The 57,671-nt window shown below is 45.1% G+C and carries 38 protein-coding genes, 1 rRNA gene and 1 pseudogene (1 of these 40 running past the window's edge); 13 read left to right on the top strand and 27 right to left on the bottom strand.

Going from position 1 to position 57,671, the window contains the following annotated elements; all coding sequences use genetic code 11:
- Positions 1 to 1,912, top strand: partial view of a PKD domain-containing protein gene (locus EO93_RS03505; protein ID WP_048161139.1) — the end only. 3,104 nt of this gene lie to the left of the window's left edge; 1,912 of the gene's 5,016 nt are visible here — the last part of the coding sequence; its start codon lies beyond the left edge, outside the window; the stop codon is at positions 1,910 to 1,912.
- Positions 1,913 to 2,008: 96 nt separating this feature from the next.
- Here the strand turns inward: EO93_RS03505 and EO93_RS03500 are convergent, their stop codons facing one another.
- The 7 genes from EO93_RS03500 to EO93_RS03460 all read right to left on the bottom strand — a co-directional run bounded on the left by EO93_RS03500 (position 2,009) and on the right by EO93_RS03460 (position 12,848).
- Positions 2,009 to 2,365, bottom strand: a complete 357-nt coding sequence (locus EO93_RS03500; protein WP_048131782.1) for a DUF6951 family protein — start codon at positions 2,363 to 2,365, stop codon at positions 2,009 to 2,011.
- Positions 2,366 to 2,408: 43 nt separating this feature from the next.
- Positions 2,409 to 4,073, bottom strand: coding sequence for a methylamine methyltransferase corrinoid protein reductive activase (locus EO93_RS03495; RefSeq protein WP_048131784.1), 1,665 nt, complete (start codon positions 4,071 to 4,073; stop codon positions 2,409 to 2,411).
- A 416-nt stretch (positions 4,074 to 4,489) separates the two neighbouring features.
- Positions 4,490 to 5,509: a methylcobamide:CoM methyltransferase MtaA gene (gene mtaA / locus EO93_RS03490; RefSeq protein ID WP_048161138.1), complete on the bottom strand. Its 1,020-nt coding sequence runs from the start codon at positions 5,507 to 5,509 to the stop codon at positions 4,490 to 4,492.
- A gap of 1,131 nt (positions 5,510 to 6,640) precedes the next feature.
- On the bottom strand, positions 6,641 to 8,536 hold the full coding sequence (locus tag EO93_RS03480; RefSeq protein WP_048161137.1) for a uroporphyrinogen decarboxylase family protein: 1,896 nt from the start codon (positions 8,534 to 8,536) through the stop codon (positions 6,641 to 6,643).
- A 922-nt stretch (positions 8,537 to 9,458) separates the two neighbouring features.
- Entirely contained in the window at positions 9,459 to 10,172 is a 714-nt protein-coding gene (locus EO93_RS03470; protein WP_235284092.1) for a winged helix-turn-helix domain-containing protein, read from the bottom strand.
- 64 nt (positions 10,173 to 10,236) lie between these two features.
- Entirely contained in the window at positions 10,237 to 10,455 is a 219-nt protein-coding gene (locus EO93_RS03465) for a hypothetical protein (RefSeq protein WP_156161222.1), read from the bottom strand.
- 458 nt (positions 10,456 to 10,913) lie between these two features.
- Positions 10,914 to 12,848: a hydantoinase/oxoprolinase family protein gene (locus EO93_RS03460; protein WP_048161134.1), complete on the bottom strand. Its 1,935-nt coding sequence runs from the start codon at positions 12,846 to 12,848 to the stop codon at positions 10,914 to 10,916.
- A 179-nt stretch (positions 12,849 to 13,027) separates the two neighbouring features.
- On the opposite strand from EO93_RS03460, the gene EO93_RS17215 reads away from it, so the two are divergent.
- The gene (locus EO93_RS17215) at positions 13,028 to 13,183 is read left to right on the top strand and encodes a hypothetical protein (protein ID WP_156161221.1); all 156 of its coding nucleotides are present in this window, start codon (positions 13,028 to 13,030) and stop codon (positions 13,181 to 13,183) included.
- A 59-nt stretch (positions 13,184 to 13,242) separates the two neighbouring features.
- Here the strand turns inward: EO93_RS17215 and EO93_RS03450 are convergent, their stop codons facing one another.
- From EO93_RS03450 to EO93_RS16730, 4 genes are all read right to left on the bottom strand, one after another.
- Positions 13,243 to 15,147 (bottom strand): uroporphyrinogen decarboxylase family protein, encoded by a 1,905-nt coding sequence (locus EO93_RS03450; protein WP_048161132.1) that lies wholly within the window; start codon positions 15,145 to 15,147, stop codon positions 13,243 to 13,245.
- Positions 15,148 to 15,833: 686 nt separating this feature from the next.
- On the bottom strand, positions 15,834 to 16,634 hold the full coding sequence (locus EO93_RS03435) for a winged helix-turn-helix domain-containing protein (protein ID WP_048131810.1): 801 nt from the start codon (positions 16,632 to 16,634) through the stop codon (positions 15,834 to 15,836).
- 49 nt (positions 16,635 to 16,683) lie between these two features.
- A complete protein-coding gene (locus EO93_RS03430; protein ID WP_235284091.1) occupies positions 16,684 to 18,810 on the bottom strand; it encodes a GAF domain-containing protein in 2,127 nt (708 codons plus the stop codon).
- A 141-nt stretch (positions 18,811 to 18,951) separates the two neighbouring features.
- Positions 18,952 to 19,599, bottom strand: coding sequence for a PAS domain-containing protein (locus tag EO93_RS16730; RefSeq protein WP_082098678.1), 648 nt, complete (start codon positions 19,597 to 19,599; stop codon positions 18,952 to 18,954).
- Positions 19,600 to 20,378: 779 nt separating this feature from the next.
- Between EO93_RS16730 and EO93_RS03425 the strand changes: the two genes are divergently transcribed.
- Positions 20,379 to 21,383, top strand: a complete 1,005-nt coding sequence (locus tag EO93_RS03425; protein ID WP_082098425.1) for a phosphate uptake regulator PhoU — start codon at positions 20,379 to 20,381, stop codon at positions 21,381 to 21,383.
- Between the two features lie 618 nt (positions 21,384 to 22,001).
- Here EO93_RS03425 and EO93_RS03420 read toward each other — a convergent pair.
- The 12 genes and pseudogenes from EO93_RS03420 to EO93_RS03370 all read right to left on the bottom strand — a co-directional run bounded on the left by EO93_RS03420 (position 22,002) and on the right by EO93_RS03370 (position 40,134).
- Positions 22,002 to 23,882 carry an ATP-binding protein gene (locus EO93_RS03420; RefSeq protein ID WP_048161129.1) on the bottom strand — a complete coding sequence of 627 codons (1,881 nt, stop codon included), beginning with the start codon at positions 23,880 to 23,882 and terminating at the stop codon, positions 22,002 to 22,004.
- Between the two features lie 492 nt (positions 23,883 to 24,374).
- Complete coding sequence (locus EO93_RS18605) at positions 24,375 to 25,478, bottom strand: hypothetical protein (protein WP_394297239.1); 1,104 nt, start codon at positions 25,476 to 25,478, stop codon at positions 24,375 to 24,377.
- Positions 25,479 to 26,021: 543 nt separating this feature from the next.
- A pseudogene (locus EO93_RS17210) lies at positions 26,022 to 26,156 on the bottom strand (IS110 family transposase); the annotation flags it as partial.
- 245 nt (positions 26,157 to 26,401) lie between these two features.
- Entirely contained in the window at positions 26,402 to 27,127 is a 726-nt protein-coding gene (locus EO93_RS03410; protein WP_048161127.1) for an ABC transporter permease, read from the bottom strand.
- Complete coding sequence (locus tag EO93_RS03405) at positions 27,127 to 27,894, bottom strand: ABC transporter ATP-binding protein (protein ID WP_048161126.1); 768 nt, start codon at positions 27,892 to 27,894, stop codon at positions 27,127 to 27,129. Before EO93_RS03405 ends, EO93_RS03410 begins: the two co-directional genes overlap by 1 nt.
- Positions 27,891 to 28,784, bottom strand: a complete 894-nt coding sequence (locus EO93_RS03400) for an energy-coupling factor transporter transmembrane protein EcfT (RefSeq protein ID WP_048134843.1) — start codon at positions 28,782 to 28,784, stop codon at positions 27,891 to 27,893. Before EO93_RS03400 ends, EO93_RS03405 begins: the two co-directional genes overlap by 4 nt.
- Positions 28,785 to 28,809: 25 nt before the next feature.
- Positions 28,810 to 30,636, bottom strand: coding sequence for an ABC transporter ATP-binding protein (locus EO93_RS03395; protein WP_048161125.1), 1,827 nt, complete (start codon positions 30,634 to 30,636; stop codon positions 28,810 to 28,812).
- A 112-nt stretch (positions 30,637 to 30,748) separates the two neighbouring features.
- A complete protein-coding gene (locus EO93_RS03390; RefSeq protein ID WP_048161146.1) occupies positions 30,749 to 32,314 on the bottom strand; it encodes a hypothetical protein in 1,566 nt (521 codons plus the stop codon).
- A 13-nt stretch (positions 32,315 to 32,327) separates the two neighbouring features.
- On the bottom strand, positions 32,328 to 36,245 hold the full coding sequence (cobN, locus tag EO93_RS03385) for a cobaltochelatase subunit CobN (protein WP_048161124.1): 3,918 nt from the start codon (positions 36,243 to 36,245) through the stop codon (positions 32,328 to 32,330).
- 10 nt (positions 36,246 to 36,255) lie between these two features.
- The gene (locus EO93_RS03380; RefSeq protein WP_048161123.1) at positions 36,256 to 37,974 is read right to left on the bottom strand and encodes a WD40 repeat domain-containing protein; all 1,719 of its coding nucleotides are present in this window, start codon (positions 37,972 to 37,974) and stop codon (positions 36,256 to 36,258) included.
- Positions 37,975 to 37,978: 4 nt separating this feature from the next.
- Positions 37,979 to 39,484 (bottom strand): WD40 repeat domain-containing protein, encoded by a 1,506-nt coding sequence (locus EO93_RS03375; protein ID WP_048161122.1) that lies wholly within the window; start codon positions 39,482 to 39,484, stop codon positions 37,979 to 37,981.
- Between the two features lie 56 nt (positions 39,485 to 39,540).
- Positions 39,541 to 40,134, bottom strand: a complete 594-nt coding sequence (locus EO93_RS03370) for a hypothetical protein (protein WP_048161121.1) — start codon at positions 40,132 to 40,134, stop codon at positions 39,541 to 39,543.
- Between the two features lie 415 nt (positions 40,135 to 40,549).
- Here EO93_RS03370 and EO93_RS03365 point away from each other — a divergent pair, with 415 nt between their 5' ends.
- From EO93_RS03365 to phoU, 8 genes are all read left to right on the top strand, one after another.
- On the top strand, positions 40,550 to 42,244 hold the full coding sequence (locus EO93_RS03365) for an S-layer protein domain-containing protein (protein ID WP_235282986.1): 1,695 nt from the start codon (positions 40,550 to 40,552) through the stop codon (positions 42,242 to 42,244).
- 22 nt (positions 42,245 to 42,266) lie between these two features.
- Positions 42,267 to 44,363 carry a putative cobaltochelatase gene (locus tag EO93_RS03360; protein ID WP_048161120.1) on the top strand — a complete coding sequence of 699 codons (2,097 nt, stop codon included), beginning with the start codon at positions 42,267 to 42,269 and terminating at the stop codon, positions 44,361 to 44,363.
- Positions 44,364 to 44,487: 124 nt separating this feature from the next.
- The gene (locus EO93_RS03355) at positions 44,488 to 47,295 is read left to right on the top strand and encodes a DNA-directed DNA polymerase (protein ID WP_048161119.1); all 2,808 of its coding nucleotides are present in this window, start codon (positions 44,488 to 44,490) and stop codon (positions 47,293 to 47,295) included.
- Between the two features lie 577 nt (positions 47,296 to 47,872).
- Positions 47,873 to 48,742, top strand: a complete 870-nt coding sequence (locus EO93_RS03350) for a PstS family phosphate ABC transporter substrate-binding protein (protein WP_048161118.1) — start codon at positions 47,873 to 47,875, stop codon at positions 48,740 to 48,742.
- Between the two features lie 29 nt (positions 48,743 to 48,771).
- Positions 48,772 to 49,662 (top strand): phosphate ABC transporter permease subunit PstC, encoded by an 891-nt coding sequence (pstC, locus tag EO93_RS03345; protein ID WP_048134833.1) that lies wholly within the window; start codon positions 48,772 to 48,774, stop codon positions 49,660 to 49,662.
- Between the two features lie 2 nt (positions 49,663 to 49,664).
- Positions 49,665 to 50,522, top strand: a complete 858-nt coding sequence (pstA, locus tag EO93_RS03340; protein WP_082106023.1) for a phosphate ABC transporter permease PstA — start codon at positions 49,665 to 49,667, stop codon at positions 50,520 to 50,522.
- A 53-nt stretch (positions 50,523 to 50,575) separates the two neighbouring features.
- Positions 50,576 to 51,352 carry a phosphate ABC transporter ATP-binding protein PstB gene (gene pstB / locus EO93_RS03335; protein WP_048134832.1) on the top strand — a complete coding sequence of 259 codons (777 nt, stop codon included), beginning with the start codon at positions 50,576 to 50,578 and terminating at the stop codon, positions 51,350 to 51,352.
- A gap of 5 nt (positions 51,353 to 51,357) precedes the next feature.
- A complete protein-coding gene (gene phoU, locus EO93_RS03330) occupies positions 51,358 to 52,008 on the top strand; it encodes a phosphate signaling complex protein PhoU (RefSeq protein ID WP_048134846.1) in 651 nt (216 codons plus the stop codon).
- Here phoU and EO93_RS18390 read toward each other — a convergent pair.
- Entirely contained in the window at positions 52,000 to 52,125 is a 126-nt protein-coding gene (locus EO93_RS18390) for a hypothetical protein (protein ID WP_255350193.1), read from the bottom strand. The two genes, phoU and EO93_RS18390, sit on opposite strands and share 9 nt — an antisense overlap.
- Before the next feature lie 109 nt (positions 52,126 to 52,234).
- On the opposite strand from EO93_RS18390, the gene EO93_RS03325 reads away from it, so the two are divergent.
- On the top strand, positions 52,235 to 53,632 hold the full coding sequence (locus EO93_RS03325) for a dihydroorotase (RefSeq protein WP_048134831.1): 1,398 nt from the start codon (positions 52,235 to 52,237) through the stop codon (positions 53,630 to 53,632).
- A gap of 38 nt (positions 53,633 to 53,670) precedes the next feature.
- Here the strand turns inward: EO93_RS03325 and EO93_RS03320 are convergent, their stop codons facing one another.
- The 3 genes from EO93_RS03320 to eif1A are packed head-to-tail and all read right to left on the bottom strand — an operon-like array spanning position 53,671 to position 55,341.
- Positions 53,671 to 54,219 (bottom strand): KH domain-containing protein, encoded by a 549-nt coding sequence (locus EO93_RS03320; protein WP_048134830.1) that lies wholly within the window; start codon positions 54,217 to 54,219, stop codon positions 53,671 to 53,673.
- Positions 54,216 to 54,998 carry a serine protein kinase RIO gene (locus tag EO93_RS03315; RefSeq protein ID WP_048134829.1) on the bottom strand — a complete coding sequence of 261 codons (783 nt, stop codon included), beginning with the start codon at positions 54,996 to 54,998 and terminating at the stop codon, positions 54,216 to 54,218. The genes EO93_RS03320 and EO93_RS03315 overlap by 4 nt, the downstream gene beginning before the upstream one ends.
- A gap of 7 nt (positions 54,999 to 55,005) precedes the next feature.
- Positions 55,006 to 55,341, bottom strand: a complete 336-nt coding sequence (gene eif1A, locus EO93_RS03310) for a translation initiation factor eIF-1A (protein WP_200898079.1) — start codon at positions 55,339 to 55,341, stop codon at positions 55,006 to 55,008.
- 838 nt (positions 55,342 to 56,179) lie between these two features.
- Here eif1A and EO93_RS03305 point away from each other — a divergent pair.
- Positions 56,180 to 57,657, top strand: a 16S ribosomal RNA gene (locus tag EO93_RS03305).
- The last annotated feature ends 14 nt before the right edge of the window (positions 57,658 to 57,671 follow it).

Raw genomic sequence — 57,671 nt, 5'->3', positions numbered from 1 at the left:
AGTTGAATGGGACTTCGGGGACGGGAGCGGCTCAAATGAACGAAATCCTGTGCACACCTACGAGGAACGCGGCCTCTATAATGTCACTCTGGATGCAAGCGGAAACGGGACAACGGTAAATAAGACCGTTGAAGACTTCATCAATGTTACAATACAGCCCTTCCCTCCCGCAGCAAACTTTTCGGCAAGCCTTATCAGAGGCCCTGCGCCTTTGACTGTAAGCTTCACCGATGAGTCTTACAATGCCGTTTCCTGGGAATGGGACTTTGAAGGGGACGGGCAGGTCGATTACACCGGGAAAAACCCGGTCCATACCTATGAAACTCCGGGAAGCTATGATGTGACCCTGTACGTTTCCAACGCTTATGGAAATGATACGAAGGTTGTGGAGGACTGCATCAACGTCCTGGCACATCCGGTAATTTCAGAGAGGAATCTGTCTAAAACAAGCGTTTATCCCGGGGAGGAATTTACTGTAAACCTTTCCGTTGAAACTGCCTGGGACCTCAAGAACCTCGCCGTAGTCGAAGATATTCCTGCGGGCTGGACTCTGATTCCCATAGACAACGCAGGCGCTGAATTCGACTCGTCCTCCAATAAATGGGTCTGGGAAAACTATTCGGCAGGCGAGTCCAGGCAGCTGATTTACACTCTGAAAGCTCCGTTTGATTCGGACTTTGGGATCTTCGAAATCAAAGGGAACGTTTCGGCAGAAGATTTGGTATCCATACCCGTTGAAGGTGAAAACGAGGTCACAGTCACCCCGATTGCTGACTATAACCCGAAAGCTCTGAAACTGCTGCACGTGGGAGACCCTGACCAGGAGTTCAACATCTCAACTCATATGCTCTGTAATTTCACCTGGTACGTGAACGGGAAAGAGTCCTCTGAAGGGAATGCGGAAAATAATGCTTATGCGTCTCTTGTCCTCTCCCCGGAAGCTCTCTGGAAAAATGGGGATTTCAAGAACAATTACACAAGTGTTGAAAACAGCAGTCTCTTTGCGGGCAAGTATGCCGTAACCACCAGAGTTTCAAACGGCAGTGCTGCTATAAACCATACCTGGAATTTCATTATCACAGATTCCGCGGAAAGCAAAGAAAATATCAATAACACGGTAGTGCTGCCGGTCAGGGAAGTACAGAGGAACGAATCTGTGACCTTTGATTTCACGGAGGACCCGGACAATACCGGTGACAACAGCATCCTCGGAGTCTCTTTCAATGCTTCTTCAGCCGGAAATGTTTCCATTTTTGTCGAAGTCCTGAAAGATAGGGCGTCTGAGGTTTCAGAAAACCCTGAAGGTGATGTTTACCAGCATATGAACATTCACCTCAGCAACCATACGGTTATGAATGAGATCGGTTCCGACTCAAAGTTTATTGATTTCAGAGTCAGCAGGTCCTGGATGGAAAAAGTTGTTCCGGGTACTGTCCGGTTGAACAGATACCACGATGGGGAATGGCAGCTTCTTAATACCTGGGAGACCGGTTCAGATGCAAAATATTACTATTTCCGTGCAGAGACTCCGGGCTTTTCCCCGTTCTCCATAACAGGCGAGAATATCTCCACACCACCTGTCTCCACTCCACACAGGGGAGGTCATGGGACCGGTTCGGCTACTATTGTTCCTGCTTCTTCGGCAGCTGAGGATGGAAATGTCAATGATGCCGGGAATGAAGATACGGACTCTGCTCTTTCGGGAGAATCTGATGATTCAGGAGAAAATAGTGCTTCGGGTTCAAGAGAGCTTGATGTTGACAAAGAGGGGCAGAACACCACGGAGCTTGATCAGGAAGGGGTCAGCGGGCAGGAAACCGGGCACAAGATCAGTTTCTCGATATCGATTCTGTTCTTGCTCCTTATTATAGGGGCATACCTGGTGTACCGGCAGACAAAAGAGAAAAAATAATTCGAATTTTAGTAGGAAGGAATTAATTCCTTCCTGACTTTTTTAGCCCTGAAAAATAATCCAGTTTTCAATGCATCATTCTTGGGAAGTCACTTATCAATAGTCACTGCACTCTGAAACTGTGTATTCCGTACTTTCAAGAATAGGCGTTTCCGGAAGCTTCCTTTCTATTCTGCAGATATTGAACACTGCATGGGGAATAAGGCATCCCCGGGTGCAGTCCATGGCGCATTCCTTAGTGCATTCGAGGGAGCAGTCCGTTTGTCTTTCCATCTCCAGGGTGAGATTACTTTGATTCTCGGGCAGTCCCTGAAGAGGGAATTCCAGGTAGGTGAGTTCTTTGAATTTTTCGCAGGGGGTATCGATCTTTATGATAATCCTGTCTCCTTTCACCCTTCCCATTATCGTATGGCTAAAACCGCACATGCAGGAAGATACATTTATTTTTATCATTTTCAAAGCCCCTGCTATTTGATATGTTTTTAGAGTTTTCCTTTCAATATACTCCGCCGGTCATACTGTCTCTCTGAAGTCCGTTTACACTCAGAGCTGCGATGTTCTTGAAGTCTATTGCTTTTATCGGGCAGGCCCGTACGCAGCGCCTGCAGCTTGTCCCAAGGCAGTCCTGAGTCCTGCAGCTTGCAAAGAAACTTCCGTTTTTCTCGATGGTTACAAGGGCATTTTCCGGGCACTCCTCGTTGCAGCGCTTGCAGTAGAGGCAGCCTTCCACAGGGACTTCGAGGGTGATCCCCACGTCTTCTACGATCTCTACCGGGACATTTCCTGTTTCCTCGATATCTTTAGCTGCCCTTTTTTCCAGTACTGCATTCTCTACGGGTTCCGGGAGAGGGGGATATTTGTACATTCTCATGAACTTTTTGTACAGTTTCATGTTCATGCCCTCGGTCCAGTAGGAAAGTTCGCAGGTGTAGATGTTCTTGAAGGTCTCGCTGGTCGCCATCATCAGGTGGTCGGCTTTTATAGTTCCGGCAAGGGCGATGACCTCTTTGAGCCTGGACTCGTCCAGGAGGATTTCCCTGGCAAGGGCCATGGAAGTGTTTCCAAACTGTACGGCTTTTCTTGAGAAATCCGGGCAGGAGCCGATTTTCCTGGCTTTCTTGCAGTCCACGTATGTTCCGGTGGCTCCGGACATGTAGACGTTTTCGAGCTCTTCGAAGGTTACTCCGGCTTCCAGAATAAGTGCAAGCTGGGCTGCGTGGATTGCCCCTATAGCTTTTCCGGCTTCGGAAATATCTTCGCTGGTGATTTCTATGTCTTTTCCAAGGATCAGCTTCCCGTTGGGCAGTTTAGGGGGCTGCTCCATAAGGCCCGTTTCCATGGCAACTGCGATAACTGCAATTACGCCTGTACCGGTAATACCTACAGCTTCGATTTCGCCCTTCTCAAGGATTTCCCCAGTAACCGGGTTTACAAGGTCTCCGGTTTTGCTTTCCATCTTTTCATTCAGGACCGTAAGGCGCCAGTATTCCCCTTCGGAGTTCACGTCTGAAATCGCACCCGGGCTTGCAATCATCCCGCAGCTGATTCCCTGCCCTTCTATGGCAGGCCCTGCAGCCGCACTGCCGGTGATGATCCTGTCCCCTACTTTTATTGCCATTTCTGCATTCGTGCCGTAGTCAGTGACAATGGAGACCTCTTTCTGGTTCAGGAAATCGGTTTCGATCATCATCGCCAGGGCATCGGCTCCTATCTCATGGGCGATAGCCGGAGGTACGGTTATTTCGCAATTCGGTAGGTCCAGAACACCTTTGAAAATTTCGGATGCCGGAAAGATCCTGGCACTCCTGTCCACATTCTCGACTCCAAGCCTTTTCTGCATGTTCTTTCCGGCAAAGGCGAGGTCTCTTATTTCAGAGTTCTGGAAAAGGGAAAGCTGGATTGGGTTTCCGCATACCACCAGTTTCTTAATGCTAGCTGGATCTGCATTCAGGGTCTCAATGATCTTCTTTACTGCGTCCAGTACGATATTGTTTGCAATATCTTCCCCTACTTCAAGGGCAAAGTCCAGGTGGTCGATCACATTGCCCCCCGGAAGAGGGTGTCTCATCGTCATTGCGGTTCTTACTACTTTTTTTGTTTCCAGGTCTATAAGCTGCGCTCTAAAGCCGCTGGTTCCCAGGTCAAGTGCGATCCCATACATTTTTCTTACTCCACTTGCAGCGATTGAAAATTCTTACTTCACTTGCAGCGATTGAAAATTGAAAAAAAATAAATTGGAGCCTATCCGCTGTATCAGGCTGTTATGGACTGGATATAATCCAGGGAGTGAAATGGGCTGCGCAGCGTTTTCACTATTATTTAATTTGTCTTTAACTAAGTTTTAGTCTTAAATGTATATAACATAATTCGGGGCTTGTCGTGAAGGGTCTTGATTTTAGCAGGGGTGCTGATTTTTGAGGGTGCATTGATTTTTCCGGGGGGTTGATTTCCGGAGGCCCTTCTTTTAAGGCATATACAACATATTTGTCAGTAAACTTCGTAAAAAAAGGATCGTAATAATAAAAACTTCTGATTTTTGCAATGTATTTCTTTTGCAATGTTATTTATTTTATAATGTTATCTATAATACTCGTTTCTCGCTTCAATAAGTGCTCTTATATTTTTTATAGGGGTCTTCGGGGCAATCCCGCATCCAGGGGCAAGAATATCAATTCCTCCTTCCAGGCATCTTCTTGCTTCTTCTTTTATTTCTTCGCAGGTTCCGTTTAGCATTACTCCTGAAGAGGAAAGGTTTCCTATCAGGCTTGTTTTTCCCCCAACAAGTTTTTTTGCAGCTCGCAGGTCGGTTACTTTTTCTTCTATACTGATCCCCTGAAAACCGCATCTTGAAAGAGTTTTAAGGATAGAGGTTGAGTTCCCGCAGACATGTATGAGTTTTATTCCTTTTCCTGACCTGCAGAACCTTTCATACTCCGGTTTTATAAGGGCATCCATATGTCTGGGGTCAAGCGTGTCAGGCCCTGCTATCCCATCAACTATGCAGACAGCATCTACTCCGGCTTCGTAAAGCATTTCTGTGTATATGGAACAGACTGCTCTTGTGACTTCAAGGCATTCTTTTAATATTTCGGGCTTTTTAAGTGTCCAGGTAAGGAAATTGTACGTACCAATCAATCTTGAAGCAAGGGATGCCGGACCTTCCATACCTGCTATAAGTGGAACTTCTTCTCCTACTTTTTTCCTCAGGATGGAAGTCACATCAAAAATCAGTGGTATTCTTCCTCTTTCCGTAAAGTCTGAGGGAAGCTCCAGTTTTTCCGGCTCCTTTGCAAAAGGGTGAGACCCCGGAGAAGGCTGGATATCGTATCTTCCCTGATTAATCCTGCATCCCATGGCTTCCGAGAGCACAGTGAGGCAGAAAGGGTAGCGCACAGCTTCAAGGCCTGCAAAAGTGTGGGCTGAAAGTGCCAGAGCTGCCATCTTCTCCGCATCAAAGTGAGCCTCAGGCCATGCAGCTCCACTCTCTTTCATGAGTTCTACGGTCCCGGTCTGGGTAACCGATAGAGCTGGCACTTTATCCACAGCTTTTCCTGTCAGGGTATTCAGAAAACGGTCTCTCAGGTCTGGATCTGCCATTTAAACCTGCCATCAAAAATCCTTTTGTTACTTAAGCCTCATAATTGGCTTCTTCTGGATATTTATTACAGGCTGGATCACTTTTATATTTTTCAGTTAAAATATCTGTGTACAAATTATATAAATCCATGCAGAAATGCTTTTTCTGAAGACAAATATGCGCCTTCAGCCCATTCTTTTGCTATGGCAACAAAGCTTGTAAAAATAAGATTCAGAGAGTCTCACAAAACAAAGCTTGTAGAAAAGAGATTTGTGGATTAAAAGAGATTCATGGATTAAAAGAGATTCATGGATTTATACAGGTGTTGAAGTGATAGAATGAAACCCTGCCAGGAAACAGAGCATGAGAAAAAAGATCCCTGGACTGTCGGGTAACGTTGACGTTCTATTATCAATAATCGGATTTCTGCCCCTTTTCCTGCTCGGAGGATTCCTGCAGTTTCCGGGGCATGCCGATCTTTTGGAGGTTTTTCAGGATTGGCAGCACTTTTTCAGCTCTTAAAATGGCAACAGAGCTTGAACAGTGCTTCTTTCCTTATTTTTTTTCGGCTCATTGCCCTCTCCTGCCTGGAGGTTTGAGGCTGAGAGCATTGAACCGTTTTTCCGTGGATTTAGACTTTACTTCTCCTAAGGCACGTTAAAATGGCAAATATGTGTTCTAGGGAAGTTTTTCTGGTCTACTCACTTTTTTGGAGATTGGATAACAATGCCTTTTGAGAGGGATGGGCATTGTCATCAGCGTGATATTTTACCTTGTAATTCAGGACTTCGTGTGGAGAGAGTGTGGAAATCCCATTGAATTCTATTTTCTTTGAATTCTATAGGTTTAACTGAATGTGTGACTATTTGATTTAAAATATGGGGTTTTGACTTAATGTGTGGATATTTTATTTGAATTATTTATCTGTGATCTAATGTATGGAGATTTGACTTAATGTATAAAGATTTCGCTGGATTTATTTTTCGGAATCTGCAGAATTAATTTCACTTATACAAGTGTCATTCTTAATAAGGCCCGGAAAGCTTCCGGAAATACATAAAGTTTCATAAAAAAGAGGACGGACAAAAATGCCCGTCCCCTCAAACAGCAATTTTTACATTGCCTTTTTTAACTGGGTGATATCAGTGGGTTTATCCCATGATCTTCTTGTAGAGTTCCGGACCGGTTTCTGCTACAGTGTAGGACTGGGCAGTTACTGTGTCACATGGACCTCTTGGTGGGACTTCACAACCGGTTGCAATCACGTACTTGGACTGCATTCCATTCTCCTTGAGAGTGTTCAGGACGCTCTTCTGGAGGTCAATTGTGTCGTTCCTGATCTTTGATATGTTCTCGGGGCTGTTGTCCATGAATGCGATAGGACTGACTTCCCCAGCGAACATGACATCTTTGCCGTAGTTCTCAATGAGGTACTTGTGGTCCTTGGAGCCCTTGCTTACCTGCTCGGGGTAGAAGGTGTAGCTGTAGTACTGGGTGTTCCACTTGCTCATAAGGTCCCAGTGAGGGACATCTGCACAGTTGTGGACAACCATGGGCTTGTTGTACTCCTTGTAGAGTGGGGCGAAGACGTTCTGCATGACCTTTCCTTCGGTCTTCATGTATTCGTCTGCTCCGAGGATGATGTTGTTAGTCCAGAGAGTTGCCAGACAGAGGTTGTCGGGCTGGGCTTCCTCGAACATCATCTTGGCCATTTCCTTACAGTACTCGGTGGTCTGGTCAAGGGCTTTGAGGACAACGTCGGGGTTGGTCCTGAGGTCAGAAAGGACACGGGTTGCTCCCATGATCTGGGTCAGGGCTACCATTGGGCCTTCGAAAAGAGCTGTGATAGGTGCATCAATTGCCTTTGCCTTCTCGGTTGCGAGTTTGTTACCCTGAATAAGGTTGTATGCACGGGTTCCTTCCTTGATTTCGGGGATTTCCATGGTTTCGTAGTCTTCAAGGTGACCGATTGCTGCAGGGGTGTCTTCTTCAGGGACTCTGATGGTTGCACCGAAGTCACTTGCGACAACACAGAGGTCGGTAAGGCCTACGAAGTTGTCAATGTTGAAGTACTTGGTACCTGCGACTGCACTGGCTGCATACATTTCTGCCTTGGTGGAGTAGTCTGCGTAGGTGCAGGGTACAAACTTCCTGGAGAGACCGCAGATGAGAGGTGCTACCGGGAGCCTGTCGACCTTCTTGTCCTGGAATGCGGAGACGAACCTTTCCTTCTTGGTCATGGTCTCATTGAACTTGGGTACAACGGAGTCGTACTCTGCGAGGATCTTCTCTGCGGTGATGAGCCCAACGTCGATTTCTTCCTTGGTGCCCTTCTGTGCGAGGATTTCCTTGTACTTCATCTTGCTTGCTGAAACTGAGGCTTCGCTCCATGTATCGGCAGGAAGTGCGCTGAGGAGGGAGGCAAGTTTTTCGACTGCTCCGCTTGCGTCACCGGCTGTGCCATCTGCTCCGATGGATTCTGCGTATTCCCTGGAAATGGGTGCGCCGCCGACCATGACTACGAGGGAGTCCCTGAGGCCTGCTTCCTGAAGCTGTTCGATAACAGTTTCCATGCCGCCCATGGTGGTGGTCATCAGGGTGCTCATGGAGATTGCAACTGCCTTATTTTCCTTTGCAGTTTCTGCGAATTTATCGAGTGGGACGTCGACACCGAGGTCAATTGCATTGTAGCCTGCAGCGGTGATCATTGTCTTGACGAGGTTCTTACCGATGTCGTGCACGTCACCTTCAACAGTACCAACGACGACGTTCCTTGGAACAGTGGTTGCGTCAGTCTTTATGTGAGGGGTCAGGATCTCCATACCTGCATACATTGCATCTGCTGCGAGCAGAAGGCTGGGGACGAAGGCTTCTCCCTTCTCGTACATGTCACTGACTACGTTCATGCCCTTTGCGAGACCATCAATGATCGCTTCATATGCGTCGACTCCTTCGTCAAGAGCTTTCTGTGCGAATTCTTCTGCAAGGTCGTCGTCTCCTTCGACGACAGCATCCATTAAAGCGCTTAAAATTTCTTCTTTTGCCATATTAAACCTCCATTTTTCAGGATTAGATATGCCAGATCCTGGCATCCTGTTTTTACTGCTTCGGGCAGGATATCCAAAGGATTCCTGTCCTTAATTTTTCCATAGAGCTACTGATACCTATCCAGTACCTGATGCCTATCCAGTAGCTATTTCTCCAACCTAACGATCTTTCGTCAGTATGCCTGAAAATAGCTGCTCTTCCATCTCCGGATGGTCATCTTTCTGCTATGGTTGTTTACATTCTGATAGTATTATTCAATATTATATAGCATAGCCGATGCTGTTTTTGTCTAATCTGCAAATATTTTGTCGTGCTCTTATTTTTTTGCCTTTCCTGTTTTGCGGGTATGTTTAAGTTTTCAGCTGCTCCCTTTTCAGGATGCCTTATTCTCTGGCAAAGGAGCCCTTTCAGGAAGGGCCGGAAAATTTGTAAAGGAGGGCTTTCAGGGAGAGCAGGGAAATTGTTCAATCAGGACATTTTGGAGAAAAAGAAAATTAGTAAATGAGAGCTTTTGGTGGAGGGGTGAAAAACGTTTTTCTCGCTGAATTGCCAGGTTCAAAAAAACAGATGCCTTCAAAAATAACTCTACCTCGAAATATTTGAGGGTATTGTTTTTGTGCATGACTCAATCTTTACTGAGCAGTGATATTAATTCTGTGATATTAATTCTGTGAAATTAATTCCATGATATTAATTCTGTGAAATTAATTCCATGATATTAATTCTGTGAAATTAATTCCATGATATTAATTACAGTGGAGGATGGAAAACTTCCGATTGCATTGAAGTTTCTGATGATTTTCAGGAAAAAAGAGGAAAAAGTCACATAAAAGCAAGTGAAAACTATCTATTTGGGATGGTTGGCGGAGGCACAAATAATCAGCTCCGGGGGGTTGCAGCTGAATGCACCGCCTTTTTTGTTTAATTTACTTTTTCCGAAAGTCCTATGTAGTAATCAGCAAGTTCGTTTCCCCATTCAATGGCACTGCTGTTGAAACTCATTATATTTCTGTGATCAAACTCTCCTTCCTTTCCGAAGAGTTTCAGCATCATAAATTCATTTGAAATTATGAAGGAAGAAGGCTTTATTTTTCCCCTGTAAATATAGAGTGAAACATTGTTTTCAAGCAGCAAGTTGTATGTGTCCTTAAAATCATTTTTCAGTCTTACGTATACCTTTTCATCCAGAATCAGGTCCACTTTTGCTCCGTTTTTTGCACAGGTTGCCTGAATTGAAGGGCATTCGGGGCAAAAGAATGAGTAAAAGCTCCTTAACTTCTCGGACCTGCCTAACATTTTTTTCAGGTCTTTTGGGAATTCAAAGAGGTGATCCAGGTCAGGCTCATCCAGTTTGCATTTTCCAAGCATATGTATTTTCTTCATCAGATGCTCAGGGATTGGCCTTCTGTCGTGCTTTGACCAGTAATTGTTGTTTCCTTCAAAAACCTGAAGGAGACCAGTTAAGGGCAGCATTTTTTCAACAATTATTTTTCCTATGTCTGAGAGTTCGTAGGTGTCCCTTTTCTGGATAATGACATCCATGTCTTTCAACTTTTTTAGCTGTGGCATTATAGAAAATACGTCTCCATGAAGTCCGTCTTTGATTTCATCGGCGCTTTTTGGTCCATTTGCCAATAGGATCAGAATTTCCTTCCTTTTTTCAGAAAAAAAAATTAAATCTATAAGTCCTGTCATAATATCAACTTCTAGCCTCGTACCCCGGGACACTATAAAAAGTAATTCCTCTCAGCATTATAGTCCTTTTTATACCGCAGCGATTAAGAATCGCCATTGACCGGGCAGTTCCTGAACCAGTCGAATTATATTTTAATCTCCGGATGTGGCAGATTTCAACTGCAACAACAATAGCAATCATCAGGGCAACGGTATTTTTCCTCAACTTTGGGACTAACTCCATATAACATAATTTGAGGTTTCACACGAAGGTCTTCGGTTTTACAGGGGGATTTTGATTTTATAGGGGCCTGTTTTTTCCAGGGGTATGTTTTTCAGATCACTTCTATTTCTCAGGGATCTATTCTTCTTATCCTATCTCAGGAGTTTTGCCTTCGATAATAAAGGAAGATTTAAAAGAAGATTACAAAGGAAGATCACTGAGCCGTCTTCCCTGAGGGGTTTTCTGGATATATACTTTTCTTTCCCGGAGGCACCTTAAAATGGCAAACCTGTACCCTCCAGGAAAAGTATTACATGTTCTTTTTTCCTGCCTAGCTTTCTATTTAGGGCTTGTTGGGGTTTTTAGCTCACTTGCCATGTCCTTTCCCAGTTTGCTGCAATCCCTGCCGTTTATTTCCCGGGACACTACTCCTATCTTCTGCATTCCAGCGCCAAAACTCGCTCTTCCAAAATACGTTCTTATGCCAGTTTTGCGGTTGTTCCTACACCGAGTCCAACCAGGCGGGTTTCCAGTGGGGATTTTCCAATGCTTCCCACATCATTCTTTTTCAGGTCGAATTCCACGTTGCCCATATCGAGGCCGTAACTGTCCATATATTCCGAGACCAGCCTGTGGCTGAGCTTAAGCCCGTAATCCAGGGCTTCTCCGTAGTCCTCAAAAACTTCTTTTCCAAGCTCAGAGAAAACCGAATATGCTGCATTTCCTGCGGCAGTCGGGCGGATAAGGACCTCTGTCCTGTGGATTACTTTTCCTACAAGAGCGCCAACGGCATTTCCTACCTCATGGAATGCAGGAATCCGGATCTCCGCATCCACTGCTTCATTCAGCTCTTTAAGGTAGGCTCTCACCGGAGCTCCTACAAGTACCACCGGGACCTTTATATGGAATTTCAGGAAAGCCTCCTTTCCTATCATCTTTTCAACGTCTTCTTTCTTCAGATCGTCTGCAAAGAAGGAGACCAGTTCAAGGGTGAGTTTTCTTACGACTTCAGCTTTAACCTGGGCTGAAAACTCTTCCGCTCCTTTTTTGAGATTCTTTCCCAGGACTTTAGCGCCTATGAAGGAAGCTCTCCCGTCCCATCTTAAATATTCCCCGAGCACATGCAGGGCATCGGTTGGGGTAAACCCTATCTGGCTTACGTGCCTTTTTCGGATCAGGTTCTTCAAAGTTCCTGCGAACATAAGCGGATGTTTTCCAATCTTTTCTGAGATCTCGAATACCGAAAGAGGCTCTGTTCCCAGGTGTTCGATTATTGCAATCTCATCTTCTTCAAGCTCCCCGCTAAGAAGCTCAGGGGAATTCACCCCGTTCCTTATGAAAAATGAGGTTGGCTGTATAATCTCATCCATAATGCTTTCTTTTGGAGTGTCGGTTTTTTCGAGTTTCTCCAGAATCTCCGGAAACTCTGAAGCGGCCAGGCAGAGAGGGATCACCCTTGTGGGCCCCAGGTAGGTTTTTCTCTTAATCCAGACCAGGCTGTCTCCTCCAAGGGCTGAGGTATCCATCCTGATCGCTTTTACCATTGTTTTCCAGCCCCCGACTTTTGCTCCCGTATCGCTGATCTCGGGGATGCCTCCGGAAATCATGGCAATATCGGTACTGGTGCCTCCCACATCCACTGTCACGCAGGTGTCCAGGCCTGTCAGGTGGGCGGCCCCTACAAGGCTTGCAGCGGGTCCGGAAAAGATTGATTCGACAGGCTTTTGCAGGGCTTCTTCGATGCGGACCAGGGACCCGTCGCATTTCATCATCATCAGGGTTGCCTTTATCTCCTTTTCTTCCATTACAGCCTGGACGGATTTGATAAACTGCTTGCTTACCGGGATCAGTTCGGCGTTCAGGAGAGCTGTCACAGCCCTTTCGTAAGCCCCAAGGCTCATGGAAAGCTCGTGCCCGCAAACAACAGGCATTTCAGTTATTTCCTGAATTAATTCCTTGACCCTGAGTTCATGTTCCGGGTTCCTGACTCCAAAATAACCGGAAACTGCAAAAGCAGCTACTTTGTTCTTTATCTGCCTTACAAATTCTTTTACGGTTTCCAGGTCTTCAAGAGGAGCAATTTCGTTTCCATCGGAATCGTGGCCTCCTCCTATTGATATTACATAATTGCTGGCAAGTTTTTTCGGGATAGTGTGCCCTATAAGGATCAGCCCTGCAGGGTAGCCTTTACCCTCAAGAGTGGTATTGGTAGCAAGAGTTGTAGAAACAGAAACGAATTTTATCCTTTTCAGGTCATCCGGGTTCAGCCCTTCAATTGAATTCTTTATTCCCCTTATAAGGTCAGGATAAGTTGTAAGCGCTTTATTCGACTCGATAACGGTTCCGTTTGACATATCCATAATAGCGGCATCGGTATATGTTCCACCAGTATCAATGCCCAGTCCCAGATACATTACATTCCTCCTCTGCAACTTCTATGGCTGGTCTTCTCTCATCTACTTCAGTCCCTGTCTCTAACATTTCTAGCCAACCTTACCTCTGCTTTCTCACAACCCTGAGAGCCAGAAATAATTTCAAAGGCAAAAACCTTTTTCAAAAAAGATCTTACAGTTTTTACTTTGCGGCTTTTATAATGGAAAAGGATGGAGAAGACCCAATCGTCTTAACTCCGCCCTTCTGGAGGCTAGAATATGGTTTTTACTTGCTTGTGGATGTTTTTCTGTTTTTTCTGGATTTTACAGGTTTTATGGAGATTTCTCTTATTTTAGGCTCTGAATTCTATTATTAAACATTCTGTCCAGATTTTTATCGAAATGGGGGAGGTGATATCACCCCATTACGGAGAGTTTACCCCATTATCTGTTTCTGAAGTTCCGGACCAAGTTCCTTTACGGTGTTCACCATTGCCTGGACAGTGGACAGTGGTCCTCCTGGTGGGATTTCACAGCCAGTGGATAGAATATACTTGGACTGGTACCCGTTCTCCTTGAGTACAGGCATTACGTTTTGGAGCAGGTTCCTGGTGTCGTCCTTGACTTTCTGCACGCCGGCTGCAGAGCCGTCCATGAACTCAACAGGGTTTACTTCTCCCATCATACAGCAGATGTCTCCATACTTGGGGATGAGGTCTGCATAGTTCTGGGATCCCTTTTCCTTTGATTTCTCGTAGTAGGCGTAGCTGTACAGGGAGGTTCCGAACTTCTTTATCTGGGTCTCGAAGTGCACGGCATCAGCACAGTTGTGGATTACGTATGGCTGGTTGTACTGCTTGAAAATCGGGATGTGCTGGTCGAAGACGAACTTGCCGTCGAACTTCCAGTAGTCCTGTTCGCTCATGATGACGTTGTTTGACCAGAGGTTGTCGATACAGAGAGAGTCACAGGCTCCTTCACTGAAGAAGAGCTCTGAGAGCTGGCAGATGTAGTCGGTACATTTCTGGACTGCTTCAAGGACAACATCAGGCTGGGTCTTCATGTCCATAAGGACGCGGTCTGCACCCATCAGCTGGGTAAGGGTAAGGAGTGGGCCCTCATGGAAACCGACGAAGGGGGTGTTGAGTTCCTTGTTGAGTTTTTCTTTTGCCATCTTTGAGGCCATGACCAGTTCGTAGCCGCGGGTGCCTTCCTTAAGTTCGGGGACCTCAATCTTCTCATAGTCTTTAATGTGCCCTTCGGAGGACGGAGTGTCGTCTTCGGGGTATTTGATCTTACATCCGAAGTCAGCGGATGTAGCTGAAAGGTCGGCAAGGCCCACGAACATGTCCAGGTCCAGGTACTTTGAACCAAGGAATGCGCTCTGGGTGAAAGCTTCTGCGTTTGTGGCATAGTCCCTGTAGTTGACTCCGGCAAACTTCCTGAGCACACCACAGGCAAGCGGGTAGACAGGCAGGCGGTCGACCTTCTTGTCGGACATGGCGGATACGGTCCTGTCGATGTGGGTCATTTCCTCCTTGCTCTTTACACCGATGCTTTCGAATTCTTCCTTGATCTTGTTTGCAGTTTCAAGCCCGATGTCGACCTTTTCGGAGACTACCTTCTTTGCGAGGATTTCCCTGTATTTGATCTTTCCAAGGTTGACCTTCACTTCGCTCCACCTTGCGTCTTTGGGCTCAAGTTCTTTTACGGCTTCGGATGCCCAGGCGCTTGCGTGCATTGCATCAGGGTGGGTTGAGTCAGCCCCGATTCCCGTGGCATACTCTTCGGAAACAGGGGCACCTCCTACCATTACAACCATGGAGTCGCGTATGCCTTCTTCCTGGAGGATTTCAATGACCTTTTCCATATTGGTCATGGTTGTGGTCATCAGGGCACTCATTGAGATCAGGTCGACTTTGTTCTCTTTTGCGGTTTCGATAAACTTCTCGATCGGGACATCTGCTCCCAGGTCGATCATTTTGAACCCACCGGCACTGAGCATCGTCTTCACAAGGTTCTTTCCGATGTCGTGCACGTCTCCCTCAATGGTTCCTATAACACCCACTGCCTGTAGGCCTGATTCTGCTGCCTTCATGTAGGGGGTAAGGATGTCCATACCTGCATACATTGCGCCAGAGGCAAGGAGCAGGTTGGGTACGAAGGCTTCTCCCTTTTCATACTGGTCGCTGACAATTGCCATTCCTCTTGCCAGCCCATTGACGATCGCGTTGTAGGGATCAACGCCGTCATCCAGTGATTTCTGTGCAAGTTCTTCTGCAAGGTCGTCGTCTCCGTCGACGACAGCTTCCGCTAATTGGTTTAAGATATCTGCTGCCATAAAAAAACTTCCTCCATTTTTACATTTATTCCCTGGTTAACAGTAAGTAGCTCAATTAAGGCTCATTGCTCAGTAAGCCTCTGTATGACTGTTAACTTCCAATGATACATTTACTGCAAAACATATAACATAAACGCAGAGATTTGATTAACGCAGTTAACATCTCTCTTGATGCTTAATTCTGCTAATTCTCCTGATATTATAAATCCCTCTGATCCAGTACTATTTCCTGATATTGTTAACCTTCATGATCTCGTGTGGCACTCTCATTTGATCAGGGGCTTTCATCTGATCAAAGCCTTTGATTACATAATGGAAGATCATCTGGGAAAGGGGATCTTAGCGGTCAGGATATAATGGAAAAACAATGTGACGGGGAAACAATGAACCCCCTCAAAATATGAGCTGCCAGACGAAATCTATATTTTTTCCTTTTTCAGGTAAACCCTGAATGGATCTTTTTCTCGGCAGAAAGATCATCTTGGAGGAAAGCCAGGATTTGTTAATGGATTGAGTATATTTAGTGAGTTGATTAAGTAGAATTTGCAGATGTTTAAGTGGGTGCAGATGGTTAAGTGGATCGAAAAATAAGAGGCTGGAGGTCATCGGTTTCGATCCATATGCATCACGTTCTTGATAACTGTATCTCTTCATGTGCTGTAGAGTTTAATTTCCTGATGAAGCTTTCAGGCTTTCTCAAATTCGATTTCTTTTATCTCCTTTGAATTTTTCATGTAATGCAAAAAGAGGTCTTCTCCCCATTTCAGGGCTGTTTTTTCCATACTCATCATTGCATGGTTGTGGTATATCCCGTTTCTATAGAAGAGGGAAAGAGCCAGAAAATGGTCTGTTACCACACTTGAGGCTACTTTTACAGGGCAGTCGCAGACGAAGATTTTTGCATTGTCTCTGTCCAGATATTCCCTGAGGGATGTGCTGTATTCCCTTCTCAGCCTTTCGAATACCGGCTTTGTGATTATCAGAGATACGTCAGTTCCTTTTTTCACCAGTTCCACATAGGTTGACTGGTAAGCAGGATTAAAATAAGAGGAAACTTCCATAACATGGGTTGACCTGGTCAGTTTTTCTTCGATTTTCTGGGGGATTTCATACATCCTGTCAAGGTCGGGTTCGATGAATTCGCAGTGCCCTAGGTCATCTATTCGGTCCAGAAGGGGGACAGGGATTGCGCTTATATTGTGGTTCTCCCAGTAATCCATATGCTCTGAAAACACGCCAAGGGTGTTCAGAAGAGGCCTCATTTTCTTAACCACCACCTTCCCGATATCAGAAAGTTTGTAAAGATCGTCCTCATGAATGATAAGCCCCTGGCTGATGAGGATCTTGATCTGGGTCATGATCGCACTTGAAGTCACATTGAGTATGTTTTTTATATCTTCAATGTTTCGGGGTTCCTCCATCAGCAGCAAAAGAAGGTCTTTCCTTTTGTCCGAAAGGAAAAGAGTGCCCAGTAGTTCCAGTTTCATCGTAAATCTCCAGCCACTTTATTTGAACATTTTTCAACTTCGAGTATATTTAATTCACATTTCCGGTTTCAAAGTTCTTTTTTGGAAGCCTTACATGCACCGTGGTTCCCGAACCTTCCTCGCTTTCTACCCAGATTTCCCCTTCATGGGCGTTGACAATGTTTTTACAGATATAGAACCCCGATTCAAGTCCCTGGTACCTGCGGGTCATGGAATCGTCAACCTGGTAGATTCTGTGGAAAAGGTGGGGGATCAGTCTTTTATGGATGCCTGTTCCGCTGTCTTTTACGGTTATGTGGATGTTCTCTTCCTCCTCTATGGCTGTTACTTCCAGCGTCCCACCGTGAGGTGTGAACTTGATGGCATTGCCCATGAGAGTTGTGAAGAGGTCTGTCAATTTTTGCTTGTCGCCACGAATAGGCGGCAGGTTTGCAGGCAGTTCCTTTTCGACCTTCAGTTCTTTTTCATCTATCAGGAGTACCAGGTTAAGGTAAACATCCGAGAGTATCTTCTTCATCTCTACTTCGGCAAAAGAGTACTCGATCTTTCCTGCCTGTTCAAGGCTCAGGTAGAGCAGGGAATCCACCATCTGTTTCAACCGCTCCGAACTGTTGATTACGGCGTCTATAGCTTTCTGCTGCTGGTCTTCGATAGTCTCCATTGTCTCGAAATCCATAAGGTCGCTGTAATCTACCTTTATCTGGGGAAGGCTTTCAGCCATAAATTCCGCTTTTATCCTGTTAAGGGACCTGAGTTCATCATTGGCTTTTGACAGGTCTTCTGAATAGGATTTAAGGGCATCCTCAAGCTGTTTTCTCTGGATAAGCTGCCACATGCCCTGCATGAGAAGGGTTAGCTGGCGTAAGTCAGATTCATCATATGACTCATCCTTATTTCCAACTCCTGCAACTGCAACTATCCTGTCCCCGTCAAAAACCGGTACGTTCATATGGCGGGTAAGATGCACATGGTCTTTCGGATATCCCTTTTTCAGGGAACTCGGAGCTGTATAATCATTGGTTATAATGGGCTTGCGCTGCCGGATTGCCTCTCCCCAGATACCTGTTGTTTTTACCGGGTAGATAAAGCGTTTGTCTTCGATTGCACATTCTTCCATTGCGCTCTTTGACCAGGAATGCATGATCAGAGAGGTCTCATAGGCGTCCATAAAAGCGAGGTACCCGAGTTTGCTGCCTGTAAGCCTGACTGCCTCTTCGCGGGCAAAGTCTGTTATTTCTTTTAAGGAAGCTCCTGTCATCCGGTTAAGTTTTACAAGGGCTTCAAGCCGGGATTCGTTAAGTTTCTGTGCAGCTTCGGCTTTTTTGCGCTCGGTAATGTCCCTGGCAACCGAGAGGATCGTTTTCTTTCCGTCGTAATCAATAATTCTGGCGCTGACTTCAAGGGGGACAACTGTGCCGTCCTTGCAGACAGCTCCTGAATTATATACCCTGGACCCCTCGCTCCGGATCTTTTTTAGATTTTCACGGACCGAGTCCCAGTACTCGGCAGGAATGATCTCTTCGGCTTCCATTTTCAGGATCTCTTCCTTCTCGTATCCGAGCCGTTTTACCACTGCCTGGTTTACGTCCATGTAATTTTTTCCTTCGGGCTCGCGGATGTACAGCTGGTCATTGATGTTGTTGAAGACGGTCCTGAATTTGTGTTCGGATTCTTTCAGGGTCTCTTCTGCCAGCTTATGCTCAACTGCAATGGCTGCCAGCTGGGCGTTTGTTTTCATAAAGTCCAGGTCTTCTTTTTCTGGCCTATGCACTTCGCTGTAGTACATGGAAATAACACCAAGGACTTCTCCGGAGGATGAAACTAAAGGCTCTGACCAGCAGGCTTTCAATCCAGCCTCAGCTGCAAGCTCCTTGTATTCAGTCCAGTAGGGGTGTTCCATTACATTATCTACGGTTACCCTTTTTCTCAAGAAGGCTGCGGTTCCGAAGGAAGCCGCTCCAAAACCAATCTCGATTCCGTCAGTCCTCTGCCTGTAAAACTCAGGAAGTCCCGGAGCAACGCAGTAAAAGAGATGCTTTTTCTCCCGGTCAAGCAGCATTACCGAGCATATAGAGCCTGGTCTGATCTTTTCCATATTTTGAATAAGAAGGAGAAGCACTTCTTCGAGTGGAGCTCCTGAAGCCAGTTGCCCGAGCACCAGGTTCTGTCCTTTCACTATCTCTTCAGCAAGCTTGCGCTCGGTGATGTCCAGAACGATTCCCTGGTAATGGGTAATTTCTCCTTTTTCGTTCCTTTTGATGAGGGTCCTGTCATCTATGTATCGTACTTTTCCTGATTTTGTCAGGACCCGATGCTCCTAGGTGCAGTCCTTATATCCTTCTCTGGAAAACTTTGCCACTTCGGCGCGGATTCTTTCACGGTCTTCAGGGTGTATCAGGTCTTCAAACTTTATTTTTCCAGAGGTGAAATCTTCAGTGGTGTATTCCAGCTTTGTGATATTTTCAGAGACAAATTCAACGGGCCAGCCCTCTTCTGGCTTACACAGAAATACAAACACGGGGCTGCTCTTGATGATGTTTTTTAATTCATTCTTCTTTTTCAGCGCCTTTTGCATCGACTCTTCGGCCTTTTTGCGCTGGGTAGCATCGCAGAGAGTGCCCTGGTAATGGCTAACTTTTCCGTCTTCGTCTCTCCTGATCAGGACCTTGACCTCAGCCCAGCGCGTTTCTCCCGAAGCTGTCACTATTCTGTATTCCTGTGTCAGCTCAGTGCATCCCTTTTCCGAGCATCCGGCAATCTCAGATTTTACCCTTTCAATATCCTCAGGATGGACAATGTCAAGATACCGGATATTTCCGGAGATGAAGTTTTCAACTGCGTAGCCGAACTGCCAGACGTTTTCCGTGATAAGTTCCACAGGCCAGTTCCCTGTTGATTTGCACAAAAAAATAACTATAGGGCTGCTATTTATAAGCGATTCCAGATTTATATCGAATTGTTTCATCGATCCAATTCCTTCATTTTAATTTTATGGATTACCCATTTCCATGAACTATAGACTTGAAATGTTGACCTGTTCAGGGTTAAGGGAACAAACTCTACGTAAACCACTGGTTTTGAGCTACTATAATGTTAAGGGTACGGGATATACCTGCAAAAGTGCTTTAAGGCGGGTTTCCACTTCCATGGCTGAGTGCCCTGAGAATTTTCTGTTTTGGGACTCAGGAGTTGCCTGTATTTAAAAAACTGAGTTCTTTTCAAATAAAATGGAAGTACTGGCTTATTTATCTTTTTATTCTTTTATTTTTTTTATTTTTCATCTATACTTATATTAGCTTAAATTTCATTTCTTTTTATTTTCGATTTTTTTTCTCTACTTCTCTTGTAATTCTCTTCAGTCTTTGATCAACCGGGATATTATTTTAAAACATCAACAATGTAAAGATGGACTGCCTGATTTTTCTTTACAACAACTTTATTTTCAGTAAGAATCTCTGAACAGCCCTTCTTTCTTGAGAAAAGACGTTTTCAGTTCCCAGTAAAGGGAGTTTATGGAAAGACGTATTTTTTTACAAACCCTGTTTTCTACACAAATTGTAGGTAATACCTTAAGCAATTCTATGTTTTTCTATGATTCATACTTAATCCTATATACTATACTTAGACGACAAAATCATGGTTTATTTCTTATTTTGAGCTTCGGTTTTCTGGATACATTTATATATCCCCCTTGTCTATATAGATTCTGTACGATTCATTAGTAACTCCTCAGGGGGCTTATTTATTACCAAGGATAAACGAAAAGTCCAGTTTACCGGAAATTCTACCTATATAGTGTCCCTTCCCATTAAATGGGTCCGAGATATAGGGATTGAGGCCGGAGACACACTTACTCTTACACCCATGCCTAACAAAACCCTGCTGGTTTCTTCCAGTGTGGTTTCAAAAGAACATTCTGCCCTTAAGGCAACTATAGATTACCTTCACTCCGATAGTGCGGAAAACAACCTGAGAATCCTTATTTCACATTATCTGGTAGGTTATGACGTAATCAGGTTGACCACTAAAAAGGGTTTCAGCGCCTATGACCGCAAGTTTATAAAGGACTCTGTGCGCCAGAAACTTATAGGTCTGGAACTTGTGGAAGAATCTAGAAACGAGCTTGTCTTCCAGTGCCTCCTGAACTACAACGACCTTCCTCTAAGCCGTGTAATCAAAAACATGTATGGGCTTGTTCTTTCCATGCTTGAGGACTCCATGACCGCCCTTCGGGACCATAATGTGGAGATCGCAGAGGACGTCATCCAGAGAGATGATGATGTGGATCGTTTCTACCTTCTCTCAGTCCGTCAGCTAAAGGCTTCAATTGAGGATATCGAACTTTCAGAAAAAATAGGAATCAGGCACCCGCGGGAATGTCTTGGGTACAGGCTTATTACCAAGAGCATAGAGCGTGTAGGAGATCATGCTGTCCGGATCGCTAGGAATGTACTTAAGATGGACTCCGGAATCAGTGCCGATGACCCTATTTTCAAGATGGCTGAACTCTCCCAGAAAGTTTTTGAGAGCTCAATATATTCAATGCAGGAAGAAGACCTCCAGGCTATAAACAAAATCGTTGTTGAAGCCAAAAAAGTTTCCCAGTTTGGAGTTTCTCTTGAAACCAAAGGCGAAGACGGCTCTGGCAATATCGAGCTCAGCATGGTTCTCGAGAGCCTGCGGAGGGTTTCGGAATACAGCGCTGATATCGCAGAAGTTGCCCTCAACATGAATATAAAGCAGGTCTGAACCCCGAATTGCGACTCGCCCGAATTGCGATTCGGGAGTACGCGGTCCTTTTCGCTGCGCTCAAGAGGACTAATTATGGGCAACTCATTTTTTTAATTTTTTTTGCTTCTCTTAAGAAGACGAATTGAATGAAGGATCGCCAGACAGGCTGGCTGGGGCACTTAATGGCAGTGAATTAGAAACGTTTTCCAGGGTTAAGGAAAGGATTTTCTCGGGTCAGGAGGAGCATTTTTTCCTTTCTCCTTTTTTCTATTTGGCATGAAAGTACCTCTGATTTCGCACTCCGGACCCTCATTCATAATTTCTGATTATGTTGGAAGCAAATATCACATTTTTGTCCTGTCAAATTGAAGCCAGGGTTCGGAAAATTAAAGATGCTATAGAAGACTCAACACTGCACTTTCACAAGACCTATGGCAAAAAATAGGAAATGAAGAATAAACCTACTCCAGGCTCAACATAAAGCTTGACTAAGAGGATATCCTGTTGAGATAAACAATGGCAAAGAGTCCGGCATTTATGGTTACAATGTTTGGAGTATAAATAAGGGTAACCACGAGTTAAAAGACTATTAATTACATTCAGGTGGAACCATTTTATATTTTATGGAGTCGTTACTCAATGCTTCCCATAAAATTTTAATCTATTTCTTTCCCTCACTAAAAACTTTTGAGTATCTGCTATCTTTAAATCATTAATTGTATCCTTTCTTATTTCTTCGTTTTGTGAAATATTCAATTTATCTTTTGCCACGTACGCATCGTTTTCTCTAGCTGATTTGAAAAGCTTACTCATTATTTCAGATGTTTTATCATTGCCTTTTATGATCTTAATATCTGATACAATCATCAATTTAAATTTTGCACGTGTAAGGGCTACATTTAGGAGGCGAACATCATCAAAGATTCTAGAATCATCTGATTGCTTCGCGACTATAGAAATAATTATAATATCTTTCTCGTTTCCTTGGAAAGAATGGATAGTGTTTACTGAGACTCCTTTTTCAATGAATCTTTCTAACGCTTTGACCATCGTTGATATCTGATACCTAAAAGGTGAGAGCACACCAATTGTTTTTGGATCTATTTTGTTATCTTCTACCAAAACTTTAAGCAATTTGTCAATGTTCTCAACTTCGTAGTCGTTTTTTGCAGAGTGGCTGTTTGAGAAATTTATCCATTTCATTGAACCTGAACTATCAACCCAGCATATAGGAGCCTTATTTATTAACTTTCTTTCATAGGGATCCAGATTTTTTGTTGCTTTTACGTTCTCAAAGGGAGTAGACCTATTTTGCACTGATTCTGAAGTCTTTATTCCTCCAAGGTCACTGTAAATCATATCAGACACAATATCTGATATCTGAGGGGCCATACGATACTGCTCATGCAACATATTACATTTTTGGGGATACATTCTCCAGAGTTTTTCAAACAGACTTTCTCGAACCCAGTCCGAGCAATTTTCGTCTGAAACCACAGGCGGAAGCTGTCTGTGATCACCAATGAGAATAAATTTCTTTCCCAAAACAAGAGCCAGGAGTGTCTGTGAGACTGTCGCAGCTCCTGCTTCGTCTACGATAACCACATCAAAAAGATCATTTGAGTCAGTGACCGCTTTATAAGCACTCGCTAGGGTGGAACCTACAATTTTTTTCCTCCGGATTTCGCTTCTTATAAGCGTTCCAGTAAGCGTCAGTGACAAAATATCTTCAGTTACTTTGAAGTCCCCTGCACCTATCCTGCATATCAAGTTTTCATCTAGTTTTTCTCTCTTTACCACCGACATTAAGGCATTGTCAATTGCAACATTCATCCATGATGCTAGCAGTACTCTTTCTCCATTGGCCGTAAATCTTTCACAAAGCTCACTGATTATGGTCGTTTTACCAGTACCGGGAGGTCCCAGAATCAAGTGGAAATCTTCAGCCCCAAGCGCCTTTTTTGCAGCTTCCTTCTGGAAAGAATTCAGCTTAGGACTAATAGTCTCAATAACATCCTTGTATTGAGCAGGCTGATGAGTACCAAATAATATTGATTTTAGAGCTGGGTGCTGACCTAAAAGTATCTCTTTAAGAATCCTGATCTGCCTGTTTACAATCTCTACAGGTGGAACGGTTTCCATCGTATATTCTTTTGTAGAATCAAGTTCAGGATCTTCCTCAAATATCAACGTAAAATCAGTTATTGATTCGCACCTTACACACGTCCCCAAAGTATAGTTTACTTTGAATATTTTGTTCTCTCTGATTACAAAAGGACTATACTTCCTTTCAATATACTTTAGGCTCTCTTTTCTAACCCTCAAATCCACGTAATAAAAGTTCTTTGCCTTAATTCTTTTATAATTAAGTGCAATCACATCCACTCTAACAAAAGTTTGTTTTTCCTTTTCCATTAAGGTTTTTTCTTTTTCCAGCCAATCAATTAACTGCAATACTTTTTCTTCGGTCAAAGATGGAAAACTAACTCCATTTACCACATTTTTCCCAAGATCCATTTTAAGAATACCTCTTTAAAAAAAGGACTTCGGTTTGATTATATATACGTTTTTATTTTATCTTCTTCACATTCTATATTTTGCCAAACATTTCATAAAAATAATTGATGGCTTGGAAATTTACGACATAAAATTTAATTTTTTTTAATTCTGGACTAAATAATATATACCTTTGAATCTGTTAAAAATCCCACACAAACATAATTATAACATTTGTCTTTCGTTGTTTTCGATAATTTTCAAGTATCACTACGCTTATTATCTAAAAATGATTAAGCGAATAATTACGTTTTCCAAGAGTTCGACAGAATTATAAAATAAACAAAAGATGGAGGTTCACTTCATCCCTAAAACTAAAGACAGACTTTCGTGAACTTCCTAGATGTCCAGTATAAAAATAATCAATGAAACAACTCAAGAAAATAAATCACATCCAATCATTTATTAAATTCTAATAAAGATTTCTATTATTTTATTTTCTTTTGCAGATAATCACTCAATCTTTTTAGACGCTTTAATATACAAGCATATTCTTACATTTCTCATATCGGTGTCAAAAAGACTTGACATACCCTGTTGGCTTTTTAAGTAAACATGCCCTTTTATTAAGTGTCCTAACACTGAGGGACTCCATTTAAACCCACAAGGAGCATTATGTTTTTTTTGGCAATGTTTTTTTAGATTTTTCAGTGAGTACAGTTGTGTTCCACATACATTACATTTAAGTAACTCAAAATAATCTTTTTCAAATTCTGAAAAAACTTCTTCGTTAAGATACCATGCCTTTAGTTTATCTGAATAAAAGTGGTTGCTTTTCAAATGCTGATCTAATTGACAGAAAAAGTCATTGCATAGTGGGCAGTAATGCGAATTAAAAATGTGAGGCTTTATATAGTCAACTTCGAATCTTTCACTGCAATATTTACATTTAGGATGTTTTTCCACGTATTGATCCATATTAGAGAAATATTTCTTACACGTTGGGCAGTATGGATGTTCTTCTCTTATGTGTAACCGAACATCTTTGAAATACCTGTGACAGAAACGACACTTGTGAGTACTATCCATATGATTTCTTAAATGAATATGAGTACTAAATAGTGTCTTACAATATTCGCACTGTGGGTGTTCTATAATGTGTTCATCATACTCTTTCTCACCAAAAAACCACTTTGCGCATAAATTACAATATGAATGCTGTTTCATATGCTCTGATATTGGATGGAAATATGAGTGACAAACAGGACACTTATGTGTTTTCCTGTGTAATTGCAGATCTGTTTCTAAATTGAACCTATTTTTACAATATTCACATTGTGGATGTTCTAGAAGATGTTCATTGTATTCTTCTTCATCCAAAAACCACTTTTTACATAAATTACAAAAAGAATGTTGTATCATATGTTCCGAAATTGGATGAAAATATGAATGACACAGAGAACATTCATGATTTTTTAAGTGAATCCGCAGTTTCTTTTCGGAACTAAATCCTTCTTTACAGTACTTACATTTTGGGTGACTTTGAATATGTTCCGAATATTGATCTAAGTCTGTAAAATATCGGTCACATATCTTACAAAACTGTTTGAAATCCATGTTTGAAGGAGCTGATAGATCATAGGATAAACATTGATGGCAATAGCCATTTGAAGAAAGAAAATTTCCACATCTTCTACATTTATTCATAGAAATTCCTGCGATCTCAAAGTATTTAACTTAATGTGAAAGTTCGCCATAAATATGTCTCCTCATTCCTACAAACGAAGATCCATTAAGTAAAATGAAATATTTCCAATATTATTCGTTTGAGGTATGAAAACATAGTATTATCTTTCTCAATGTTTTAAGACTTTCTTATTACTCAGCAGGATAGACGAAGCACAGCAAGCTATTCTTCTCAGAGCGTGTCTTAAAATTAAGTTTGATTCTACAATTGGGTCCGGACTTACGCATTCGAACTGAAAAATGGTAACCTTAAATAATTAAATGCCTAAAATGCAATTTTTTAAAATGATGCCTAATGTATTCTATTTTTATACATTAGGCGAGTAAGCCCGATGTAGTAAATTTACGATATGAATTTGAAATTAACGTTGCCTATTGTCCAATTGTAGAAATGGTTTGAATTTTAATACACGCTCTAAGGCTTAAAATTCCATCTTCATCTCTGTCGAAACGTTGTTGTTGTTTTTCACCGGATCTGCTGAGGATAGTAGCAATCAAAAAACGTTTGTGGCTATCTAAACCGCAAGATTTGTTTATTTCTCCTGCCAATTTACATTACCCCATATTTTATATGGGCAGTGTGATTGCCTCGAAGGCAATTTGGCATCCGTGATTAAAGTCACATTTGAGCCTTCGATGGCAATTCAATGGTTAGTTTTTTGACGGCTTCGAAGAGCCAAAGAAAAGACAACCTTCCTGTCCTAAGGTAATGATGGAGTTAATATCCAAAAAAGGTAAGTGAAAAGGACTTTCATTGTTTGGGCATGTTATTCGAAGAATTTCATGTGCGTTTTTCACACAACTGCCTTACGGAACTGATATGTCCCGAGGAGAACCATGATTCCGGCTCCTGCTGCGAGTCCAAGGATTCCGTATACAGGGATCGTTCCTTCAAAAAGCATTCTTGTGCTGTCTATGGCATAGCTGACAGGATTGAGTCTGGCAAGTGCCTTCAACCAGGCAGGCATGACTTCGTAGGGCATAAGCGCACTGCTTGTGAAAAAGAGCGGCATGCTGATCATGCTGTTCACAGCTGCATAGCTGTCATGGTCATTTAAGTATAGACCTATCATAGTTGAGAGCGCAGAGAAAAATACCGAAAACAGAAACAGGGTCAGATATATCAGAACTATATTTATCGGGTTCAGTACTCTTACCCCAAGGAGCGTAGCCATCAGGAGGATCACAGTTGCCTGCAGCAGGCCCCTTACGCTGATAAAGAGGATTTTTCCGTACAGCAGGCTTTCACGCGGGGAGGGCATGGCGAGGAACTTATTCAAAAAGCCCAGTATTTTATCAAAAATCATAAGTGATCCTCCCTGCAGGGAGGAAAAGAGAGTAGTCATGACAAGGATTCCAGGGGTGATAAACTCAAGGTAGTTATCAGTAAATTTTGTGGGCAGGGCAAGCCCGACAAATACCAGCCAGGCTGCAGGCATTATAAGTGAAGAAATAACGGTAATCCTTCCTCTGAGCCATTTTACGAGGTCCCTTTCAAAATAGTAGAATACTGCTCTCATTATCTTCGCCTCAGAAGGTTTCTAAACTGGGTTGAATTAAACCCTGCCTGCTCTTCAGGAGTTTTGACTTTTTCGAGGAAAACGTCATTGAGAGATGCATTTTCTCCTATTGAACTTACAAGGTTTTCAGGAGAGCCAACAACTGCTATTCTGCCTTTGTCAATAATAGCAACCCTGTTGCAGTACTTTTCTGCCTCTTCAAGGTAATGAGTGGTCATGAATATGGTCATCCCTTCGGCTTTTAGCATCCTGATATGTTCCCAGATTTTCCTTCTTCCGCTTATATCCAGGCCGAGGGTGGGTTCGTCCAGGAACAGGACTTCAGGCTCGTGCACAAGCGCCTGAGCAAGTTCCAGGCGCCTTCTCATTCCACCTGAGTATGTTTTTACAAGGTCACCGGCGCGGTCCGAAAGGGCCATCATTTCAAGCACTTCATCAACTTTTGAGTTTCGGTTCGGAATCCCATAGAGTTTTGCATAAAGCAGCACATTTTCCCTGCCCGTGAGCTTTCGGTCCACTGCCATGTCCTGGGGGACATAGCTTATCTTTGACCTTACTTTTTTTGAGTCCCTTACAACATCATACCCGCAGACCTTTGCAGTTCCGCTGCTTGGTTTTATCAGGGTTGTAAGCATCATGACTGTCGTACTTTTGCCTGCCCCGTTGGGCCCCAGGAGGCCAAAGATCTCGTTTCCCACATCGAGGTCGATATTATCAACAGCAAGCAGGTTTCCGAAGGATCTGGATAATTTTTTTATTTCTATCACAGGTATCCCCTTGCAATCGCATAAACAGGCCTTAAACCTGAGGTATAATAAATTCCACTTGTGTACATATTGTAAAGAAGCTTTATGGTCACAATACTTATGGCAGCAAAAATACAGACCGTGACCATTGCCTTATCAAATTCCGAAAACTTCAGTTTTTTGAGGTATGTCCTGTCCGGATTTGCCCGGAAAGCCCGGCTCTGGATTGAAACTGCAAGGGTGCCAGTCCTCCTTACACAGTTTGAGAGAGTCGGAGTCAGTATATTAAGGGACGTTTTTACGATCCCTGACCCGAACCTTTTCGGATTAAAACCCCTGAGTCTCTGGACTGTTACTACAGTAACCACTTCAGTGATTATTATTGGCAGGAACCGGACTGCTGTTACCACCATAAAGGCCACGCTGTAAGGGACCCTGAGCCCCACAAGCCCGTTTAGCATATCCCTTGAGTCCGTGGTCCAGCACATCAACAGTCCAAGGGACAGGATTGAAGCCGACCTTAAGCCCTGAATTGCGCCGTGCCGGAGCCCTTCCTCATATACGAAAAGCCCTCCGTTTGTCAGCCAGCCCAGAACCGGAAAATCAGGCTGGATTATGGTAAAAATCACGGTCCTTGGAAGCTGGGAATAAAAAAGAGCCTGAGAGTAGATAGTCCCCCAGATCAAAAGCACGAGTAGTAGAGTCAGGGTTTTGAGCTTTATTGCTGGCATCCTTGCAAGCGCAAATCCCGAAAGTACGATCAGAAACAACAAAAACATGGTTTTGGGATTGTCCAGGGTTACTGCGACAAAAGCAGTGGAGATCAGAACCAGTATCTTTGCCCGTGGGTCCATCCTGTGAATGATTGTGTCTTTAATCGTTGGTTCTGCAATTGATCTGGCACCTATCATATTATCACTTCAGGGTTTCTACAGGTCAGCATCTTATCACTTCACATTTTATCCCTTCAACATTTACCACTTCAGAATTTATCACTTCAGAATTTATCACTTCAGAAGTTCTACGGGTCAGCATTTCCACAAGTTCCGTGACCGAAAAGGCGTCCACTCCCAGATAGTTCGCAATCTCAACAACCGGGGGCTGGGTAAGGGAGGCTTTCCTGAGGATCTCGATGTTCTTTATGACCTCTCTTCCCTTTCCATCTGCTATAATCCGGCCCTCATTCATCACAAGGATTCTTGTAGCATAGAGCATTGCAATTTCTATATCATGGGTACAGAAAACCAGGGTGGAATGGTTATTTTTGAAATAATCCATCATCTGTTCTATATTTACTCTATCCTGCCCTGTTGTAGGTTCATCAAGGAGAATGATTTCAGGATTTATGGAAAGTACCGAGGCAACGGCTGTCCTGAGCCTCTGCCCCCGGCTCAGGGACTGGGGGAGATCCTGCTTGAGGTTTAGAATTGACATGGCTTCAAGCGAGGTCCTTGCCCTTTCCTCGATATTCTTATACTTTAACTGAACAGGTCCGAATCTCGCTTCTTCCTCAGCTGAATCACAGAAGAGCATAAGGTCAGGGTTCTGGAATACGAACCCGACTCTACCTGCAAAAGAATACGGGTTTCTGGGTTTTGTGTCCTCTCCGAGGACCTTTACACTTCCTTTGTATGGTTTGAGCATGGCTGCAAGGTTCAAAAGCAGGGTTGATTTGCCTGAGCCATTTGTACCCATGACTGCAACTCTTTCGCCTTTACGGATTTCCAGATTTATGCCTTTAAGTACCATCCTGTTTTTTTCATATCCGGACCACATATCCCGGATAGATATTATAGAGTCATTATTTCCTATAGGACCATTATTTTCTATAGAATCATTATTTTCGGGAGAGCCAGCTCGTGCTTCTGATTGCGCTTCTGATTGTGCTTCAGTATCTTCTCCCGGGTCCGGAAAGAGCTGAGGAGTTTTCATATTTTCTTTAAAGTTTTTCCTGTTCAGCACGGCAAGAGCTTCCCTGACACTGAGGGGACTTGCCCTTATTCCCAGTCTGTGGCAGAATTCAACGGGCTCAGGAACCCGAAGTCCCAGCCTGTGAAAGACCGCCAGATTATCAAAAGCTTTTGAAGCGGGCTGGTCAAAGATTATTTTTCCGCCATCCATTATGACAATCCTATCTACAAAGGATGCAAGATCATGCAGCCGGTGCTCAACCAGCAGAATGGTCATCTTCAGTTTCCTGTTAAGTTCTCTCACAGTATTCAGGACTTCCAGGGTGCCCATCGGGTCCATCTGGCTTACAGGCTCATCCATGGCAAGGATTTCAGGCATCATAGCAAGCATGCTTGCAATGCAGATCCTCTGTTTCTGCCCCCCCGAAAGCGAATTCGTGGAATCCAGGCGGTGTCCGGACATCCCTACCATCCGAAGGGCTTCTTCTATCTTTTTATCAATTTCTTCCCTCTCCAGGCAGAGGTTTTCTGGCCCAAAGGCTACTTCGTCCTCAACGGTCGTAGAAAATATCTGGTCATCGGGGTTCTGGAAAACAAGGCCTACACCTCTTGAAAGCTCCATCTGGTTTGAATCTCTGGTGTCTATCCCGTTGATCCGGATGCTGCCTGAAAATATTCCTCCGGATTCATGGGGAATTATGCCATTAAGGGTTTTTAGTAAAGTGCTCTTCCCGCAGCCTGTAGGTCCTGTCAGGAGGACGAATTCCCCCTCCTCTATTTTCAGATTGACCCCTTTTAATGTCGGTTCCGTTCTTCCGGGATAGGTGTACCACAGGTCTTTTATCTCTATCATTGTACCACCTTTATTCTGCTCCACTGTACCACTTTATTTCTCCTCATTGTGCCACCTTATTCTGCCTCACTGTACCACCTTTATTCTGCCCGCCACCTTTATTCCGCCACCTTTATTCCGCCACCTTCTTCAGCCTCTTTCCGAGGCTTATTCCAAACCAGGCTCCAATGAAAGTGTAGAGGAAGCCGTCGATCAGGATGTTTGCCATAATATACCAGTCGCTGTAGAACAGCCTGTAGAGCACCATCCAGACACTGAAGGACGCATACCCGCTGGCCATATCGGCAATTCCGCAGACAACCCCCATTCTGAATCTGTTTTCCGGGGCCGGGTTTTTACCGGTAATCCCTGCAGCATACATCAGAACCTCCAGAACTACCGCGCTCAGGGACAATGTTATGAAAGTAATCGGGGTGAAACTCCCGGTTATAAAGCCTCCAAGCAGGAACCTGACCATCATAAAAAGGCTTACAACTCCGGGTTTTGGAATCAGGACAACGAGAGAGGCAATGAGCATGTAAAGGAGAATCTCGTGGAAGAGCCCTGTAAACAGGAAACTGAAAGGCCCGAATACTGCATGGGACAGCTCCCACAGAATTGTCATAGGCAGGTTTATGGCTGCAAAAGAAACAGTGCCAAAAAGGGCAATTAGCACAAGGTTACGGGTCTTAAACCTGTCCATTATCTCTTTTGATCTTGAAAAGAAGAGGCTTACTGCAGTCAGTCCAAGTAAAGAGGAGACGAGAGTAATTATTATGGATCCCCATTTCCTGGAGATTGCAGTTATTTTTTGATCCCGTGTTACTGCAACCCAGTCGCTGCCTGTGAGCTTTACCTTTACTCTTAGAAGGTACTCTCCTCCCATCGCATCCTCAGATATATAGAGGGGGAGGCTTACCAGCGAACTTGAACCCGGAGCAAGTGTTACAGTGGCATAGCACAGGGTATCGGCGTTCATTCCCATAATGGCAGGCTTAAAAGCTTTTACCGGCTCTCCGGTCTTAATGTCGAGGACATCATATGTAATTATAACAGGGACCGTACTGTCTCCATTGTTGGTAATTTCCACTCCTATGTAGGTTGAAGTGAGTTCCTCTCTATTGATCTGGAGGTCTGTAACCTTCAGCAGCCTTTTGAGAGCAGGCGAGGTTTCCCGGATGACCAGGGTGCTGGCAGGATGACTCGGGTCTCCATATCCGTCCTCATCCGATGGTACTGTAAGTCCGGATACTGCTATTTCTTCTGCGATTTCCTCTTTCGAAGCAACCTTAAGCCGGGTCCTGCGCACAATGGTATGCTTATTTCCTTCAACCTCAACAACTGCAGTTGCAGTTATGTTATAGGTCCCGGGGGAAATGTCAGCAGGCACATAAAAATCAACGAGCCTGTACCAGTCTTCGTACTCGGTCTGAAGTGAAAAGGAATGGACAGGAGTATCCCGGAGCACAAAACCCTCAGGTAAATCAAGTTCCATTGTCACATTCATATTTCCGTCATAATAGCTCTCAAAAAAAAGGTATGCAGAAAGGTTGCTGCCTCCGACTGCAAGACCGCTTCCCTCCACCCCATGTGGGGCCTGAATCATGAATGTGGTCATATCTTCAGGTTTGAATTCCTCGGCTGTTGCGGGTTGTATTGCCAGCACCAGTACAAGGAAGAAAAAAACTATGTTTTTCATTCCGCAACCCTTTTCACTTGAGGATTTTTCGGATTTCCTGCATCTTCTTATCCCAGTCAGGGACATCTTCAAAGCTCATGATGTCCACAGCTCCTCCCTGAAACTCTCCCTCTCCTGCCAGCTCTTCCATCCAGCTTTCGATCTCAAGGTAAGAGTTTTTCAGGTCTTCAAACACCTGCGGGTCAGGGTTCCAGAGCCCTCTTGACTGCGCTTCAAGGAGCCTGCGAGACATTTCCTCAAGAGCGTAGGGATTGTTCTTTTCAAAGAACCTGCGCATTTCTTCATCAAGCACAAAAGCCTTTGTGATATCATCAAAGATCCAGTCATCCACTTCCTGAGTAGAAGCTTCCCAGCCGTAGACTCTTCCGACTCTCTTCGAAATGTCCTGTGCGCCCTTGTACCCGTGCTGTCTCATCCCTTCGATCCATTTCGGGTTTAAAAGCCTGGTTCTTACGACCCTTCGCAGTTCATCGGCCATGTCCCGGACTTCGACATGCTGCGGTTCTCTTGTATCCCCAAAATAGACCTTCACGTCCCTGCCCGAAGCCTGTTTGGCGGCAGCCGTGAGCCCTCCGTGGACTCCAAAGTAACAGCAGCAGCCAAGGAGGTCGTACTCATCACTGACTACTTTGTTAAAGGTAGCGTCAACCGTCTTGAGGTTTGAAGCAAGCTGGGTGTGGGCTTCCTGGCCCTTTACGTCTTTTCCATATGCATATCCGTTCCAGTAAAGGAAGATGTCTGCCAGGTCCTTTTCGTCCTTCCAGGCACTCGCATAGACTGCAAGCTGCACCCCTGCGGAATAGGTCCCGGGTTTGCTTGAAAAGATCCTTAAAGTAGCTTCTCTGGAATCCGCTCCTTCCTCAATCATCCTGTGGCTGTGTTTTCGTGGGTAGTTCATGTCCTCAGGTTCATCAAGCGAAGCCACAGCCTGGATTGCCTCATCTATAACCTCCAGGCAGTTCGGGAAATTGTCCCTGAGGATTCCGGAGATCCTGATAGTAACATCAATCCTGGGCCTTCCTAACTCTTCAAGGGGAATAATAGAGAACCCCTTAAGGCGCCCATTGCCAAGCCAGAGCGGTTCAACCCCTAGCAGGCTCATTATCTGGGCCATGCCCTCTCCATCAGCCCACATGATGTCGTTTGCCATCCAGTAAAATGCTACGTTTTCAGGATAACGGCCCTCCTCTTTGAGGTGTTTATCAATCAAAACCCCGGAGAGCTGCTGTCCCACTCTCCAGGCAGCTTTTGTCGGGACCCGTTTTGGGTCAAGAGAATAAAAATTCCTGCCAGTTGGCAGCACGTCATCCCTTCCACGCATGATCAGGCCCGAAGGTCCAGCCGGGATATACCCTCCTTCAAAACCATGTAAAAGAGCTTCAATCTCCAGAGATGCATCTATTCTGGACTCAAGGTCAAGAATCCTTTCACAGATTGCAGCAGCGATCCTGGAATAGTCGGGGTTTATACTCTGTTCTGTAAAACTCTGTTCTGTAAAACTCTGTTCTGTAAAACTCTGTTCTCCGGAATCCTGTCCTATAATACCCGTTTCTGTAAAATTCTGCCCGGCAAAAATCTCTTTGATTATGCTGGTCGGCTCTTTTTCCGGGTTACTTATGAATGTCCTGATGAAATCTTTTGAAAACGAATCAATCTCCTCAAGCCTCTGGCCATTTGACTTCCCATTTGCTGAAATCAGGCTCTGGTCAGAGATCAGTTCGTCAAGGTCAAGTCCTAGAAGCCCTGCAATCAGCCTCCGGATCGAAACCCTGTTCCCTGCACTTTCCTGGTCATCGTACCTTAAAATCGAGTTTATGAACTCAACTTTTTTCTCGCCCTCGGGGAGCTGCCCGAAGATGTGCATCCCGTTGTGGATCTGGCTGTTCCTTATCCTTCCGAGAGCTTCATGCGCTTTCCTTATAATTTCCTCAAAAGGAGTCTGGTGGTCAGCTTTTATTTCGGAATCCAGGTTTGATTTTTTAATCTCGTCAAGGATCAGGTGCTTCAAGGCATGTGCTCGTCCCTTGTCATATTTTACCTGTTCGTATTCCCCGAGCAGCCTGTCAAGTTCTTCAAGGCTTCCATAAAGCCCTCCCGAGGTCATGACCGTCTGCATATGGTCAATAAGGTAGGCAAGGCTCCGGCGTTTGGCAATGGTGCCCTCCGGGGGATTGTCAGAATTGTAGATGTAGAGATGGGGAATAGTTCCGATTCCGATATCAGGATAACAGTCTCCTGAAAGCCCCACCCCTTTTCCGGGCAGGAACTCAAGGTTTCCGTGGGTCCCTACATGTACGAGCACATCAGCTCCAAAGGTGTTTTCAAGGTACCTGTAGGTAGCAAGGTACTGATGGGTTGGCGGAACGTCAGGGTCGTGCAGGATCTTGCAGACTTTTCCATCACATCTGGCACCTGCACATCCTCGCTTTGGCTGCACACAGACAACAGCATTTCCATACTGTACCCCGGTCACAACGATTTTGTTTTCATAGACCATTGCAGCAGGAATGCCGTTGCCTTCTTCCCCAGGCGGGTTTCCCCATCCCTCGATCATCCTCTGCCTTACATTCGGGCTCAGGGTATTGAAAAATTGTTCATAATCTTCTTTTTCCACAAAAGCCAGAACCCCTCCGTTCTTTACGATTTCATTTATGGGGGTCCATCTAAACTCGGAAATTGCTTTTCTGTTGAGGATAGTTTCAATAAGTTCCCTGCCGTCCAGGGGAGAGTTGACCGCATAGCCTGCTTCCTGCATCCGGTTTAATATCCTTGCCACGCTTTCAAGGGAATCAAGGTTTGCAGCATCCCCAACCGAGCCTTCAACCCCTGTGCAGGGCCTGTTGTGCAGGATAAAAGCAACCTTTCTCCGGTTAACCGGTTTTTTCCGAAGGGTTATCCATTTAAGGACCCTGGATGCAAGTTTTGAGCAGCGCTCCGGGATGGGGGCACGCCCTATGTAATTTCCTTCCTTTTTGCCTGCACCTATTATAATGGGCTCAATTACGCCCTCAAACTCAGGCAGAGCCACGCCCCATCCGATCTCAGTGCTTAAACCCTGTGACTCCTGCCATTGTTCTAATGTGATGTAGTGGGAAATGACAGGCTGGAAAACAGGGACGTCAAGGTTCTGTAAAAGTTCGACGCCTTTTGCTGCACATGAGCTTTTATCTTCTTTGTTTTTATTGCTCATTATGAAAAATGGGGAGAGTTTCACAAGAGCGTCTATGACGGTTTTTCCGTTTTCCATAAAGTAATCTTCAATGACCTCATTCATGCCCCTGCTTCCAAGTTCTTTATCTTTTAACGAATAAGCAAAAACGGGAACAACAGAAAGTCCCAGGGTTTCGAAATCTCTTATGAGGGTCTTTTCAATCTCAAGGTCATTGTTTACCCAGGAAGTCCTGGAAATGAGCAGCCCCACGGTTTTGTCCTTCAGGGGCCCGTACCAGTTCAGGTACTCCCGGAGGCTTGAGAACATTTCCCTAGCATCCGGGTGATAGAGCCCGTCCCATGGAATCTTTTCCGGGGGTTTTACTTCAATCTCAGTTCCACAAACCTCTTTTGAGATGTAGCACAGCATATTTCCAAAGTTTTCTTTCCCTCCGTATATTATGTAAGAAAAACATGTGGCTGCGATCTCAAGTTTCACGGAAGAAAGGGTGAAACTGGAGGGGTCGCTTCCCACACAGATTACGGGTATCCTTGTTTTTAAGGGTTCGAGCCTTTCATAGAATTCTTCCCAGAAAGGATTGGCTATATGGTAAATAAAGACGGCATCAGCCTGCTCACATGCAGAAAGCACCTTCTCAGCTTCTTCAGGGTTTTCTTCCAGGATTTTTGAGTAGTAAGCCTCGAGCTCTATTCCCTGTTCCTCTGCTGCTTCAAGAAGAGTAGGAATGTATGAATTCCAGGTTACTGAAACAATTTTCATTTTTTCCTCCTCATGTCAGGATATGCACTCTATATTCTCCGAGCACTGTGCCGTCATCAAGCCTTGCAGGGGCTTCTAAGGCTGCGATATACCTTCCATCAGAAGATATGTCAGCAGATACCGTAATTCCTTCGGTTCCGTAAATCTGGCTGAGCCTGGAACTTGCACCTCCGCTTTTTGAGACGTCAAAGACATAGACCCCGTGAACGCTTCTGTCCTCGGTTACCAGGTTCTGGGCAAGGGGGATCACAAGATAGCGGTCATTCCGTGCACATTCCCCTGCATAGCCGTCAAGTCTCCATTTCCACAGCAGATTGCCGTCATAATCATAGGCAAAGAGGCTGTTCCCGCTGGGGTGTTCAAAAGGAGCATCCTTATTTTTATCTTTGGAGAAAGTGCTCCCGATTGAAAAGATCAGGGTGTCGTTGACGATGTAAGCATAATTCGCACTGCCGTAGATGGGGACTCCACTTACGACTATCGGGGTTGAGATGTTCTGCTGCCATGTAATCTCAGGAACCCCTGTCTCAATGATCCGGGAATTATTGAATAAAAAGGCCCGGCCATCACTTGTCATTGTTATTATCTGTTCCCCGTCAGGAGTAATCTGTGTGCTGTACCAGATTGCAGAATAGTCAAAGAACGGTTCAACTGGTGGGATTTTGTAGCTCCAGTGCTCTTCTCCCGTATTTCCTTTCAGGACATGCACGGTCCCATCTTGCCATTTATCTGCCTTTGTAAAACAGGTGGTGCCAAAAGCGGCGTATTCTCCGTCAGGAGTGGCATCAATCCATGTAACCCCCGAGTCCATGAGTTCGGATTCGGGGAATTTCCAGCGCAAGTTGCCTTCAGGGTCAAAGGAATAAACCCTTCCGAGGTACTTGTATTTCTCACCTATATAGCCGCAGGCCCTGCTGGCAGCGACATAAATATTCCCGTTCGAATCAAGTTTTATCTTTTTCATTGCAGGCATGTACTTGAGGTCTGAACCCAGATCCTCACTTGCCCCAAATTTCCATATTTCGGTGCCATTGAGGTCAAAACAATAGATCAAAGCATCCGGGCTCTCTTCTCCTACAATAAGGCGCTTGCTGTCCTCTGAAAACTCTATGTCCGCGATTCTCGCATCCGATATCCCTTTAACAAGCTGCTTTTCCCATACTTTATCACCTGTTGCAAGCTCTATAAGTTTCAGAGAACCTCCATGAGTTCCAATGGCAAGATAACTATTGTCAGGAGAGAATTTCGTTACACCTTTTATATTCGTGGAGGTTTTTTCGATGGGTCCGGGAGTTACAGCCTCAAGCTCTATGGTGTACTCCTCTTTCAATGCCGGTTTTTCAGGAGCATAGACCTCCAGAGCACCGGATGTCCCCAAACCCGTTATCACCTCAAACCTGTACCGGGTTTCAGGGTTCCAGTCAAAAGCTGCAAAGGCCTGATCTTCGGTTTTTTCAATCTCCAGAGAAGCCACCGGGTTGTTGTCCGAAGAAATCCTTATCTCTGAGATATCCACCTCATTTTTCAGGGTTAGCAGGGCTCCGGTCCTTGAGAAAACTACCGAGTCTATGGGTACCCCGGATTCGGAATTACTTATTTCCTGCGTATCCTGTATCCCTGATCCCGAAGCCTGGACCGATCCGCTGCTGCCGGGCTCCTGGTTTTTTTCAGCACATCCTGCAGTCATTAAAGCCAGTATAAGCAGGGCTATCAAAAGTTTCCATTTCATTTTCTCACCTGACAATTATTAACCTGTGTTTTCCGGTTACATCCCCATTTTCGAGCTGCAGAGGGACTTCAACTGCGGCTACGGTGCAGTCCGAAGAAATTGCAGCATCCGCAACAACCCCTTCGGTATTGAAGGTCCAGAGCAGCTTTGAATTCCCATTCCCGGATTTCCGGTTCCCAAAGGCATGGACCCCATGGACCTGAGTATTGCCTGAGGACGTATCTTTTCCGACTGGCAGGACAAAGAACCTCATATCCGGAGAGAAGAAGATCCCTGCACAGCGTCCTCCCAGGCTATAAGCCCAGGAAACTTCTCCTGTTTCTGCATCGCATGATATGAGGGAATTTTCAAGGGGGTGTGCCATGGGGATTTTATCGGGGTAGTAGGCAGGAAGTGTAGCTCCTGTAAGGTAGAGTACCTCATTTTCGGCAGCAATTTTTGCATTTTCGCCATAAGTATAGATGACACTTCCTTCAAGCTCCTCCGGAGTTGTCACATTGGACTGCCATTCATCGGAGTACCACTCTGATTCGCCGTCTCCTGGCCTTTTCATCTCAGAGTCATAAAAAAGGTATTTTCTTCCGTCCCCTGTATAGGCCGTTACCCTGGACCCGTCATCCGAAACATCAAGTCCGTGCCAGATGGCCGTAGAAACAAAATAAGGCATGAAAGGCGGAATTTCGTATTTCCAGCGGAGATTTCCGCTTTCATCCACAGAGTAGACGACTGCCTCCATTTCAAGGGAATTTGTCCAGTCCCCTGTTGAAAAAACCACATTTTTCCCATCCAGGCTTGAATCAATCCAGTTAACACTCCGGGCGTAATTTTCTGCCGCAGGGAGTTTCCAGGCAAGAGTGCCTTCGGGGCTGAACCTGTATACCCTTGAAGCAAGTCCGTATCGGGAATCTTTCCAGTATCTGCCTGCCGCAATGTACACAGCATCATCAGCAGCCGTTATCCCGTATATGCAGGGCTGGTATTTCGGATTGGGGTTGGTCCCCAGATCATCTGCAGTCCTGTATGTCCGGATCTCCTCGCCTGTGCCGGTATCCAGGGAATATATGTAGCCCTCAGCACTTCTCTCCCCCGCGAGCAGGTACTTTCCGTCTTTTGAGAATGCGAGATCTGAAATGTTTCCTTTGAGGGCTTTTTTCCAGAGCACCTTTTTTTCCGGCACGTCAATAACTGTAAGGTTCGAGCCTGTCCCTACAGCCACATATTTCCCATCCGGGGCATACCTTACACAGTCCTGGACACCCGACCTTCCTTCCAGAATATTCTCCGGGGTCACATCTCCAAGCTCATACTCCCAGTAAAGATATGGTGAAGCTTTTTCATGAGGCGTTATATTTGCCTGATTCGGCTCGCTGCTTGCACTCTCTCCCACGTTTTCGTTAGCTTCATCTGAAGATATGGATTCGGAAGACATTACATCGGAAGATATGCATCCTGAACAGACTAAAAAAACAAGTGTAAATATGAGCATCAACGCAAAACTACTTTTTTTCATTTTCAGGCTCCTCTGGTTTTCAGGCTCCTCTGGTTTTCAGGCTCCTTTGATTCATTTTATGATTGGCCGTAAATCTTCAGGTCTGATATTTTCAAAACGTTCCTGTACCGGGTACTGTTGTCTCCAAGACCTGCACTCACGCTTAAAACCTTAATATTTTCAGCAGGACCGCAGTATCTGGTATAATCCTCAAAGAGATCTCTTTCAACCAGACTCATAGGAATCCCTGCGATTACAACAGAAGGAGAAAAACGCCGCCGGTTTTCCTTATCCCGGTAATAATCCCCCTCCGATTGTGGATTCATGCTCCCTGCAGCAACATAGTAAATTGACTTATGGTCGCTGAATGTGATCTTTAACCATAGGCTAAAGTTGTCCAGATCTTCGCCATTCCAGTTCCAGGAAATTTTTCCCGGAGACAGGCTTACATCTTTATCCCACACACCTTCTCCGGTCAGGGAAGGGTTTTGAGTATCAAGATAAAGTTCGTTGCCTCTGCAGCTGAGAAAGTCTCCTTCAAGGTTGCATTCATCATCGAAATTTTCCTCGTATGCTATCTTTTCAGCAGACGTGGTTTGAAAATACAATATTGCCAGAACTGCAAGAAGCAGGAACATAAATCCCCAAACGGTATTTCTTCCTGGCTGCATGAACTTTATTCATTGTCTAATAGTTAATAAGTATTTCGAAATAAATTTATATTTTACAAATATAGTTATACTTTTTTACAAGATATGGTTACTAATTAGGAAGAATTTTAAAAATTATATTTTCAAAAAATAAATTAAAAATTTTCGCAGTAATCAATGAATATCACTTTTTGAGTATGTTGCTTTGATTTTTCGATATCCTCCGTCTGTATGATGAATCTGTCTCTCAAATGCAAAATACTGCAAAGTCAAAAATGTATTGTGTTTGTGTATCTTTTTCACAGAAGTCTAAGTTGTTTTGTGCCATTTAAAAGCGAAAGGGTTATTTAGTACTATTAATATCCTATTTCTTATGACTTATATTGATAATAATAATAATATTTTACAAATCTTGCGTGTGTCTTTTTTTCTATTAATGCTTTTATGTATCATTATTCCTGCTGAATGTGCTATTGAACAACGAGGGCCACTCGTAAGTATTGCAGGGGGAGATCATCACATTCTCAATGGAGAAAACTGCCCCGGGTTTTATTATTCAACCACTTCCGGAACATACTATGAGTCACTGGAACTTTCTTTTTCAGAGGACGGATTTATTGAAACAGGAGATGCGGTCTATACTTCAAAAATCAGTTCCGGTTCGACTGCTTTTTTCGGGAAGAAATATAAGGTTCTTGAGGATGGGCTGCTTAGCGAAAGCCTGGTGAGCTACGGAAGCCGTGATCTTCAACAGGGTAATGATTTTGATCTTGGAAATGGCTATAAACTGGTGCTTCAGGGGATAAATGGGGATTATGCCCTGCTTGAGTTTCAGAAAAATTTTGTCCCTATTACTACGGAATCCGTAGAAGAAGGATCAAAATTTAACTTCAAGACAAGGATAGAAGGCACGGAATATGTGATTCTGGAAGGAACTCTGGACAAGGTTCTTGATAGTAAGGACCCCGTTGTGCGCCTTACAAGCGTAAACCGGTATTCAGATACGCCTCTCAAGGTCGAAACAGGAGATGAATACGGCAAGTTCGAAGTCACTGCGGTTACGAGTAAATATATTGAGTTGAAAAACAGAATGCCTATCAGGTTGCAGTTCGGAGATTATGTTTCCATCCTTGATGACCTGATCGATTTCAGGGTTGCTGATAATGTGTATCGGGCATGTTCTTACAACATGACCAGGGATACTATCAAATCGTATAAGATCAGGGGCACATCCCTGGCTGTAAACCGCTCGGATTCCTCTCCTGATTCCTGCACCTGGACAGCTGATTCTTTTGGTATGCTTTTTTACGATCCTGAGTACAATCTCAGTACAGAAAGCCTTGAACTTTCCCTTGATGCCGGAAATGATTGGATCCCTGAAGGGGGTCTGGTTTATGAATCCCTGCCTGTTAAGGTCGCATATAAAAACCCGGAGATGAGGGATTACGGGGAAGACTGGTTTAATGAAGGATATTCCGTGCTTGGCTGGAACGGTGGAAAATGTGCATCTCTCGGTAGTGACCGTGGTATTGTAAATATCCTTCTGGATGAGGATGAGAAACTCCTCCATCCGGGCGAAGAATATGACCTGAAAGAAGGGTATACCCTGAAAGTCACCGATCTGGATTCTGATAATGCCTGTCTGACTGTTTTCAGGAACAACCTCCCGGTTTATTCAAGCATAATTTCTCCCGGTAAGTCGGCAGATCTGGGTACTCACACCCTTCTCTACACAAAGGAGCTAAATGGGGTTGAAGTGCCTCTCTTTTCGGTATATGTTGACAGCGTCATACAGGGAGAGGAACTCTCTGCTGTTAATCTGAAATACCTTCTGCATTTTTCTGACAGCCCACTTGGACTGGATTATGGGAAGGAGTTCGGAGAGCTTACTGTTGTTGAGACCTATCCGAAAATCAGGCTCGAAAATAAACATGCTGTCTGGGCTGGTTCGGAAATCGAGGTAACGGAAGAAATCCGGATTGGCCGGTTTGAAAAGAAGACCTCAGGGAATCTCTACGTGACCTTTTACCCTTTCATGAACAGGGTGGAAAATGTGGAATCCATTCTTCCTTCTTCCACTCTCCTGTCCATACCTGTCATGAGTATTGAAGAATACCTGGTCGGAATCTGATACAATTTCTTGAGGTGAAACCATGAGGGACCACAACATCACGATCTACCCTTTTTCCGCTATAGTCGGGCAGGAAAAAATGAAAAAAGCCCTGGTCTTAAATCTTATCAACCCTAAAGTGGGAGGGGTGCTGATCAGGGGGGAAAAAGGAACTGCCAAATCAACTGCAGTCCGGGCGCTTGCCAATCTCCTGCCTGAAATCGAGGTGGTTGAAGGCTGCAAGTTCAAATGCAATCCTAATAATAGAAACGAACTGTGTGAAGAGTGCTTTGAAAAACTAAAAGCAGGGACCCTGAGAATTTCTCCGGTAAAAATGAAAGTTGCGGACCTGCCTGTAAGTGCCACTGAAGACCGGGTTGTCGGGACCCTTGATATCGAACATGCCATCAAAACAGGGGAAAAGCGCTTTGAGCCCGGAGTGCTTGCAATGGCCCACAGGGGCATCCTGTATGTGGATGAGATTAACCTTCTCGATGACCACCTTGTAGATGTGCTCCTGGACTCTGCGGCAATGGGGGTAAACACTATTGAAAGAGAGGGGATCTCCTACTCCCATCCTGCTAACTTTGTGCTCGTAGGTACCATGAACCCTGAAGAAGGGGAACTGCGGCCGCAGTTGCTGGACCGGTTTGGTTTATGTGTGGATATAAAAGGCATCAGTGACGTGTCCCGGAGAGTTGAACTTATAAAATACAGGCTCAGTTATGAGGCAGACCCTGAAGCTTTTGCAGCAAACTGGCTGGCTTCCGAAACCGAGCTTTGCGGGCAGATTCTTCTGGCGCAGAAACTACTTTCCGATGTCAGGATTTCAGATGACCTGCTTGAATTGATCAGCCAGATCTGTATTGACATGGGAGTGGACGGGCACAGGGCAGACCTCACCATGATGAAGACCTCACTCACGCTTGCAGCTTTTTACGGAAGAACTGAAGTAACCGAGGAAGATGTCCGGGAGGCTGCAGGGCTTACTCTTTCTCACCGCATGCGCAGAAAGCCTTTTGATAATCAACCCGAAAAACAGGATAAACTGGACGACATTATTGAGAAACATAAGGAAAAGCAGAAGGAAAAACTGAAAAATCAAGACGAAAAACCGAAAAACGATGACCGCAAAGAGAAAGATAAGCACGAGCAGCAAAATAAAGAATCGAATGAAGATCCGGATCAGCAGCACAAACAAGCTGAAGGTCATCACCAGGAAGAGCCCGAAGATCAGAATGCAGAGCAACCGGATGCTTCTTCGGAAACCACTTCTGAAATAGGGGAAAACTATCAGGTAAAACAATTGTCTCCTGAATTTCGCAGAGCCCAGCGAAACGGATCCGGCAGGCGCAGCAAGACCCTGACCCGGTCTAAAAAAGGCAGGTATATAAAAAGTTCAATTCCTCATGAAAAAACCACGGACCTTGCTTTTGATGCCACCTTAAGGGCAGCTGCTCCCTTCCAGCTTACGCGGGAAAAGAATGGCAATTCCGTAGCAATTCATGAATCCGATTTCAGGGAAAAAACACGGGAGAAAAAAATAGGCAACCTTGTACTCTTTGTGGTTGATGCCAGCGGTTCTATGGGAGCTCGCCAGCGAATGGTTGCTTCCAAAGGGGCAGTCCTTTCAATGCTTATGGACGCCTACCAGAAACGCGACAAAGTGGGACTTATCGCTTTTAAAGGGGATAGTGCGGAACTGTTGCTGCCTCCTACATCCAGTATAGAACTGGCTCAAAAGTATTTGCAGGAAATGCCTACGGGTGGAAAGACGCCTCTTTCGCAAGGCCTTGTAAAAGGGTATGAGGTCATAAAAACCGAACTCCTGCGTGATCCCGATACCTGTCCTTTTATGGTTCTGATCTCTGACGGCAGGGCCAATGTCAGTATGAATGGAGAATCTCCTCTCCAGGAAACAAAAACAGTAGCTTCCCGGTTAAGAGATGAAGGCATACAATCTGCTGTAATCGACACGGAAAACAGCATGATCAAATTCGGGCTTGCACAGCAGATTTCTACAGCCCTTGGAGCCACATACCTGACCCTTGAAAATTTAAAGTCAGATTCTATAGTCAATGCGGTTCGAGCTTCAGCTCCGTTTGATCTCCGGTCACCTTCAGGTGATTTTTCAGTTTGAGTCCTTTTTTTCAGTTTGAGTCCTTTTTGATTGCCTATTTTCGGACCTGACAACCTTTTTCAAAATAGGGTTTTATTTCTCCAAAATACAACAAAAGCTATATGTCTATCTAAAGCTGTAAACCATGCCTATGGATTTTCAGATCTTGGATGCAGATTACCAAATCGTCAATGACAGCGGGCCTGTCATCCGCCTCTTTGGCAGGGGAGCGGACGGAAAAAGTGTATGCTGCTTTGTCCCGGATTTTGAGCCTTACTTTTATCTCAAGGCCTCTGGAGACCTGCACGCTGTAGCAAGGCTTATAAAAGATACTTTTGAGCAGGTCAAAAAGGTCGAAATTGTCGAAAAATTTGAACCTGTAGGATACCAGAAAACAAAGAAAGAAATGCTCAGGATTACTACCCGCCTGCCAAGGGATGTGCCTGAGATAAGGGACGAGATTCTGAAGATCCGGGATGTTTTGAGAGCCGAAGGGGACTGGCAGATTTATGAAAGTGATATTCTCTTCAGAAACCGTTTTTTAATTGACAGGAACCTTGGGGGCATGGTCTGGGTTTCTGCAGAAGGGCAGCCAGTAGACCCCCCTCGATACTTCAGGACAGGTTCTGCAGGCAGTTCCCACTGCGAAAACTTTGCATGTGATTCGTCAATCCTTGCATCCGGGCTAAAGAGGGTTGAAAGCCTGGCAATTGCTCCTTTGAAGTATCTCTCTTTTGATATTGAGTGCCTGCCCCTTGACGGGGGGATGCCTTCTCCTGACGTCTCCCCCATAATCATGATCAGCTTTTCCTTCGAGCCCGAATATAAAGGGCATAAAACCCTTATTCTGCTGGCAAAACCTGCTGAAGGTATGGACGGGGATGTTATTCCATGCAGGGACGAAACCGAGATGTTAAACCGGTTTTTTGAGATTCTTTGCGAATATGACCCTGACATTGTTGCAGGGTATAACCACCAGGACTTCGATATTCCTTATATCACGGACAGGGTCAAAGCCCTTACTGCAAAAGGGGAAGTGATCAATCCGGTTGTTGGCAGGGACGGCAGCCAGATAGGTTATAGAAGGTTCGGGCTCATTACCCGGACTGAACTGAAAGGAAGGGTGGTCGTGGATGCCCTTCCTCTTATAAGGAGAGCTTTCAGCCTGAAGCAGTATACCCTGAGAGTCGTTTCAAAAGAACTTCTGAACCGTGAAAAACTTGATGTTGCTCCGATGGAGATGGAAGAGTACTGGAATGATTCCGGGGATAAATTCCGAAAATTTGTTGATTATTCACGCAGGGACTCCGAGCTTGCCCTGGAGCTTGTCCTTGAGCTGAGGCTCCTTGATAAATACATTGCTCTTGCCCAGGTAAGCGGGTGCCTGCTCCAGGAGATTGTTGACGGAGGCCAGACTTCCATGGTTGAGACTCTTCTCCTCAGGGAATTCGGGCTGAAGGACAGGGTTATTCTTCCAAAACCAGGGGACGAGCTTTCGTCTGAAAGGTACGATATGAGTTCGGACTTGAAAGGTGGGGAGGTACTGGAACCGAAGAAGGGCCTTCTGGAAAATGTGCTGATCCTTGACTACAAGTCTCTTTATCCGACCATCATGATGGCTCACAACCTGTGTTACACAACTGTTGTGACTCGAGACAGGCCTGATGGGAGAACTATCACGCCTCCTTCGGGGGGAGAATTCGTGCCTCCTGAAGTATTCAGGGGTATTGTGCCTTCCATTCTTGAAGACCTGCTTAACCAGAGGGGAGAGACAAAGAAAAGGATGAAGCGGGCTTCGGATGAAAACGAGTATCGTGTGCTTGATGCCACCCAGCTCGCCCTGAAAATCCTGCTGAACAGTTTTTACGGCTATTCGGGGTATGCCCGGGCAAGGCTCTACAGCCTGACGCTTGCAAACGCCGTAACCAGTTTTGGAAGAAGCAATATCCTGAATACACGGGACCTTATCAACAATACTATAGGAAAAATCGTTCTCAGAGGTTCGGCAGCTTTACTTCTCGAAGAAGCAGGGGAACTTTCCTCTCAGGACAGAATTGTCGAACTGTCAGTTGCTTATGGGGATACGGACAGTGTTTTTGTGCACTGCAGTTCAGGGGGAGATATCTCCCTTGAAGATGTCAGTCTTGTAGGGAACCGGCTTTCAGAGATTGTTTCGGCTTCTCTGCCTGACCCGATGGAGCTCGAGTTCGAATCTGTTGCAAAACGCGCCCTTCTCATTGCAAAGAAACGCTATGCACTCTGGCTGTTTGAACCCAAAAATTCCGGCTGGGAAGACAAAATCAAGGTCAAAGGCATGGAAACCGTGCGCAGGGACTGGTGCGAACTGACTTCAATAACTCTTAACAGGGTTCTTGAGCTTGTGCTTATAGAGGGCGATGTTGACCAGGCTGTAGAACACGTCCGTAAGGTGGTCAACGATGTCAGAAACCTTGACCCTGGAAAAGATGCCGAGCTTATTGAAAAGCTTGTCCTGACCCGGACCCTTACCCGGAAAACTGAAAGCTACAAAAACAAGCAGCCACACCTGACCGTTGTAGAAAATCTGAGGAAGCGGACCGGGGTCATGCCTTCGATAGGGACAAGGATTCCTTTTGTTATCATCGCAGGAAAAGGCCTCTTTGTTGAGCGGGCCGAGGATCCCGATTATGTCCGGGAGCGCAATGTGCCTATAGATGTGGATTACTATATTAAGAAGCAGATCCTGCCCCCCGTGGAACGCATTCTGGGGGTTTTCGGAGTCAAAATGTCTTCCCTTGACTTTGATTCTAAGCAGAAGGGCCTTTTTGATTTTGAAGTGAAGAGACCTGAAGTGAAAAAGCAGGAAAAAGAAAAAGTCTCCTCTCAAAAGGAGGCCGAAGGGATAGTACAGGAAGAGAAAATCCAGTGCCCGGAAAACGGGCGTGCAGAGCAGCGTTCCCTGTTCGATTTCTGACGCCCGAATTGCGACTCGCCCGAATTGCGCCTCGCCCGAATTGCGCCTCGGGAGTACGCGGTCCGTTTCACTCGCTTCGCTCGCTCAAGCAGACTAATTTATAGTTTATCGCAGTGAGCTTCTCTTAAGAGGACTGAATTACAAATATCTCTGATCCATACAACTTTATTCACTATACCGGGTCGTTCTTGCCACGCTCGACGCACGGCTCGGGGTTAAGGAAAATATCTATCTGGCTGACAGGCCGTCCCAAGCGCCGTGGTATCTGACCCTTTACCATACATTCTGGCCCTCTGTTTTATGTCCTGTTTTTTATCGGGTATTATTTCCTGTTTTTTTTTATCGGGTATTTGGCAACATGTTTTGAAGGTTATGACTGTGGTATTATATTTCTTTTATATCTTTACTATATAGTAAAACAGTTTAATTGATACTTATTTTTTATATATACTACAATACATTATATGTGGAGAATATTTATATATCTCTCTCCTTTTATAATCACTTATACTGGAACTAACTTTAATAACTATAGATTGATGATTTATCCTCATTTATTTTATGGAGTATGTGTAACATGGCGAATAAATTCAAAGCATACACAATCCTCACATTACTGGTGATCGGGCTTGTGTTTATGGGAATTGGATGTACCGGGAATGAAAATGGTGAAGGCTCTTCCTCGGTTCAGGATATTTCTCTGAAAGGTTCAGACACAGTTCTTCCCCTTGCTCAGGCTGAAGCTGAAGAATTTATGACTGAATTTCCTGAAAAGAGTGTGACAGTTACCGGGGGCGGGTCCGGAGTTGGGATTGCTGCGCTCATTGATGGAGGGGTGGACATTGCTACTGCATCCAGAGAAATGAAAGCTGATGAAATCGAAGCTGCTAAAGCAAATGGCATCAATCCGGTGGAGCACACTATTGCCATTGATGGCATTTCAGTGGTTGTAAACTCCAATAATCCTGTTTCTGAACTTACCTTTGACCAGCTACGCGGCATCTACAATGGGAGCATCAGCAACTGGAAGGATGTTGGTGGCGAGGACAGGCCTATTGTGGTGATTTCTAGAGACAGCAGTTCCGGAACTTATGAATATTTCAAGGAAGCCGTGTTGCTTGGGGACGAGTACCGGCCTGATGCCCTTACCCAGCCTGCTACAGGGGGAATTGTGGGCGAGGTCACTCAGAACTCCAACGCAATCGGATACATGGGCGTTGCATACCTCGATGAGAGCGTAAAGGCCCTGAGCCTGGATGGTGGAAACGGCTCTGAATACCCAAGCTCTGAAAACATCATCAGTGGTGCATACCCACTTTCAAGGCCTCTCTACTTCTATACCAACGGGGAGCCCTCGGGCCTCACAAAGGAATTCATCGACTATGTGATGAGTGAGGACGGGCAGAGCCTGGTGCTTGAAGTCGGGTACTTTCCGATAAACCAGTAAAATCGGATAAACAATTCCAAGGGAATACTATGCTCAACAGAAAGTATAAGGAAAAAACGATCGAATCGGTGCTTTTCTCAGTAAGTGCCCTTACTGTCGTCATCCTTTTCCTTATATGCCTCTTTTTATTCAGGGACGGTTTACTTCTTTTTAAAGCTACGTCTCTTCTGGACTTTCTTACAGGGAAGTTCTGGTACCCGACATCCGTAAACAGACAGTTCGGGTTATTGCCTCTGTTTTTCGGTTCACTTCTTGTTACTGCCGGAGCAATTCTTTTTGCTGTGCCTCTGGGGATTGCTTCTGCAATCTATATTTCCGAGATTGCGCACCCAAAGGTTGCGGATTTCCTTAAGCCCTTTATCGAGATCCTGGCAGGTATTCCTTCGGTTGTATTCGGGTTCTTCGGGCTTGTTGTACTGGTCCCGTTTGTGCGGACTGCCTTTAACCTGCCTACGGGACAAACTGCTCTTACAGGCTCCATTATGCTCGGGATTATGGCGCTTCCCACGATAATTACTATTTCAGAGGATGCCATAAGTTCTGTTCCCAGCACTCTCAAGCAAGGTTCGCTTGCTCTTGGGGCCACAAGATGGCAGACTATATACAAGGTCATAATCCCTGCAGCCCTTTCCGGAATTTCCGCAGCTGTAATGCTTGGTATAGGGAGAGCTATAGGGGAGACAATGACTGTCATGATGGTTACCGGAAATACTGCAATAATTCCTTCTTTTCCCGGAGGCATTCTGGACCCTGTGAGGACAATGACTGCCACAATCGCACTTGAGATGGGGGAGGTTCCCCAGGGAAGTACTCACTTTCATGCCCTCTTTGCGGTTGGGTCTGTACTTTTCATCATAACTTTCCTGATCAACCTGATTGCGGATTCAATTAAAAAGCGATACAGGTTCAAGGTGGACTGAGCATGGGATTGAATGCAAGAACAAGTGAAAAAATTGCCTTTGCACTGCTCAGGCTTGCAACACTGATGGTAGCAGGGTTTGTGCTGATTATCCTTGCCTATATTGTTTACAATGGGTACAGTGTAATTAGCATTGAGTTCCTTACCGAGATGCCCAGAAGGATGATGACGCAAGGTGGGATCTATCCTGCAATCGTGGGCACTTTAACTCTTATCCTCGGGTCAATGGCTGTGGCTCTTCCCATGGGGATTCTGGCTGCCATCTACCTCAACGAGTACGCAGGAGAAACCCGAACTACCTGGCTTATAGAAATGGCAATTAATAATCTTGCAGGAACTCCATCTGTGGTGTTCGGGCTTTTCGGGCTGGCACTGTTTGTTAAATACTTTGGGTTTGGCCCTTCTATACTTTCGGCCTCTCTCACCCTTTCTCTCCTGATCATCCCGGTGATTATCCGTTCCAGCCAGGAAGCCCTGATTACAGTCCCTAAAGAGTACCGGGAATCCTCTCTTGCGCTTGGGATCAGCAAATGGCAGACCATAAGGCATGTGGTCCTGCCGGCAGCTATTCCGGGAATTGTTACAGGTTCCATCCTGAGTATTGGGAGGGTTGCAGGGGAAACGGCTCCTATTCTTCTTACGGGCGCAGCTTACTACCTGCCAAGGTTGCCTGACTCGATCTATTCCCAGTTCATGGCCCTTCCCTACCATCTCTTCGTGCTGGCTACCGCCGGGACAAACATTGCCCAAACCAGGCCCCTTCAGTATGGGACGGCTCTGGTCCTGTTGATGATTGTGCTGGGCTTAAACCTTATAGCGGTTCTGATCCGCAGGCATTACAGGCAAAAATTGAAAATTTGATTTAAGTTTTGTTAATAACGTATCAGGGTTTATATGATAATTGAGGTCCATAAATGACTGAAGCTGTTCAAAACGTAGCTCCGCCCCAGATAGAAGTAGAAAACCTTAATCTGTGGTACGGGGAAAAGCAGGCCCTTAAGAATATCTCCATGCATATCCCCAAAAACAGCGTAACCGCTCTTATAGGCCCTTCCGGTTGCGGAAAGTCTACCTTCATCCGGTGTTTTAACAGGATGAACGATCTTATCAAAAACTGCAGGGTCGAAGGTAAAATCTCGATTGAAGGCAAGGATATCTATGGAACAGGCGTGGATGTTGTTGACCTCCGGAAACGTGTTGGAATGGTTTTCCAGAAGCCCAATCCTTTCCCAATGTCCATTTACGACAACATCGCATACGGGCCGCGTATTCATGGTATAACTAAGAAAGATCTGGATGGAGTTGTCGAGGGTGCCCTTCGTTCGGCTGCCATCTGGGATGAGACCTCAGACCGGCTCAAGTCTCCTGCCCTTTCCTTGAGTGGGGGGCAGCAGCAAAGGCTTTGTATTGCCAGGACTCTGGCAGTAAAGCCCGAAATCATTCTTTTCGATGAGCCCTGCAGTGCTCTCGATCCTATTTCAACATCAAGGATCGAAGAACTGATCATTAACCTTAAAAAAGATTATACGATAGTAATTGTAACTCATAATATGCAACAAGCGGCAAGGATTTCGGACTACACGGGCTTTTTCCTAATGGGGGAACTGATTGAGTTCGGTCAGACAAGGCAGATTTTTCAAAATCCTATGGAACAAAGCACTGAGGATTATATTACTGGTAGGTTTGGGTGATTAATATGGTTCGAGAACGATATCTAAGGCAGCTGGACCTGCTCAAGGAGTCCGTACTTTCTCTCGGGGAAATGTCTGAACTGATTTTTCACGACTCCATGGAGGCGGTTATAGACCTCAATGTCGAGCTTGCCAAAAAGACGCTTGCTCTTGAGCCGGAAGCAGATAAACTTGAGGAAGGAATCGAGGTTTCGATTTTTGACCTGCTTGCGCTTCAGCAGCCCATGGCCAGCGACCTCAGGCTTGTTGTGTCGGCGCTTAAGATGGCGGCAGACCTTAGAAGGGTCGTGGGACTTTCAATCAATATTGCCAAAATTCCCGGAAAAATCGAAGGTGGGCATGTGAAACCGCTCATCGACACCAAAAGAATGGCAGATATTACCGCAGATATGATTGCAAATTCCATCAAAGCTTTCGAGACGCGGGACCCTGAACTTGCAAGAGCGACAGCCGCCCGGGATGAAGAGGTCGATCAGATCTTTTATGCAGTCTGGGTAGAGTTAATAGAAATGATGGCTAAAGACCCAGGTATTATTTCCAAAGCCACACATTTGCTCTTCCTGATCCGCTACCTGGAAAGGATTGCAGACCACTGCTGCAACATCTGTGAGAGTGTTGTCTATCTTACGACGGCTGAACGCATTAAGTTAAACTGAAACGGCTTTCTGGCTGTTTTCCTTTATTTTTTCTTTTCCTTTTCTCCTCTGCATCTTTTTTCTTTCCTCCTCTCCTCTGCATCTTTTTTCGTTTCTGTCATTTTTGTTTTCTCTCATTTTTCTCCTTTTACTCAAGTTTTTATTTTTTCGCCCCTTCTTCTCTCTTATTTCTCAATCTTTCAGTGATGTACATGTTTTAAGTATGTTTATAAGCATATAGACGCCCATGCCTGATATTCATATCAAAAATACGAGGATTTATTATAATAATTCTCTTCAGTCTGCCGAAATCCTTATTGAGAACGGCAAAATCACTAAAATCGGAAAGGACTTCAGGGTTTCAAGTTCGGACATGGTAATAGATGCAGGGGGTGCACTTACCCTGCCTGCCGGAATTGACGTGCATGTCCATTTCAGGGAACCGGGCATGACTCTAAAGGAAAACTGGTACACAGGGTCATGCTCTGCAGCTGCCGGGGGTATTGCCACTGTTATTGACCAGCCAAACACCATACCTCCTACAACAGACAGGCGCACTTTTGAACAGAAGCTCAAACTTGCCCGGAACAAGTCAATTGTTGACTTCGGGATTAACGGCGGGGTTACGGGAAACATAGAGAAGCTCAAAGAACTCTGGAGGCTGGGAGTCACGGCTTTCGGGGAAATCTTCATGGCTGAGTCTACAGGCGGGCTAAACATCAATGAAGAAACATTTGAAGAAGCCCTGGCTGAGATCAAACGCCTCGGAGCCCTTGCTACAATCCATGCCGAGGATGAAAAGATGCGCCTTGAAATGGAACAGTTGTTGAAAGATGATGTTTCTTATGAGTACCATTCAAGGGTACGCCCAAACGAATGCGAGGCATCGGCTGTCAAGAGTGCTCTTGAACTCATTTCCAAACTCCAGGTCAGGGCACATTTCTGTCATCTAAGTACGCTTGAAGCTGTGGGAATGATCCGAAAAGAGAAATATCTTGCAAAAAGAGAAAACAAAACATCCCTTTTTACATGTGAGGTTGCTCCTCATCACCTGTTTCTCTCTACGAAGGACTGGGAGAGGCTCAGGTCTTTTGGAAAAATGAACCCTCCTCTGAGGGGAAGCCACAGCATCAAAGCGCTTGTAAATGGGCTGAATGACGGGACTATTGATATGGTGGCGTCAGACCATGCTCCACACCTTGAGTCTGAAAAGGATGTCGATATCAGGGTAGCTCCTTCCGGGGTGCCTGGGGTTGAAACCCTTATGCCTCTCATGCTTGCCGCGGTCAGAAAAAATATCCTGCCCCTTTCACAGATGATTATGGTAACAAGCAGAAACCCTGCAAAGGCTTTCGGGCTGGATCTTCAGGGAAAAGGCCGGCTTGAAGTGGGGTTTGATGCAGATCTCATTATTGTAGATCCACGCAACCTTCAACCCATAAAAGCTGAAATGCTGCACAGTAAAGCTGGCTGGACGCCTTTTGAAGGAATGGACGCGGTCTTTCCGCAATATACACTCTCCAGAGGCGAGGTAATCTGGATAGAAGAGTCCATTAATGCAAAGCAGGGAAGGGGTAAGTTCCTTGAAGGCGGCGGAACAAGGTTAGAAGAAGATGATGAAGAAAACTCTGAAGAGGCCGGATAAGATTGAGCTTCCGGAACTCTCCATTTTTTAACACTTTTTTAGTAATATTCAATTGAGTCCAGCTGGGAATGTAATAGCTCCTGATGCTTCTTTTCAAGGAACTTATATACCGCGCCGTGTGTAGCTCCGTCGAGCAGCATTTTTATGGCTGTTCGGATTATGGTGTTCTGTTCAGGGTATCCGAGTATGGATACGGTTTTTCCGTATACTGATATCTTGACATTTATCAGGCTTTCTGCAAGCTCTCTGGTTCGTCCACCTCTTCCTATAATCCTGCCTTTTACGCGCTGGAGCTCTTTTGGAGTGGTGGCGACGTCGGATAGGTCAATGATCTCAAGCATTAACATGTCATCTTCAAGGATTCCAAGGGCTTTTTCGGGACTAAAACCTCTTCCTATAGCTTTGAGGGTTTCAAGAATCCTGAATTCTTTCAATGGATCTTCCTCGCAGGTAATATCGATTTTTCCGCTGTCGCTGTCTATGTCCAGTTGACAAGCGGTTTTGTCCTCGATAAATTTCTTTGTTTCTCCTTTAGGACCAATAATTGCTCCGATTCGCTCTTTGGGAATTTTAAGATACTGAGTCATGTTGTTTCCGCCTGTATTTTTGAAAGCAGTTCTTCAGGTTTGTCTGTTATTCCATAGCGGCTGAAGAACCTGAGTATATTTTGCACGTCTCTGTAGAGAAACTCTCTGGCATTAGGGTGTTCTAGGGTCACAGACTGCCCCATGTCGATGAAAACCGGGGTCTTATCTGCCGGATCAATGAGGATATTGTATTCACTCAGGTCGGCATGGACGAGATTCGCTTCTTTATGGAGGAGGCGCATATATTCGACGATTCTGTCATAAACAAGCTTTGCTTCCTCGTTTTTCAGGTGCGTGTTCTTCAATAGGGGATAGGGCACCTTTTCTTCTCCCATGAACTCCATAATCAGAATATTTTTCTCCGCAACCAATGGCTCAGGCACTCGTATTCCTGCGCTCTTTGCACGTTTCAGGTTCTGGAATTCCTTGCGTGTCCATGCGAAAATGATGTCTCGCCTGTTATTTCTAATGTTTGTGAAGCGAGGGTCTTTCATAATATAGGCATCCATCGCCTTGAAAGTGCTGCTGGCCATTCTGTATATCTTTATTGCCAGTTCTCTTTCCTCACCTTCTGCATAGAAAACATTTGCTTCCTTTCCGGTACTGATGGCGCCCCCCAGCGCCTTTATTATGCCCTTATTGGAAAGGGTATAAAGGACTTTTAGGGTGGGCACGTCGAATACATTTTCTTCCACCTTCAGCCTGGCGGAGTCTTTCTCCCTGGCACGCGCTTTATCTTTGGCGCTGTCAAGGCGCCTTATTTTCTCGTCCTGGTCCATTACTATGTTATCCTTTCAGGTACCCTTTTCTCTCGAGCCAGTCTACCTGTGGCCTTGTGTATTTCCATATAACGTCTGCCTTTTCGTTCTGAAATTCCCATGGCACAACGATGACAACATCTCCCTCTCTAATCCAGGTTTTCTTTTTCATCGAACCCGGAATTCTCCCCATACGGATGACTCCATCTATGCAACGGAGCTTAAGACGGTTTGCACCAAGGAGACTTTCAACGGTTGCCAGAATCTCGTTATTTTCCCTGCGCGGAGTACGTATTCTTGTTACCGTCTCTTCCGTGCTGGGATTGGCTTTTGATATAGGTTTCTTTAAGTCTGCCAGTGTGATACCTCGTTATATGTAGTTTGCAATTATATTATTTTTTTATTTTTATACCCTTAAATATTCTATATCTCTTTTTTTGGGCTTTAAGGTTATTCATCGTGCCGCTTCCAACTTCCTGTTGTTATTTTAATGCTGCGCTTTTCTGCTTTCTTTTTATTCCCTTCTTATTATTATTTTTTTTCATGTGGTGTGTATGGCGACAGGTATATATACCGGATACATGGTTGTATGTCTCACACGTAAAACAAGCGTGCACCGCTCTTGAATTATTAATTCCAGGGTGGGATTCAGGAACTGAAAAAAACAAAATTTCATTATATGTTATGTTTGTTTTTCTATACAATGTTGCCTGAATGAAAATCTTTATATACTACAACTCATGTATGTATGTTTCCAGTGCCAGCATGAATATTGTTGTGTTGGTTGGTTCTCTCATAGTCATGTGGTTTGATATTTCGTCTTTTTCAAAAGAGAAATACAATGCTTTATATACTATGAGCGTGTACATATATCTCTCTCTGGCGTGGACCTCAAATCCCGCGAGAAAGTTTTCTCATAGTAATCTGGCGAAGGTTCTTCCTGTCAAGGGGGGAATTCAATACCTTTAAATACTATGAGTGAGTAACTATAATTTCCTGCATCATAAATGCAGCAATTACTACTCATTATTAATTTGGTGGAGACAGGAGTTATTTTTTTCTGTCTGACGAGGATTTGTCGGTTCGGTTAATTCTGGGTGATAGATGTTTCAACATCTATCGCGAAATGAACTAACTGAATTGCTAGTTGTTAGTGCAAGTTTCTGCGACCAAGACCTTTAAGGAACAAAGTGTGTATAACAATTCTGGTTGATCCTGCCAGAGGTTACTGCTATCGGTGTTCGCCTAAGCCATGCGAGTCATATGTTCTTCGTGAACATGGCGTACTGCTCAGTAACACGTGGATAACCTGCCCTTGGGACCGGCATAACCCCGGGAAACTGGGGATAATTCCGGATACCGCATATATGCTGGAATGCTTTATGCGTAAAATGGATTCGTCTGCCCAAGGATGGGTCTGCGGCCTATCAGGTAGTAGTGGGTGTAATGTACCTACTAGCCAACGACGGGTACGGGTTGTGAGAGCAAGAGCCCGGAGATGGATTCTGAGACATGAATCCAGGCCCTACGGGGCGCAGCAGGCGCGAAAACTTTACAATGCGGGAAACCGTGATAAGGGGACACCGAGTGCCAGCAACATTTGCTGGCTGTCCAGGTGTGTAAACTACACCTGTTAGCAAGGGCCGGGCAAGACCGGTGCCAGCCGCCGCGGTAACACCGGCGGCCCGAGTGGTGATCGTGATTATTGGGTCTAAAGGGTCCGTAGCCGGTTTGGTCAGTCCTCCGGGAAATCTGACGGCTTAACCGTTAGGCTTTCGGGGGATACTGCCAGGCTTGGAACCGGGAGAGGTAAGAGGTACTACAGGGGTAGGAGTGAAATCTTGTAATCCCTGTGGGACCACCTGTGGCGAAGGCGTCTTACCAGAACGGGTTCGACGGTGAGGGACGAAAGCTGGGGGCACGAACCGGATTAGATACCCGGGTAGTCCCAGCCGTAAACGATGCTCGCTAGGTGTCAGGCATGGCGCGACCGTGTCTGGTGCCGCAGGGAAGCCGTGAAGCGAGCCACCTGGGAAGTACGGCCGCAAGGCTGAAACTTAAAGGAATTGGCGGGGGAGCACAACAACGGGTGGAGCCTGCGGTTTAATTGGACTCAACGCCGGACAACTCACCGGGGGCGACAGCAATATGTAGGCCAAGCTGAAGACTTTGCCTGAATCGCTGAGAGGAGGTGCATGGCCGTCGCCAGTTCGTACTGTGAAGCATCCTGTTAAGTCAGGCAACGAGCGAGACCCGTGCCCACTGTTACCAGCATGTCCTCCGGGACGATGGGTACTCTGTGGGGACCGCCGGTGTTAAATCGGAGGAAGGTGCGGGCCACGGTAGGTCAGTATGCCCCGAATCTCCCGGGCTACACGCGGGCTACAATGGATGGGACAATGGGTCCCTACCCCGAAAGGGGTTGGCAATCTCACAAACCCATTCGTAGTTCGGATCGAGGGCTGTAACTCGCCCTCGTGAAGCTGGAATCCGTAGTAATCGCGTTTCAATATAGCGCGGTGAATACGTCCCTGCTCCTTGCACACACCGCCCGTCAAACCACCCGAGTGAGGTATGGGTGAGGGCACGGACTCTGTGCCGTGTTCGAACCTGAATTTCGCAAGGGGGGTTAAGTCGTAACAAGGTAGCCGTAGGGGAATCTGCGGCTGGATCACCTCCTAAGCATAAAAACAC

This window comes from Methanosarcina sp. 1.H.A.2.2, from assembly GCF_000979975.1.
Lineage (GTDB): Archaea > Halobacteriota > Methanosarcinia > Methanosarcinales > Methanosarcinaceae > Methanosarcina.
The sequence above is the reverse complement of the archived record's forward strand: the minus strand, read 5'-3'. Positions and strand labels throughout refer to the sequence as shown.

What these genes read in the sequence shown, in the direction of transcription:
- EO93_RS03500 (WP_048131782.1), bottom strand. Translation starts at nt 2,365, where the DNA reads ATGATAAAAATAAATGTATCTTCCTGCATGTGCGGTTTTAGCCATACG.
- EO93_RS03495 (WP_048131784.1), bottom strand. Translation starts at nt 4,073, where the DNA reads ATGTATGGGATCGCACTTGACCTGGGAACCAGCGGCTTTAGAGCGCAG.
- mtaA (WP_048161138.1), bottom strand. Translation starts at nt 5,509, where the DNA reads ATGGCAGATCCAGACCTGAGAGACCGTTTTCTGAATACCCTGACAGGA.
- EO93_RS03480 (WP_048161137.1), bottom strand. Translation starts at nt 8,536, where the DNA reads ATGGCAAAAGAAGAAATTTTAAGCGCTTTAATGGATGCTGTCGTCGAA.
- EO93_RS03465 (WP_156161222.1), bottom strand. Translation starts at nt 10,455, where the DNA reads ATGGAGTTAGTCCCAAAGTTGAGGAAAAATACCGTTGCCCTGATGATT.
- EO93_RS03460 (WP_048161134.1), bottom strand. Translation starts at nt 12,848, where the DNA reads ATGTATCTGGGACTGGGCATTGATACTGGTGGAACATATACCGATGCC.
- EO93_RS17215 (WP_156161221.1), top strand. Translation starts at nt 13,028, where the DNA reads ATGGAAAAGGATGGAGAAGACCCAATCGTCTTAACTCCGCCCTTCTGG.
- EO93_RS03450 (WP_048161132.1), bottom strand. Translation starts at nt 15,147, where the DNA reads ATGGCAGCAGATATCTTAAACCAATTAGCGGAAGCTGTCGTCGACGGA.
- EO93_RS03435 (WP_048131810.1), bottom strand. Translation starts at nt 16,634, where the DNA reads ATGAAACTGGAACTACTGGGCACTCTTTTCCTTTCGGACAAAAGGAAA.
- EO93_RS16730 (WP_082098678.1), bottom strand. Translation starts at nt 19,599, where the DNA reads ATGAAACAATTCGATATAAATCTGGAATCGCTTATAAATAGCAGCCCT.
- EO93_RS03420 (WP_048161129.1), bottom strand. Translation starts at nt 23,882, where the DNA reads ATGGATCTTGGGAAAAATGTGGTAAATGGAGTTAGTTTTCCATCTTTG.
- EO93_RS18605 (WP_394297239.1), bottom strand. Translation starts at nt 25,478, where the DNA reads ATGGATTTCAAACAGTTTTGTAAGATATGTGACCGATATTTTACAGAC.
- EO93_RS03410 (WP_048161127.1), bottom strand. Translation starts at nt 27,127, where the DNA reads ATGAGAGCAGTATTCTACTATTTTGAAAGGGACCTCGTAAAATGGCTC.
- EO93_RS03400 (WP_048134843.1), bottom strand. Translation starts at nt 28,784, where the DNA reads ATGATAGGTGCCAGATCAATTGCAGAACCAACGATTAAAGACACAATC.
- EO93_RS03395 (WP_048161125.1), bottom strand. Translation starts at nt 30,636, where the DNA reads ATGATAGAGATAAAAGACCTGTGGTACACCTATCCCGGAAGAACGGAA.
- EO93_RS03390 (WP_048161146.1), bottom strand. Translation starts at nt 32,314, where the DNA reads ATGAAAAACATAGTTTTTTTCTTCCTTGTACTGGTGCTGGCAATACAA.
- cobN (WP_048161124.1), bottom strand. Translation starts at nt 36,245, where the DNA reads ATGAAAATTGTTTCAGTAACCTGGAATTCATACATTCCTACTCTTCTT.
- EO93_RS03380 (WP_048161123.1), bottom strand. Translation starts at nt 37,974, where the DNA reads ATGAAATGGAAACTTTTGATAGCCCTGCTTATACTGGCTTTAATGACT.
- EO93_RS03375 (WP_048161122.1), bottom strand. Translation starts at nt 39,484, where the DNA reads ATGAAAAAAAGTAGTTTTGCGTTGATGCTCATATTTACACTTGTTTTT.
- EO93_RS03370 (WP_048161121.1), bottom strand. Translation starts at nt 40,134, where the DNA reads ATGCAGCCAGGAAGAAATACCGTTTGGGGATTTATGTTCCTGCTTCTT.
- EO93_RS03365 (WP_235282986.1), top strand. Translation starts at nt 40,550, where the DNA reads ATGCTTTTATGTATCATTATTCCTGCTGAATGTGCTATTGAACAACGA.
- EO93_RS03360 (WP_048161120.1), top strand. Translation starts at nt 42,267, where the DNA reads ATGAGGGACCACAACATCACGATCTACCCTTTTTCCGCTATAGTCGGG.
- EO93_RS03355 (WP_048161119.1), top strand. Translation starts at nt 44,488, where the DNA reads ATGCCTATGGATTTTCAGATCTTGGATGCAGATTACCAAATCGTCAAT.
- EO93_RS03350 (WP_048161118.1), top strand. Translation starts at nt 47,873, where the DNA reads ATGGCGAATAAATTCAAAGCATACACAATCCTCACATTACTGGTGATC.
- pstC (WP_048134833.1), top strand. Translation starts at nt 48,772, where the DNA reads ATGCTCAACAGAAAGTATAAGGAAAAAACGATCGAATCGGTGCTTTTC.
- pstA (WP_082106023.1), top strand. Translation starts at nt 49,665, where the DNA reads ATGGGATTGAATGCAAGAACAAGTGAAAAAATTGCCTTTGCACTGCTC.
- pstB (WP_048134832.1), top strand. Translation starts at nt 50,576, where the DNA reads ATGACTGAAGCTGTTCAAAACGTAGCTCCGCCCCAGATAGAAGTAGAA.
- phoU (WP_048134846.1), top strand. Translation starts at nt 51,358, where the DNA reads ATGGTTCGAGAACGATATCTAAGGCAGCTGGACCTGCTCAAGGAGTCC.
- EO93_RS18390 (WP_255350193.1), bottom strand. Translation starts at nt 52,125, where the DNA reads ATGAGAGAAAACAAAAATGACAGAAACGAAAAAAGATGCAGAGGAGAG.
- EO93_RS03325 (WP_048134831.1), top strand. Translation starts at nt 52,235, where the DNA reads ATGCCTGATATTCATATCAAAAATACGAGGATTTATTATAATAATTCT.
- EO93_RS03320 (WP_048134830.1), bottom strand. Translation starts at nt 54,219, where the DNA reads ATGACTCAGTATCTTAAAATTCCCAAAGAGCGAATCGGAGCAATTATT.
- EO93_RS03315 (WP_048134829.1), bottom strand. Translation starts at nt 54,998, where the DNA reads ATGGACCAGGACGAGAAAATAAGGCGCCTTGACAGCGCCAAAGATAAA.